The following is a 47,730-nucleotide window of genomic DNA, read 5'->3' on the forward strand; positions in this document are numbered from 1 at the left end:
AAATTGAAATAAAAAAAGCGGAACGTTTAGTTCCGCTTTTTTATTCGTTATTAGTATTTATTATCCTTCTGAAGATGATTCTTCCATGGTGTGGTACACATTCTGAACATCGTCATCTTCTTCTAATTTTTCTAATAATTTTTCTACATCTTCAGCTTCTTCCGTAGATAATTTTTTAGTGACTTGTGGTATTCTTTCGAAACCTGAAGATAAAATTTCTATTTCTCTACTCTCTAACTCTTTTTGGATACTTCCATAATTTTCAAAAGGAGCATAGATGTGAATACCATCTTCATCTTCAAAAACTTCTTCTGCACCAAAATCGATAAATTCCAGTTCTAATTCTTCAGGATCTAAACCTTCAGCGTTAATTCTGAAATTACAGGTGTGATCGAACATAAATTCAACGGAACCTGAAGTTCCTAAATTTCCATCACATTTATTAAAATGGGAACGTACGTTTGCTACCGTACGGTTGTTATTATCGGTAGCTGTTTCTACCAAAATAGCAATTCCGTGAGGTGCATATCCTTCGAATAATACTATTTTATAATCTCCCTGACTTTTATCTGAAGCCCTTTTAATAGCACGCTCAATATTATCTTTAGGCATGTTAACACTTTTTGCGTTTTGTATAACTGCCCTCAATTTAGCGTTAGAGTCTGGATCTGGTCCACCTTCTTTAACTGCCATTACAATATCTTTACCTATACGAGTAAACGCCTTAGCCATTGCAGACCAGCGTTTCATCTTACGTGCTTTTCTAAATTCAAATGCTCTTCCCATAATAATAAAAATGAAATCCGAGCAAAAATATAAAAAAGCCACTAAAAATGTTTTAAAATTGGTAGCTTTCTGCTAAAAAATGCCGCTGTAAAATTTATTTGGCTTCAATTATAGCATCAATAGTTTTTGCCATATCAAAATCTTTTTGAGTAACTCCTCCAGCATCGTGAGTGGTTAAGGATATTTCTAATTGATTATAAGCGTTTGCCCAATTTGGATGATGTTGAGTTGCTTCTGCTTCAAAAGCAATTCTAGTCATTACCGTAAATGTATCCTTGAAGTTTTCGAATTCTAGGCTAATGTGTAGCATGTTTTTGCTATAGGTCCATCCGTCTAAAGATTCTAGCTTTTCGTTAATCTGCGAATCGGTTAATTTTTCCATAACTATTTTTTTAAGTTTAAAATTAAAGTTAGGAATACTTATTTTGAATAAAGAGCAGGTAAATGGGTTTAATATAAGATTAACCTATTTTTTAAGAGAAGCTTCAATAACCTGTTGTACTGTTATTTGTAAGTTTTTTGGAAGTAAATTATCTTTTGGTAAAACTGCTAAATAACGATCTTCGTTACTATTATATACATTTTTAAAACGTAAGTTTTTATAGCCTAATATTTCGCAAACATCTTCAATAAAATCTTTTTGATGCACTAGATCTGAACTTCCTAAATGAAAGATACCTTGTTTATTCCTATTGATTATATAATGTACTTGTTGGGTCACTTTACTGATTTCGGTAACATTAATAACTACATTCGGAAAAACTTCAATAGCTTCTTCTAAATCTATAAGTGTTTTTATTTCTTTAAGTCTGGGGGAACCTTGACCAAATACCATAGGCAGTCTTAAAATATTGTATTTATTGTTAGGTAAGCGTAATAAGGCATTTTCAATCTTAATTTTAAAACGTCCATAAATGCTTTGTGATAATGTTTTATCGTACTCGTAACTAGGATAATTTGTAAAAGCATCGAAAACATTTGCTGAACTTATAAATATGAGTTTACAGGAATGGTTAAGTATATAATTTATAGCCGAATAGTGTAACCCTAATTGTGCCTCAAAACTGCCTCGAACAGCAGATATAATAATTGTGGGTTTTAAATTGTGTAGTAGTAACTCTAAATTTTCAGTTTCCATATCGAATTGATGAAACTGATGATTTTTCTCGAATTCGGTATTATCTGTAAAATATGTTCCGTGAGTATCAAAATAGGAGCATAGCTCTTTATAAATGGCATTGCCAATAAAGCCGCTAGCTCCTAAAACTAAAATACGTTCCAAATAAATTATCCTTTATAAAAAGGCAATTTCACCTGTGTAGCCGGTATTGTTTTTTTACGAATTTGAATATTTATTTTCTTTCCGAAACCTACATATTCTGTTTTAACGTATCCTAAACCAATTCCTTTTTCTAACGACGGTGCCATAGTGCCCGATGTAACATTTCCTATAACTTCTCCTTCTTCATTCACGATGTTGTATCCTTGTCTAGGGATTCCTCGTTCATCAAGTTCAAACGCAACTAATTTACGTTTTGGTCCTTCTTCTTTTTCTTTTTTTAAAGCTTCAGAATTTATAAAATCTTTATTGAATTTTGTGATCCATCCTAATTTAGCTTCAATAGGAGAGGTGGTATCATCAATATCATTTCCGTAAAGACAAAATCCCATTTCTAATCGAAGTGTATCTCTTGCTGCTAGGCCAATAGGTTTAATTCCAAAATCGGCACCAGCTTCCATTACTTTATCCCAAATTTCTTCAGCATATTCATTTTTAAAATAAATTTCAAATCCGCCGCTACCTGTATATCCTGTTGCTGAAATTATTACTTTATCTTTTCCGGCGAAATTACCAACTTCAAAAGTATAAAATTTCATAGCACTTAAATCTACATCAGTAAGTTTTTGCATTGCTTCAGCAGCTTTTGGCCCTTGTATAGCAAGCAACGAAAATTCATCGCTCATATCGCTAAGGTGCGCATCCATAGAATTATGTTTGCTAATCCATTGCCAATCTTTTTCGATATTAGAAGCATTAACAACTAACAAGAATTTTTCAGCATTAATTCTATAAATAATCAAATCGTCTACAATACCGCCATCTTCATTTGGCATGCACGTATATTGTGCTTGTCCATCTACAAGTTTTGCAGCATCGTTAGACGAAATTAATTGTATTAGTTCTAAAGCATGTTCCCCGGTAACTAAAAATTCTCCCATGTGTGATACATCGAACACGCCCAATTTTTCTCTAACAGTTTGGTGTTCGGCATTAACGCCTTCGTAAGAAACAGGCATATTGTATCCTGCAAATGGAACCATTTTGGCTCCCAGAGCTTTATGTTTATTCGCTAGTGCAACTTCTTTCATCTTGATTATTAGTTTGCGCAAATTTATAGAATTAAGGCTGAATTTTCCATAGTTTCTTAGAAATTGTGAAGGAAATGTCAAAGCTTCTTTTTTGCTTTTTATAAAATGTATCTTTGAGTAAACCTTTAAAAATCGATAATTCTATGAAGATTTTTTCTGCATCTCAGTTAAAACAAGCAGATAAGCTTACTATAAAAAACCAGAGTATAACGTCTGTCGAACTTATGGAAAGAGCTGCAACATTAGCTTTTAACGAAATACACAAAAGGTTAGAAAATGCCTCGATTACTATAAAATTATTTTGCGGAGTAGGTAATAATGGCGGAGATGGTTTGGTTATCGCAAGACTTTTACTAGAGGCAGGGTATAGTGTATCCGTTTTTATTGTGAATTATACCGATAATCGATCGGATGATTTTTTGCAGAATTATGAACGCTTAAAAGGGATTACTACTAATTGGCCAAATTCAATAAAAAATGAAGATGATTTTCCGGAGATTGATAGGAATGATTTTGTAATTGATGCTATTTTCGGAATTGGTCTTAATCGCTCTTTAGAAGGTTGGGTGGCAAAACTGGTGAATATTATTAATACCTCTAAAGCATTTACTTTGGCAATAGATGTACCTTCAGGTTTATTCTTAGATCGAGTACCAACAGAAAATGATGCAGTTATTTCAGCAGATTTTACAATTAGTTTCCAAACGCCCAAATTGGTTTTCTTTCTTCCAGAAACTATGGATTATGTTGGTGATTTGCAGATTTTAGATATAGGCTTAGATCGGGAATTTTTGAATACAGAAAAAACAAATGCTTATTTAATTAGTAAGCTGGAAGCACGAAGCTTATATAAACCCCGAAAAACAAATTCTCATAAAGGCAATTATGGCCATGCATTAGTAATAGGCGGGAGTTATGGCAAAATAGGAAGTGTAGTTTTGGCAACTAAAGCAGCTTTGCGAACAGGTGCCGGATTAGTGAGTGCTTTTGTACCAAAATGCGGCTATCAGATTCTTCAAATTTTGTTACCGGAAGCTATGGTGATTACTGATAAAAATGAAGAAAAATTAACGGCTATTAATTATGAACTGGATCCTTCAGTAATTTGTTTTGGAATGGGAGCTGGTACAGCTCCGGATACTATTGAAGCGTATAAAATTTTACTTCAGGAGACAGAAAAACCAATGTTGATTGATGCAGATGGTTTGAATATGCTGGCAAAAAATAGGGAGCTTTTAGAATTTCTTCCGAAGAAATCTGTTTTAACACCACATCCTAAAGAATTGCAACGATTAATAGGCGAATGGAAAGATGATTTTGATAAGCTTGAAAAGTTAGAAGCGTTTACTGAAAAATTCGATGTTATTGTAGTGCTGAAAGGCGCTCACACTTTTACAATTGGAGAAGGTCAGATTTATATCAATAATTCTGGAAATCCAGGAATGGCAACAGCCGGCAGTGGCGACACACTTTCTGGAATTATTAGCGGTTTAATGGCTCAGCAATATGAACCTTTAGCCGCAGCTATTCTAGGTGTGTATTTGCATGGTGCAGCCGGAGATCTTGTGGCAGAAGAGCAATCCTACCAATCGCTTATTTCTGGCGATATTTCTGAAAAAATGGGGGCTGCTTTTAAATCACTATTTTCAGAATAAAAAGGTATCAGTTTTATCAATTTTAGCTTTATTAGGATTAATTTATCAAAATTTGGATAACTTATAGCTATCATCGAATTTTGCGCTACTTTAAATTACAGTTCTTATGGAGCAAGTATATTACATTACTTCGGATATTTTAGATTTAGCTATAATTAGAGATATTATAGATACTAAGAAGAGATTAGCTCTAAGTGTTGAAGCGCAATTAAATATTAAAAAATCCAGACAATATTTAGATGCTAAAATAAATAAAAGTAATGTCCCTATTTATGGAATTAATACAGGTTTTGGGGCATTGTGTAATGTAAAAATCACTTCAGAAAAATTAACTGTTTTACAAGAAAATTTAGTGAAATCACATGCTTGCGGAACTGGAGATAAAGTAGCAAAATCTATAATACGATTAATGTTATTGTTAAAAATTCAGTCGCTTAGCTATGGAAATTCTGGAGTAGCATTAAAGACAGTAGAGCGACTAATCGATTTTTTTAATGAAGATATTTTACCAGTAGTTTACGAACAAGGTTCATTAGGTGCTTCAGGAGATTTAGCGCCATTAGCGCATTTGGCTTTACCAATAATAGGGGAGGGAAATGTGTATTATAAAAATGAAATTATTACAGGTGCTGAGATTTTGGAAAAATTTGGATGGCAACCTGTAAAATTACAATCTAAAGAAGGTTTAGCATTATTAAATGGAACTCAGTTTATGAGTGCTCATGCAGTGCATTGTCTTATAAAAGCTTATAAACTTTCGTATTCTGCCGATTTTATTAGTGCGGTTTCGATGGATGCTTTCGATTGTAATTTATCTCCATTTGATGAATTAGTACATTTGGTAAGACCGCATCGTGGACAACTAAAAACGGCTGAAAAAATACGTGAATTTTTAGCAGGAAGTGAATTAGCTTTACAAGAAAAAGAAAACGTACAAGATCCGTATTCGTTTAGATGCGTGCCTCAAGTTCATGGAGCGACAAAGGATACTTTAAATTTTGTATATAATACTGTAAAAACTGAAATTAATTCAGTAACTGATAATCCGAATATTTTTGTTGATGATGATAAAATTATTTCTGGAGGAAATTTTCATGGTCAGCCTCTGGCTTTAGCTATGGATTATTTAGCAATTGCTATGGCTGAATTAGCTAATATTTCTGAAAGAAGAATTTATCAATTAGTTTCAGGATTGCGTGGGTTGCCAAACTTTTTAGTTGAAAATCCAGGGTTGAATAGTGGTTTTATGATACCGCAATACACGGCTGCTAGTATTGTAAGCCAAAATAAACAATTGTGTACACCATCTTCAATAGATTCTATTGTGTCTTCAAATGGGCAAGAAGATCACGTAAGTATGGGAGCAAATGCGGCTACAAAATTAGTTCGAGTTATGGATAATGTAGATACTGTTCTAGCTATCGAACTTTTTAATGCTTCACAAGCATTACATTTTAGAGAACCTATAAAATCTTCAGTGAAAATAGAAACAGTTTTAGCTAATTTCAGAAAAGAGATTCCTATAGTTACAGATGATGTTATGATGGCTCCTCTTATTCAGACTTCAAAATCTTTTATTGAAAAATTTATTAATAAAGAAAACTATCTAGATTATTAAAGTATGAGCAGTTGTAGTATAAAAAAAGCTCCATGAATTCATGGAGCTTTTTTTACTTTTAAAAAAGAAAGTAACTTTATTTTTTAGGCTCAGATTCTTCAGTATTTTTTTCTACTGTTATTACTAATTCTTCTTCACCTTCTTTGTAATCCATTTTTATTTTATCACCTTCAGAAATTTTAGAGTTTATAATTTCTTCAGCTAAAGCATCTTCAATATATTTTTGAATTGCTCGGTTTAGAGGTCTAGCCCCGTATTGCTTGTCGAATCCTTTTTCAGCAATAAAATCTTTTGCTTTTTTAGAAAGTTCCAAATTATATCCCAACCCGCTAATTCTACCGAATAACTTAGAAAGTTCAATATCTATAATTTTATGAATATCTTCTCTTTCCAATGCATTGAAAACAATAACATCGTCAATTCTATTTAAGAATTCAGGAGCAAAAGCTTTTTTAAGGGCATTTTGAATGACGCTTCTTGTATTTTCGTCGGCTTGTAATTTTTGAGATTGTGTTCCAAAACCAATACCTTGACCGAAATCTTTTAACTTACGAGCTCCAATATTAGAAGTCATAATGATAATGGTATTTCTAAAATCAATTTTTCGACCTAAACTATCCGTTAAATATCCATCATCAAGAACTTGCAGAAGCATATTGAATACATCTGGATGCGCTTTTTCAACTTCATCTAAAAGAATTACAGCATAGGGCTTTCTTCGAACTTTTTCGGTAAGTTGTCCACCTTCTTCGTAACCAACATATCCCGGAGGTGCTCCAATTAATCGAGATACAGCGAATTTTTCCATATATTCACTCATGTCGATTCTAATTAAAGTGTCCTCATTGTCGAACAATTCTCTAGCTAATACTTTAGCCAATTGTGTTTTACCAACACCGGTTTGTCCTAAGAAAATAAAAGAGCCAATTGGTTTATTTGGGTCTTTTAGACCTGCACGATTACGTTGTATTGCTTTTACTACTTTAGCAACAGCATCGTCTTGACCAATTACTTTACCTTTTATTTTGTTAGGTAATTCTACTAATTTATTAGATTCTGTTTGTGCAATTCTATTAACAGGGACACCTGTCATCATAGAAATTACATCGGCAACATTATCTTCGCTTACGGTTTCTTTATGTTTTTTAGAGTCTTCTTCCCAGCGTTCTTGAGCAATTGCTAATTCTTTTTCAAGGTTTTTTTCGTCATCTCTTAGTTTTGCTGCTTCTTCATATTTCTGCTTCTTTACAACTGAGTTTTTCTGCTCGCGAACTTCTTCAAGTTTACGTTCTAAATCCAGAATTTGCTTTGGAACATCTATATTAGTGATGTGTACTCTAGAACCAGCTTCATCTAACGCATCGATTGCCTTGTCTGGTAAAAATCGTTCTGTCATATAACGATTTGTAAGTTTTACGCAGGCTTCTATTGCTTCTTGCGTATATTCTACGTTATGATGTTCTTCGTACTTATCTTTAATATTATTTAATATTTCGATAGTTTCATCTACAGAAGTAGGTTCTACAATTACTTTTTGGAATCTACGTTCTAAAGCACCATCTTTTTCGATGTATTGTCTGTACTCATCCAAAGTAGTAGCACCAATACATTGTATTTCTCCACGGGCTAACGCAGGCTTAAACATATTACTAGCATCTAAACTACCCGTTGCACCACCAGCGCCTACTATTGTATGAATTTCATCAATAAAAAGAATAATATCATCATTCTTTTCTAATTCATTCATTACCGCTTTCATTCGTTCTTCGAATTGTCCACGGTATTTAGTGCCTGCAACAAGACTAGCAAGGTCTAATGTAACAACACGTTTATCGAATAAAATTCTAGAAACTTTACGTTTTACAATTCTAAGCGCTAAACCTTCAGCAATTGCAGATTTACCTACACCAGGTTCTCCAATTAATAGCGGGTTGTTCTTTTTACGTCTACTTAATATTTGCGAAACACGTTCTATTTCTTTCTCTCTACCAACAACAGGGTCTAGTTTATCTGCTTCAGCCATCGCTGTAAGATCACGACCAAAATTATCTAAAACAGGAGTTTTAGACTTTTTGTTGGTTTTGCTAGCGCCACTACTTCCAGAGCCACCACCGCTACTAAACGGATTATCTTTTGTAGCATCATCCGCAGAACTGTCTTCATCAGAAAAAGATTCGGCAGTAGGATCTTGTATGTAATCATCATCATTATTTGCTGTCATAAACTTAAACTGATCTTTAACACCATCATAATCAATTTTTAATTTATTGAGTAGACGTGTAGTTGGATCATTCTCATTACGTAAGATGCATAATAACAAATGAGCCGTGTTAATATTAGAACTCTGAAATAATTTAGCTTCTAAAAAAGTTGTTTTTAATGCTCTTTCCGCTTGTCTGGTTAAATGAAGATTTTTCTTTTCATTAGAAACCAATGTAGTATTAGGATTAGCGGGACTAAGTATTTCAACCTTTCTTCGTAAGTGACTTAAATCGATATCTAGAGCATTAAGAATTTCTATAGCTTTACCATCACCGTCTCTTAATAACCCAAGCATAAGATGTTCTGTACCAATAAAATCGTGACCTAAGCGTAAGGCCTCTTCTTTACTGTAGGCTATAACATCTTTAACTTTTGGTGAAAAATTATCATCCATGTTTTTCCTTTCTCTCTTAGTAATTAATAATTAGAATTAGACAAAAACCGTACCTAATCCCCATTTACTAGCTAATTGACGAAAATAGTTTCAATTATCAAAATATACGGGTGTTAACTTATTTAATTTGTTTCAATAAAATTTTGTTAATAAAAAATACGAATTGTGTAGTAATATTAGCGGTTAAGATATGGATTTTGCGTAAATTGCCGCGTTAGATTTGTGAACTAAACTATATATGAAATATGGCTGAAGGAGAAAAGTTAATTCCTATCAACATTGAAGAAGAAATGAAATCGGCTTACATTGATTATTCAATGTCGGTCATTGTGTCACGTGCTTTGCCAGATGTTCGTGATGGTCTTAAGCCCGTACACCGAAGAGTATTATTCGGAATGTACGAATTGGGTGTGCTTTCTAATAGATCCTATAAAAAGTCTGCAAGAATTGTAGGTGAAGTACTTGGTAAGTATCATCCGCATGGAGATTCTTCCGTTTATGATACAATGGTTAGAATGGCTCAGGAATGGAGCTTACGTTATATGCTTGTAGATGGTCAAGGTAACTTTGGTTCTGTAGATGGGGATAGTCCAGCGGCTATGCGTTATACAGAGGCTAGAATGAGAAAAATCAGTGAGGATATGCTTGCTGATATTGATAAAGAAACCGTAGATACTCAATTAAATTTTGATGACTCTTTAAATGAGCCAATAGTATTACCAACTAGAATTCCTAATTTATTAGTAAATGGAGCTAGTGGTATTGCTGTAGGTATGGCTACTAATATGCCTCCGCATAATTTATCTGAGGTTATAGACGGAACTATTGCTTATATCGAAGATAATGATATTGATATTCCAGGTTTAATGGAGCATATTAAAGCACCAGATTTCCCTACTGGAGGGACTATTTATGGTTATGATGGTGTTCGTGAAGCGTTTAAAACTGGTCGTGGGAGAATTGTTTTACGTGCTAAATCTTCACTAGAAGAAGTTCGAGGAAAAGAATGTATTGTAGTGACTGAAATACCATATCAGGTTAATAAAGCTGATATGATTAAGAAAACGGCTGATTTAGTCAACGAAAAGAAAATAGAAGGCATTAGTCTTATTCGTGATGAATCTGACCGCCATGGAATGCGAATCGTTTATCAACTAAAACGAGATGCTATTCCTAATATTGTTCTAAATACATTATATAAGCATACAGCATTACAATCTTCTTTTAGTGTAAACAATATTGCACTTGTAAAAGGAAGACCTGAAATGCTGAACTTAAAAGATATAATTTATCATTTTGTAGAGCATAGGCATGAAGTTGTTGTTCGAAGAACAGAATTTGAATTAAAGAAGGCTGAAGATAGAGCTCATATATTAGAAGGTTTAATTATAGCATCCGATAATATAGATGAAGTAATTGCCATTATAAGAGGATCTAATAGCACAGAAGAAGCGCGACAAAAATTAATAGATCGTTTCGAATTAACCGATGTTCAAGCTAGAGCAATTGTAGAAATGCGATTGAGACAGCTTACTGGTCTTGAACAAGATAAATTAAGAACTGAATACGACGAAATTCAAGAAACTATAAAAGACCTTAAAGATATTTTAGCTCGTAAAGAGCGAAGAATGGAAGTGATTAAAGATGAATTAATCGAAGTTAAGGCAAAATATGGTGACGAAAGAAGATCTGTTATAGAATATTCAGGAGGCGACCTTAGTATTGAAGATATGATTCCTGATGAGCGAGTAGTAATTACTATATCGCATGCAGGATATATTAAGCGAACTTCTCTTACCGAATATAAACTTCAAAATAGAGGAGGGGTTGGGCAAAAAGGATCAACAACTAGAAATGAAGATTTCTTAGAGTATTTATTTACTGGAACCAATCACCAGTACATGTTATTCTTTACGCAAAATGGAAAATGTTTCTGGATGCGCGTTTACGAAATACCTGAAGGAAGTAAAGCGTCTAAAGGACGTGCTATACAGAATTTAATAAATATTGATCCAGACGATCGAGTAAAAGCATTTATCTGTACGCAAGACCTCAAAGATGAGGAATATATCAACAGTCATTATGTAATAATGGCAACCAAAAAAGGTCAAGTTAAAAAAACTTCTTTAGAACAATATTCTAGACCCAGAACTAATGGAATTAATGCAATTACCATTAAAGAAGGTGACGAATTATTAGAAGCAAAACTTACTAGCGGAGATAGTCAAGTAATGTTAGCTGTAAAAAGTGGGAAAGCAATTCGTTTTGAAGAAAGTAAAACCAGACCAATGGGACGTAATGCATCTGGAGTAAGAGGTATTACTCTTGCTAACGATAAAGATGAAGTTGTAGGAATGGTTTCGGTTAACGATATGGAATCTAATATACTTGTAGTTTCTGAAAATGGCTATGGTAAGCGCTCTAAATTAGATGATTACCGAATTACCAATAGAGGAGGTAAAGGAGTTAAAACAATCTCTTTAACCGAAAAAACGGGAAACTTAGTAGCTATTAAAAATGTTACAGATGACGATGATTTAATGATTATTAATAAATCGGGTATTGTAATACGAATGGAAATAAGCAATTTACGTGTAATGGGTAGAGCTACCCAAGGCGTTAAATTGATTAATCTTAGAACAAAAGATTCTATTGCTGCTGTTGCTAAAGTAATGCACGATGAAGATGATTTAGACGAAATAGACGATGTAGAAAGCGCAGATAAACCAACTGGTGAAACAGATGGCACAAATATTGTTTCTAACGACTCAGAAGAATAACTAAATCAAAAAAACAAATACAATGAAAAAAAACATTCTAAGCTTGTCGCTGCTTTCACTTCTTAGTTTGTCAGCAATTGCTCAAAAGGATGAAATCAAAGATGCAGAAGATTTTATCGAAGACGGAAATTACAGTCAAGCTAAAGAAAAATTAGCAGCTGCAGAACAAAAACTAGATGAGGCTAACAGTAAATGGACAGAACGTTTCTATTTATATAAGGGTCAAGCATATTTAGGAGATGGTAAAAATGTTTCTGTAGAAGACTTTAAAACTGCTGGAGATGCTTATAAGCAAGCAATAGAAATGGGTAGTACTGATGCTGAAGAAGGTTTAACTAAAGTAAGAAATGCTTTAGTTCAAAGTGCAATTAACGATCAGAACACCCAAAATTATGATAAGGCTGCAGATAAATTAGTAGCTAGTTATGAATTGAATCAGCAAGATACTATCTATTTGTACTATGCTGCTGCAAATTCATTAAATGCTAAAAATTACGATGCTGCTTTAAAATATTACGAGCAACTTAAAGATTTAGGTTTTGATGGATCTTCAATGGAATATTCTGCTGTAAATGCAGAAACTGGAGATCGTGTAAACTTTCCTTCTAAGGAACAGCGTGATTTAATGTCTAAGTCAGATCAGTATACAGATCCTCAAGACAAAAAAATACCTTCTAAAAAAGGTGAAATTGCTAAGAATATCGCTTTAATTTATATTAATCAAGGTGATAATGAAAAAGCAATTTCAGCTATGGAAGATGCAAAATCTAATAATCCTGATGATGTTGGATTAATGCAAGCTGAAGCTAATATGTATTATCAAATGGGAAATAAAGAGAAATATAACCAATTAATGAATGAGTTGGTTAAAAAATCTCCAGACGATTCTTCTATATATTATAATTTAGGGGTAAGTACTGCAGAATTAGGTGATAAAGAAAAAGCGATTGAATATTATAAAAAAGCTTTAGAATTAGATCCAGATATGGCTTCTGCTAGTATGAATATTGCTGCAATTATTTTAAGTAAAGAGCGAGCTATCATCGATGAGATGAACGGTCTTGGAATGAGTAAAGCAGACAATAAACGTTACGATGAGTTAACTGAAGAAAGAAAAGGTATTTATCGTGAAGCTTTACCATATTTAGAAAAAATAATCGAAAAAGATTCAAGTAATGCTGATGCAGTTAGAACTGCAATGAATATTTATTCTCAATTAGGTGAAAAAGAAAAAGCTGCTGAGATGAAAGCGTTATTAGCTGAATAAAATTAAATATTCTACTTGGTATATCAAAAACAGGGCTTTTCGCCCTGTTTTTTTATGTTTAGTTTTAATGAATTAAAAAATGAAATTTACTATTTGAAATCTTGTTTTTGATTAATAGATATATGAAGTAATTTAAAATGAGATCACTAGTAAACAATAAGTCATACATAATGCTGTCTTTTTTAAGAATAATTCTTTTCAATAATCTGTAGCATTTTTATTTCTTAAAATCTAAATCTATACTTAAGTTTTGATACTAATATTGCTGAAAAGCTTAAACTAAATTAGATTTAAATTACAAGTATAGTAGAAATATCGAGATTAAAAATTTTAAGCAAATGTGGACTAATAAAAATATTTTCTAATAACCAACTTAACTTGTAATGTTTCTATGAAGAAATAATTAGGACTTAAGTGGGAAGATTAAGCTTAATAAAGCTAGTATTTTGAGAATTTAAATTAGGATTAGGAATATTCTTTAATTACTTATAAAAAATAAAACAGCGACTTAAAATTTTAAGTCGCTGTTTGTATATACTACGCTTAGTATTATCTATTTTAATTTTTCAGCTAAAAGTTCAGCTACTTTCTCTGAAGATGCTGGGTTTTGTCCGGTAATTAATAAGCCATCCTCTACTGCATAAGGAGCCCAAGCTTCTTTTTTAGAATAAACTCCACCATTCTTTTTCAGCATATCTTCTACTAAAAAAGGAACCACCTGGGTAAGTTGTACGCCTTCTTCTTCTTCATTAGTAAATCCGGTTACTTTTTTACCCTCAACCAAAGGAGTACCATCTTGATTTTTCGTGTTTTTAAAAACAGCTGGTGCATGGCAAACGGCGGCTACCGGTTTGTTATGCTTATAAAAATCTTCAATAAGGGCGATCGAATTTTTATCTTCAGCTAAATCCCATAATGGTCCATGACCTCCAGGGTAAAATACCGCATCAAAATCTTCCTGACTTACTGACTCTAATTTTAATGTATGTGCTAAAACTTTTTGAGTTTCTTCATCTTTATTGAAACGTTCTGTAGCTGGAGTCTGTGCATCTGGAGTTTTACTATTAGGATCTATTGGAGGCTGTCCACCTTTAGGAGAAACTAAAGTAATTTTGAAGCCTCTATCTTTTAAAAGATAATAAGGCGCAGCGAATTCTTCAATCCAAAATCCTGTTTTTTCTCCAGTGTCTCCTAAATCTTCGTGACTGGTTAATACAAATAGTACCTTTTTCATTTCAGTGTTTTTTTTAGCATCTTCACTATTTTCTTTCTTCGTGTTCTTTCCACAAGAAGAAAATAAAGTTATAATGAATAATACTGTTAATACTCTTTTCATTTAAACATTAAATTGTTTTACGAGTGCAAAACTAACGCAAAAGAGGATGCTAAAAATTGATGTAGGATAAGAAATTAGTTTTCGATACTTTCTTTTCGTATTCTACTTAAACTTTCTGTGGTGATCCCTAAATAAGAAGCGATATGATAATTTTTCACATTTTGTTCAATATTTGGATATGAGGTTATAAAAGATAAATACCGCTCTTTAGCTGATTGCGATAAACTTGCTAGAATTCTCTTCTGAAAACTAGCAAAAGCTCTTTCCATTTTTTTTCTGAAAAACGTTTCTAGTTGTGGAATTTCTTCAAATAAATTTTCCATGCTTTCTCTTGAAATTTTATAAAGTTTGGCATCTTGAATACATTCTATATTCATAATAGCTTTAGTAGAAGAAAAAAATGCTGTATAGTCACTAATCCACCAATCTGTTATCGCAAATTGTAAGGTATGTTCTTTACCGGATTGATCTATAAAATACGTCCGTAGACAACCCTCTTCAACATAATATTGATGGAGAACTGTTTCGTTATTTTTTAATAAAGTATCGCCTTTTTTGAGTTCAATTTTTTCAATCCGATTCTCTATTAAATTAGTTTCATGAGTAGAAAATGAAATTCCTTTAAAAATTTCAGATACTATTGAATTTTTTGTCGGCATATAAATCTTAGAGTTATCGTAATTGAAAATTAAAACGTCAAAAAGTTTAGTCTTTATAAATTCATTGCAATTTATAAAAATGTATCTATTATTTGTCAATTTTATATTTTTCCTACAAAGTCTGCTTTTGTTTTAATAGAATTTATTCTAGTTTGGGTACTTTCTAAAATAATTTATTTCCTTAGAACTGTAAGCAAATTTATACGTAAGAACATCATCATCCTAATGTTTGAAAATTATCGATATATTAATATCATTAAAAAGAATATTGGAAGATAAATTTGATGGTCTAAAAGCGCTTTTTATTCCTGTTTTAGATGCATTTACAGATGGGGATATAATAAGAACTTTTATTAATTATGTAGATTTTGTAAAGGGGATAAACCCTTGTTGCTATATTAATAATACTAGAATTTTCTAATATTACCACCTTTCAAATTAAAATAAATTTTGACTAACATTCTTATTTTTAATTAACTATAAAATTATAATTAAATTGTGAATATCTATTTATACAAGTAGCTTGGTTGCATGTTTTGAAATTCTATTTTTGGCGGTCTAAATACAGAAAATTATGAGTGCAACTTGGTATGAATGTAAAGTGAAATATAGAAAAACAGATGAAGTTACCGGAATACGAAAAGTAAAAACAGAACCTTTTTTAGTAGATGCAATTTCGTATACCGAAGCTGAAAAGCGTATAACAGAAGAAATGTCAGTTTATCTGAGTGAAGGAGAAGAAATTTTAATTACTAATATTAAAGTAGCTAATTATGCGGAAATTCATCCTTTTGAGAATTCAGATCGCTGGTTCAAGACTAAAATTTCACTTATTGCATTTGATCAGGAAAGTGGTAAAGAACGGAAAACTAATCAGTACCTTTTAGTGCAAGCTAATGATGTAAAAGAAGCTTTTGAAAATACCGAGCATGTAATGAAAGATACTATGGGCGAATATACTATTCCGGCAGTTTCTGAATCACCAATTATGGATGTATTTCCATATTTTACAGGAGAAGAAGAAGATAGCAAAAAAGTAGAGGAATTTATGCGTTTAAAAAATTCAGTTCCTTTTTCAAATGAAGAAGATGAAACTTTAGCCATGGAAGATTCATTAATTTCCGAAGAAGAATAGCTTAAAATTTAATATATAAATAGAAAAGACTGAAGTTGAAATTTTATTTTTTTCAACTTCAATCTCTTTTTATTATTTTTTGATTCTGGATTTAAAAAGATATGAAAATTCATCAATTTTTGATTGTTTTTGTCCGCTGTTTTTTCAATTAATATCTCCGTATTTTCTGCTATTACTCACAAAAAATGTTTTACCTAGTACTTATTTCTTCTTCATTTTCTTTACCTCTAATCTAAAAAATTCTTCTAGACGATTCGTTCCGTATTGATTTGCAATATTATCTAATGCCATTAAAGTTAAAAAGAACTCAATAGGTCCGTATGTTTTTGAAGATGTAAATGTTCTTAAAATCCAAATGGTAAATTGCCTTGTCCAATCCGGAAGGTGACTTATTTTTATTGGTTTTTGCCATGCTTTTAATGCTAATTCAGCTAATTCATTCTGCGTTAAAATATCAATGCCTCCTACTGATTCTTCATTAACTCCGGCTATCATCTTTTCAACACAAACTTTTGCTAAATCTTCTCCATGGATTGGGTTCAGTTTAAATTTTCCATCTCCAAACAAATATATTCGACCTGCTTTTGCCATTGTTAGAAAATCCTTCATATCAGAGAAAAATCCATTTGGCCGTAATACACAATAAGGAATTCCTGAATTTTTTAATTCATCTACAAATTTCTCTTTGGCTTCAAATATTTTAAGCTGTCTTAATTTGTCTCCATTTATCGCTGAAATATATTGGAATGCTTCAACTTTATTTTTCAAGGCTTCTTTCAGTAAATTTGAATTTCCTTTATAATCAACATCCATATAGGTCATTCCATCTTTTTGTCGAGTGATGCCAATTGTAGAAAAAACCCAATCAATATTATTTGTTATACCAATTATCGAGCTTGGTTCGGTTATTTGACCTATAAAAAAATCATCAACATCTTTAAATTTACTTTTTTGAGCTTCTTTTCTAATTAAAACTCTCACCCAAAAACCTCTGTTTTTAAGTTCTTTGACCAAATATTGTCCTAAATATCCTGTTGCTCCTGCTACTAAAACTTTATTTGCATTCATCTTTTTTTTACAAATTTAGTAGTTGCATATCCATTTTTTCTTGACGATCGTCAAGAACTTTTTTTATTGAATACACGAGTTTTTATTCTACTTAAAGTTTCAGGAGATACTCCTAAAAACGATGCAATATAATGCTGTGGGACACGCTGGAATAGTCTTCCGTTGCTATTCAATAAATCGATGTAACGTTGTTCTGCCGATTTTGTTATAAATGATGCAATGACCTTTTGGCAAGTTATTAGTTCGTTCTCAGTGGCTATTCTGGCAATTATTTCAAATTTAGGAACTTTTTTTAATAAACGTTCAATTTTTGATTTTTCAAAGACAAATATCTCAGTTTGTTCAACTGCTTGATAATTTTCAATTGCTGGAATTTTAAAAGTATAGCTTTCACCAGCACATATAAATTGTCCTTCAGTATAAAAGAAGGCTGTTTTATCGTTACCATCTACATTATAAAACAATCTTACACATCCTTTTGTTACAAAATAAATTTCGTCTGATATTTTTCCTTCGGTGAAAATGAGCTCATTTTTTTGATATATTTTTTTATCTACAGCATCTTTAAGCAATTGAATTTCATTCTTATTAAGAAGTATATATGCTTTTATATTTTCTATTAATTTATTCATGTTTTTTATATGCGCACTATTGATTTCTTTAGTATTAGTTATAAAGATTTGCGGTTATATCAAATTGTCAGAATAAGTAAACGTATTTGTCAGATTAACTATTTTTTCCTTGATTCTTAAAATTAGACTTTTCTATGCTATATTTAATTTGAGATGAACTTCTCTTATCGTGTAAGATTTTAGGACTTTATACTCTTCATTATTTTTTCATCGCTTTGGTTGGTTTCAAATTATTTTCTTTTTTATGAATTTGCTTATTATTTAAGCTTTTATTTGTTTTGTCAAGTACTATTTTAGTTAAATCAGCTAAGCATAATCCTAAAATGTTCGTTTTTCCTTTTGTTAAATTCATTGCACTCTTTCATATATCAAAGGTGTAATTCGGAGTTCCTTGCATCCAATTCATTACAAACTTCATGAAATTTAATCTATCAATATCATTTTTATCGAAAGTAGTATTAAATAGATAATTTGTTCATTTAAAAATATTTTGTTTTTGAAAACTGAGTTATTTCTCCTGGATCTATACTTCAATTAATCAAATATAATCTTAGTTTTTACACCATTTTTTATCCCTATAAATTCGCCTGAATTGTTTTTTATTCTATCAAAAGGGCCCTTAACCTCTCCTTGATAGTTTGCTAAATATTGTAAAGAATCTTCATGAATTACAAAATAACCTTCTTGCTTATAATGACTAATCCTGTGTTTTTTTAAAGGAATAATATACGTTCTGGTAGTAATATTTAATATACCTTCCTCATCACTATGGCTGTAAATATGTGCTAAGTTTGCCCCGGGAATTATAGCAATGCTGTGGTATTGTGGTTCTATAATTATTTTGCCATCTTCACTTGCCCAACCTCGTTTTCTATTACTTTCCTTAATTCTATTGTTTTGGATAGCATCTTCTGGTTTTGCTTTAATTATTTTCTTATCAAATGTTTCTATATAAAAACCTTTGCTTTCTTTAGAGTAATTAATATCGTTATATTTTAAAGGTAAAATATACTCTCCTTTTAAAGAAAACACACCTTCTGTATTTCTATCTTTACTAACAATGAATAAATTGTTTTTTTCGTTAAAAACCGGCCATACACTTTTAAAATAATTAAAATAGGGCTTCAAATTTTCATCAATAGGATAATCATTTAATGCTACAGCTTTTGCGTTTTTATAAAAATAAATAGATTTTTCTATAGGGGCTTTTATAGGAAAGGTGGTTTTAATTTGTTTTAAGCTTAACAATACAGTGTACTCTTTATAAGGCTTTAACACAAATGCATTAAAATATCCTTTATGCTCATAGAGGAGGCTATTTTTGTCTTGATGTATTAAATTGTAGGCCTTATTTTCTGCTTTTATACGCTTGATCAACCTAGAGATAGACTTTTCTTTTAATTGTAGATATGAATATATCGAAGAACGATCGTTAGATGCATCATAAATAGATTTTCCGGTTAATGATTTGTCTATAAAATTTTTAGGAAGTGTTTTAGCTAATAACACCTCGTTTACCTTTTTTGAAAACAAACTATCTGTTTTTGTTAATGGTAATTCTGTAAACAAAACATCCATAGGAAAAGCATTTACATTTTCAGTTTTATCTATGGTAGAAAAAAGATGAAATTGTTGTTTAGAATACTCAAATGAATTTGCAATACCTTTGGCAATAGCATAACTGTTCGGAGATAGTTTTTTCACAGAAAAGAAAATATATTCTTTAAAATTGGTCTTAATCAGTAAGCTTTCTTCTGTTCTAAAAACCACTGTCAATTGATCTAAATTAAATTTTTTTACAAGCTCGTGTAATGTAAAAGGTTTTTCAGATTTTATAATAGCCAGATTCAAACCGTTGTTAGGGTTGGTATTGGTTTCATCTTTATAAATACCGTAAAAAGTCAAATTATCTTTAGTTAGTAAATTGTCTTTTATTAAGTCATCTAATTGGTACCTAAAGTTTCGGTCTATATAAATAAGATCTTTTAAGTGAACGTTCAAAGGCTTGGCAAAACCAAATCCTGTATTTGGAATATATGTTAAGTAAGCCTTAGAGGTGTTTAATGCTTGGAGAAATTGTTGTTTTAATGCTAGGTGAGTGGCATCCATTTCTTGCCGCTTTTGTTTGATGTATTTTTTTACCTTTAAAATACGTTCGTCGGTTTTTTCTACACGCATAAACTCAGAATAGATATCAATCACATTATCCAAAACAGTATCCTTTATACTTATAGCAAAACGATTTTCATCTTTCCAAATAAGGCTTGGCTTGGTTGTGAAAAAAGCTTTTTTAAACTCTTTGTTTTTTATATCTAAACTATCTATTTGATTTTTAGGAAATAAAAAAGTGGTCAACACCTCATCTTCCATATTTAAGTAAGAATAAGTGTGTTTAGACCAATTTAACTTATCTGATTGCTTAAGATTATGATTTATAGAATCAGCAATATAATAACCAGAAAGTGGTAGCTTTTGTAATTGTGGATGACTTTTTAGCGTTATAAGAATGAAAAATAATAATGCTATTTTTTTAGTGAAATTCATCTGATAAATGAAATATAACAGTTTTATATAAGTGTCAGTTACGGGTTATAGCGTTTATTTTCGGTTTGATACAGGTTTGGCAATTCTGAGTGTATTCGGATGTAGGGGAATCTGCCGTAATTGAGGTTATACATAGTTACCTGTTGTTGCAACACGTTCAGCTTTTTAGTTTATATTTAATTGTACTCTAATTTATTAAATTTCGATTATTTTTTAGCAAGACTTTTATTTTTTATTTATCAGAGTAGTGTGGAATTTAATTTTTCGTTTTTGAGTCTTCTCTAAAATTTTTTATCAAATTTTTCTTTGAAATTAATCCGTTCTGAATTTTGTCATTTTCGAATTCAATTTGCTGTTAGAAAACACCTTTCGATTTATTAATTTTCGATTGTTTTCAAGTCTTTTATCCTAAATATTTCTTCTAAACATTTAATTTTTCAGTTAAAAAGAAAATTAGGCTTTAAAAAATCAATTTTCGCTTGTTACAAATGCTTTTTCTATCAAACTAAGTTTCAAAGTTTACTTAACAAAAGTAATTATCAAATATTTGACATTTTCTATATTTTTCGACTTAAAAAAGGATTGAATTTAATCGATTTTAGATTTTTTTTCAAATATTTCATTAATTAATATCCGTTTAGTTTTTTGTCAGGAGGAATTGTAGCTAATGGTTTGTGTAAGAATAGTTGCGTATACAAGCTAGACTTGCAACAAAAAGTCGGACAATTTTTTTAAGACGTATACTACATTTTTAATTGATAAAATTCTTGTTCTATTTCATAAGGGGTTTTGTATCCCAAGTAAGAGTGCAAGCGTTTTCTATTATACCCTATTTCTATTGTATTCAAAAATAGCGGTCTTGGCTTGTTCAATGGTTTTAAGATCATTATCATAAATAAGTTCAATCTTTAAGGTCTTAAAGTGGTGATTGGCGGACATTTCAGCACATCTCCCTTTTTTATCGTGTCTACTGCCTGGCCTTCAATCTGTTGATAGCCAACACCATCAGTAATGATTAATATTTGTTCTCCAGGGTGTGTATGCCAGTTGCTTCGTGCTCCCGGTTCGAAATAAACATTGCCTACAACCATAGTATAAGTGGAATAAGGTATCACCATTCCGTAGTTATAGGCATTTCCGCTAAATGTATAATGCTTAAAAGCGATCCCAGCAAGAGGCCATATGCCAAGGCTACATTATAAATATTCTTATTAAAAAATAGTTGTTTATCATACCATTCGGTTAAAAAGGCATCATTAACATCTCCAAATTTTAAATAGGCAAAAAGAAGAAGGGCCAGCATCCAACTACATACAATGATAGCTATTTCCGTTGCTTTATAGTTGTTGACATGCATCGTTGTACTAGATTATCATATTCGTTTCGTTTTTTTCTTTAAGCGGTGTGGGCATCCCCTTAATTTTTTGAGGTGACCAAATTATTAATGGCCTCCGCATTGTGGTTTTTTCCTTTGAATTTTAGAGCCAGTTTATCGAAAGCGGAATAAACTACCGGTACCACAATCAAAGTGAGCAGCAGTGAACTGATAAGTCCGCCAATGATTACCCAGGCCAGTCCGTTGTTCAATTCAGCACCGGCACTACTGGCCAGTGCAATAGGAATCATACCAATTACCATTGCTATGGTGGTCATTAGAATAGGGCGTAACCGGGCGTGATTGGCATTTACAAGGGCCGTAAAAGTATCTAGCCCTTCGGCTTTCTGATGATTGGTGAAATCGACCAGAAGAATCGCATTTTTTGCCACTAATCCAATAAGCATGATAATTCCCAAAATGGTAAATATATTCAGCGCATTATTGGTAAGCGCCAAGGCCCAAAGTGCGCCAATAAAGGAAAGCGGAATGGAAAATAACACTACCAATGGGTAGAGATAACTGTCATATAACACTACCAGAATAAGATAGACCAGTATAATAGCTGCTAATAAAGCAAGGAGTAAGGTTCCGAAGCTATCCGACTGGTTTTCCATATCGCCACCCCAGATATAATTTACACCGTTATCGCGTGGTATTTTTGAAAAAGCTTCTTCCCAATCGGCGGCAATATCCCCTGAAGGCCTACCGGCTGCCTGTGCAGAAATCGTCACTGCAGCACTTTTATCCCGACGTTCTAGAAAACTAGGTCCAGTACCTTCCGTAATATTCGAGAATTGGGAGAGTTGAACCCTTTTGCCTTCGGTATTCACAAAAGAGATATTGCGCACATCCTGAATAGACAACCGATGCCTTGCATTATATTTAATATTAATGTCATATTCATAAGCACCGCCACGAAATTTCCCATCGGTATTGCCGTTAAAAGCGGTTTGCATTGCCATACCTACATCTTGCAAGGCAATCCCTAAAGCCGCCATTTTATCCCGATCTATGGAAACCTGTACTTCAGGATTGCCTTTTTCTGCACTGCTTTTTATTTGGGTAGCTCCGGGAACTTCCGCTAAAGAATCCAGTGCTTTTTTAGAAAATTCCAAAGCATCTGCATAATTAGGAGCAGTAATGGTCAAGGAGATGGGGGCGTCATCAACGTCTCCTACAATACTTACCGTAGCGGTTTTAATTTTCACCCCAACCAGGGCTTGTTGTAATTCCCGTTTCACCTGGGCGGCAAATACGGTGGTTTTATCTTTCCGTTTGGCTTTATCGACTAAGGCTACCGTAATTTCAGATTTAAAAGGAGTTTCCTGAGTGCCAACAGTTCCGTCACTACTTTGCCCCACAGTAGTGACTAAGCGGTTAACTTCAGGATGTTGACTCAGTATTTTTTCCGCTTTTTGAGTAGCCAGATTCGTGGTTTCCAAAGAAGCATCTTTGTTGAGTTCCAATTGTACCACAAACTGTCCGCGATCTACCGGAGGAAGGAATTCCCCACCAATAAAACCCATTACCAAAAGCGCACACGAACCTATGAATAATACCAAGACAATGAAGGTGGTTTTTCCTTTATGAACCAACGACCATTTTAATAAACCACTTACAAAATGGGTAAACTTATCCAGTCCTTTTTCAAAGCTCAAAATGATTCTCCCAAATAAATTCTTTCCAGTAATCTTTCCTAATTTTCCAAATCGGGAAGAAAGCCACGGAACAATGGTAAAGGAGGAGAGTAAGGAGAATAAGGTAGCTAGGATAACAGTTACACAAAACTGGGAAATTAAATCGGAAACCAACCCGGTACTCATTGCGATAGGAAGAAATACCACCACAATTACCAGGGTAATTGCAGAAACGGTAAATCCGATTTCTATCATCCCGTCGTAAGCTGCCTGAACCCGGTTTTTCCCCATTTCCATATGGCGGTAAATATTTTCCAATACTACAATGGCATCATCTACTAGAATCCCCACCACCAACGAAAGTCCTAATAAACTCATCAGGTTTAGGGTATATCCCAAGAGGTACATTCCTATAAACGTAGCGATAAGGGATGCGGGAATGGAAACCATTACAATAAAAGCATTACGGATGGTATGCAAGAAAAACAGCATGACCACGGCGACCAATACCACTGCTAATATTAAATCGTGCATGACGGCATCTGATGCCTGTAAGGTAAATTCACTGCTGTCATCTACAACGGGCAATTTCACCTGATTGCCGGCATATTGCGCTTCCATTTCTTGTAAACTGCGGTGAATGGCTTCACTCACTTCTACAGCATTGGCATCCGACTGTTTCATTACCTGCATTATAATGGCATCTTTGCCATTTACCCGGGCAATTTTAGTGACTTCTTGTTGGGTGTCCCTTACTTCAGCGATATCGCGTACCCGTACCTGGATTCCATCGGTGGAACTCACCACCAAATTGCGGAGTTCATCGACAGTTTCATACTTACCCGATAAACGGATCAGCACCCGATTGTGCCGGGTCTTCAAATTTCCAGTAGGATAATCAATATTGGAGCTTAAAATAATGCTGACCACCTGGGGCAATGTTAAATCGAAGCCTTTTACTTTTTCAGGATCAATATTTACCTGTATTTCCCTTTCGGAACCTCCAATCACAGTGACCTGGCCTACACCTTTGGTGCTGGAAAGTACCGGTTTTATTTTTTTATCCAGTAAATCGTAGAATGCGGTTTCTTCCATATTGGCAGTGGCGCCAATGGTAATAATGGGCAAATCACTAAGCGAAAATTTACTAAGTGATGGCGGATCTACATCGTCTGGTAAGTCTTTTTCAATCGCATTTATTTTACGCTGCGCATCATTCAAAGATTCATTCTCATCGGCATCGGAAGTCAAGGTTAAACTTACGGTTGAAAGTCCTTCGAAAGATTTCGATTCTATTTTTTTGACATTTTCAACCGAAGAGATGGCATCTTCTATTTTCTTAGTCACCGAGTTTTCCACTTCACTGGAAGAAGCTCCGGGATATGGAGTGGAAATAGTAATTAAATTGAGGCTGAATTTGGGTAACAATTCATAGCCCAACCTACTGTAGCTATAAAGTCCTCCTAAAATAAGAATGGTGAAAAGAACCACTACAATCGTGGGCCGTTTGATCGGTATTGTTGCTAGTTTCATATCTTTTTTATTGAATAATTTGTATAGCAGATTGATCTTCCAAATTGATCTGTCCGCTGGTCACCACCACATCCCCAACTTGTAAGCCGTTAAGAATTTCTACCTGATTATTAAGGTTTCTACCTGTTCGTACTTTTTGCAGGTGAGCTTTGTTGTTTTTTACCACAAAAACTTCACTTTCACCCAAACCTTCAGTAAAGGCATTTCGGGAAATGATTTTTATCGGTTTTATTTTTTCGGAAGAGGTGTTAAAAATTCCAGTGGCATACATTCCTGCTTTTATGGGATGACTGCGACTATTTTGTAGGGATATTTCCACGGGAAAATTAAGGGAGCGATCTGCTTTTGCCGCCACAAAAGATACGCTGCCGGTAAATGTGGTATCGGGATAAACGTTTAATTGAATCTGCGCTTCCTGACCTGTACGAATATTAGAAACCTGTAGTTCCGGAACGCTAACCCGAAGTTTTAAAGTAGTGATATCTACAATTTCAAAAAGTGAAGTACTCATATTTACTACCGTGCCGGGTTCTATATATTTTTTATTTATAAATCCGTTTATCGAAGCCTTAATTCGGGTATCTTCTATGTCCAAATTGGCATTTTCCAAACTTGATTTTGCGTTATCCAACTGCAATTTCATTTGTTCTAATTGCTCTTGGGTTACCCCGCCTGTTTTGTACGCGCGTTGATAACGTTTATAATTCTCTAAGGCATTTTCGTAATTGGCATTGGCATTCTGATAAGATACATTGGCCTGGTCCTTTTTGAGATAGGCCAGGGTTTGGCCTTTGCGCACCTGATCGCCCTCTTTGACCATAATTTTTAAAATGGTGCCTGAAGTTTCTGGGGTGACGATGAGTTCCTGTTCCGGTTTAAAGGTTCCGTTACTACTATAGCTGAGTTGTGGGGTAATGCGTTTTACCGTATCTACCTTAACGCTAATAGCGTCGTTCTTTTGAGTAATCAAAGCGGTTTCCTGCTGATTTTGCTTTTTATTGGAAAGAAGGAGGTATATAGCCCCACCAAGGACTATGGTGCCAATGAGTATACTGTATATTATTTTTTTCATTTTCTGCTTATTTTAAGAGGGTTTGTAATTCGCCTTTTGATTTTAAATAGTCGAGTAGTGCCAGACGATAATCGAGTACCGCCTTGTTATAATTATTTTGCGCTTCGATCAGGGAAGTTTCGGCATCCAGTACATCAGTTAGTGGAGCGAGTCCGTTGGTGTAGTTGTTCTGAATATCTTCTACGACTTCTTTGGCCAGCACTACATTTTGCTGCTGATTTTCAATCGTAATTTCACTAGTTCTGATTTGATTTTTCGCGTTTTCGAAATCTGCCCGAAGCGATAGTTCTTTATCTTCTATGTCCAGTTGAATGGTTTCCACATCTAGTTGTGCCTGTCTTACCTTGGCGCGTGTTTTCAACCCTGAAAAAATGGGGATATGCAGGTTAAGGGTGATACTGGAATAATCTGTCCAGTACACCTGCTGGGTTTCATCCTTTCCAATGGGGAAGGTATCGCCTAACCCCTGATAATTATATTGAGCGCTAAGACTAAGCGTAGGATAATTGGCCGCCTTGCTTTCCTGTAACGCATAGTTGCGTAATTCTTTCTCTTTCGTCAGCGATTGATAGGCGTTGAGTGAACTGACGTCAAAAGTTTCTTTTTCAATTTGAGGTAAGAGGGGAGAGGACTCTTCCGTTAAAGTAATCATCATCTCCATAGGTAAACCGGTTAAAAACTTAAGGGTGTTTTTACTGATTTGAATGGAATTCTGAAGTTCTTGTTGCTGCGCCTGAAGGTTAGACACTTTTACCTGAATACGCTTCACATCTATCCCTTTCGCCAGTCCGTTTTCAAATTGACTTGTAATGATTTGCTGAATCTTTACGGTATTTTGATACGTGGTATCTACCGCGGTCAGATTGGCTTGTAAAATGAGGGTGTGGTAATAGTGTGAAGCTACTTTTTCGATTAGATTTTCTTCGGTAAGTTGCTGATTGATCTGGTAAAACTCCCGGCTGGATCTTGCTGCTTTCAATCCGATAAAAACCGATTGATCAAATAATTTCTGAGTTAAATTAATTCCCCCATCGGCATTCCATTTTTGACCTAAAGGCGCCATTACTACGGTGCCGGGTTCTCCAAGAATTTCACCGGGTAAGGCGGTTTCCTGAAGAATAGGATTATTAATCAGGTTGCCATCCAATGCGATGGTAGGCAATATTTCCGCCCTTTTTTCCTGAATATGATAGTCGCTTTTGGAGATATCCAACGCTGCCTTTTTAGCATCCGCTTTATGTTCAAGTGCATAATTTAGTGCCTCTTTTAAAGATAGCTCCTTGGATTTCTGCGCATTCGCTTGTAGAAAAGTAAGGAGTACTCCGAAAAGGAGTAAAAGTTTTCTGTATTTTATCATTTTATTTATATTTAATCCGACTGTTCGGTATGTTTACAATTAAAAAATAATCATCCTTATGGAAGGTCATTATTCTATCGATTGAACCGACCATTCGGTATGTGTTATTATAAAATTTTTTAAGCTTTTACACTTTCGTAAAGACTGTCCCAGATTTCCTTTACCTCCTTAAAAAGTTTTTCAGAACTGCTTATCATTATCATATGCATTGCAATTCCATCACTACTATATACAAATTGCTTTGCTAAATTTTTAGGTGAAAACGTAGTTTTGATTTCTCCGGTAGTCATCGCATTGGTGATGACTTTTTCCCAGGCTTTCAATTCTTCCTGAATCCTGTTGGTCTGTTGTTCTTTAACTTCGGGTAATAAGCGAAGGGCATCAAATAGAATGTAATACATATTATTTGGGAAATCTCCCTCGAAAGTTTCCTTATACCAACTTTGCAATATGCTATCCCGCTCTTGAAGAATTTTCAGATTAGCCTGATAAAATGATTGTAAAGAATTGGAGGGTAAAGTATTGTAATCAAAATGAAGCATTTGACTGAAATAAACATCTATCACTTCTTTAAACACCTCTTCTTTACTACTGAAATAATGATAAAAAGCTCCTTTTGAAAACCCTGAACTTTTTACAATTTCTTTCATCGTCACTTCTTTAAAACCTTTCTGTAAAAAAAGGAGTAATGAGGTTTTTAATATTTGTCCTTTAGAGTCCTTCATAAAACCGAACGTTTGGTATGCAAATGTAGGAAAAATTTTTAATATCAACCAAAAGAAGTCATTTTAATATTTTATAGAGGTAGTTCTGTTGACCTATAAAGTATAAAAGCATAAGAAAACGTGTTCTATAATGGTAAATTCATTTTAGCTTTAATAATAATTTGAGGACTTAAAAGGATTTTTAAGAAAGGTTCGAATCCTGTCGCACTATGTTCTCTATTTATGCGGTTAATGTGATTAAACACATAAAAGGAAAGTAAAACTTTAAAATTTGACAGAAATTTAGAAATCTGCAATCATTTACTGTAGAAATAGTTAAAAATGATGCTAGTTAGTACACTTAGAAGATCAAGTAACAGTTATTTTCTAGACTAAATTTTAAGAAAAAAGCTTAAAATTTCATCTCAATTGCTACCAAATAAGATTATTCTAAACCACTTTTTTTAATTTATTTGAAAAAGGTGAAATTCTGTACTAGGTGTAAAAAGAAAAAGCTTCACATCTCTGTGAAGCCTTGATTTTACTAGTAGCGAGACCGAGATTTGAACTCGGGACCTCCGGGTTATGAACCTACTCAAATAGCTATATAAAATCAACTAAAATATATTAAACATTATGATTATCAATTAATTATATATTTTATGATTTTATTCAAATAGTGTTAAAATCAAATTATTCTGTACCCATTCTGTACCCTTTTTTAAACTAATTAATTATATTTATATGGTTATAATTAATTGAATATGTCTAATATAAAAATTGTTTTACGGAAAAATAAGATAAGAAAAGATGGAAGAATTCCTCTTGCATTGAGAATTACAGAAAATTACAAAACTAATTATAAGTGGATTGGTCAATATGTTTTCGAGAAGGATTGGGATAAAAAGGCAGGAAAGGCAAAGAGAAGTCATCCAAATTCACAAAAGCTGAACAATTTTTTAATGAAGAAATTGAGTGAAGTGAATGACATATTTTTTGAATCTAAAGATCAGGTTAGCCCGAAACAGGTAAAGCAAAAACTAAAAGGAACCTATGGACAGAAATCTTTTTTTGAACTAGCCGCAGAGCGTATAATGGAAAAATATGAAAGAGGAACATTTTCCGTCGCTAAGGCTGAATTATCTATTCTTTATAACCTCGAGGAATTTTTAAATTTAAAAAGGAATAAAAATAAATCAGCCGTTATTAAGTCAATAAATGAGCGCCGCTTGCACCGAATTAGTGAGGCTAGACTTAGCAAATATAGCTGGCTAGATGGTGTAGCTCATTTTAGAAATAGTAAAGCTCTAGCGTTTCGGGATATTGATGAAGTTTTCATTAATAAATATAAAACATTTTGCCATTCTTACTTAGGCCAAAAAACCAGAACTATTACTAATCAACTTATTTTAATTAGAACTCTTTTTAATTTGGCTATTAAGGAAGGAATTATTGAGCGGAAATTTTATCCCTTTGCTGGCGATAAGGAGAAAATTAGAATTGGTTCTGGTAATAAGATAGGGTTAAGCACAGAAGAGATTGAAAAAATAGAAAACCTGAAGTTGGAGAAAAATAGTTCTATTTGGCATACTCATAATGTATGGCTTTTTTCTTTTTATTTTGCCGGTATTCGTATTTCGGATGTTGTCAAAATAAAATGGTCGGATTTTAAGGATAATCGACTTTATTATATAATGAATAAAAATGAAAAAGCACTCAGCCTTAAAATTCCTACTAAGGCGAAAAAAATTTTAGAACATTATAAAAAAGAGAAAAAGCTTAATAGGGGTTATGTCTTTCCATTCCTTAGAAATACGGACAATAATGATGCTGAACAAATCTATATACGAACAAAAAGTGTCACTAAGGTCTTTAATAAATGCCTAAAACAAATTGCCAAAAAATGCGAGATCGAAAAAAACTTATCTAACCATATCGCCAGGCATAGCTTTGGTAATATAGCAGGTGACCGCATTCATCCTTTAATGTTACAAAAGCTCTATCGTCATAGTGATTTGAAAACAACTTTGAATTATCAAGCTAATTTTATTCATCGAGATGCGGATGATGCACTTGATGAAGTTATTAATTTTTAACCACTTTAAAATCTCTTTAGAATTTTACTTTATTTTTATTTATAATTTTAAAATATGAAGTATCTAATTGCAGAGGACGAAAAAGATTTACAATTTTCCATTGCTAAATATTTAAACAGTGATGCCAATATTTGTGAAACTGCTTCCGATTATTTGGAAGCTTCTGAAAAGTTGGAACTATATGAGTATGATCTAGTGATACTTGATATTAATTTAGTTACTGGAAGTGGCCTTGATTTACTTAAAAAACTTAAAAAGCAGAAGCGAAAATGCGGGGTGATTATTATATCAGCAAATAATTCATTAGATAATAAACTGGAAGGTTTAGATTTAGGGGCGGATGATTATATTACAAAACCTTTTCATTTGGCGGAACTCAACTCTCGGATTAAGGCGGTATTGCGTCGAGGGCAATTTGGGGGAGATGATTCAATCACTTTTCAAGAGATTCGTTTAGATACACTAGCTCGTAGTGCTTATGTCAACGATAAGCCTATCTCGCTCACGCGCAAAGAATATGATCTCTTATTATTTTTTATTACTAATCAGGGGCGCGTACTCTCTAAGGCTATTATAGCAGAACATCTATGGGGTGATGATAGTGACTTACTGGATAATTTTGATTTCATTTATGTTCATATCAATAACTTACGAAAGAAATTAACAAAGGAAGGCGCAAAGTATATCCAAACTGCTTATGGTAGCGGTTATAAATTTATAGCAGATTAATTCACCAGTAGAAAATAAAACCCCACTTTTAAGAAAAGCTTCGAAAACTTTTCTAATCTCCAGTACGATTATAATGATGATTTCTGGAATGGCACTCTATTTCTACACAAAAATATTGTTGGAAAAAGAAATAGAAGAGGAGCTTTATTCCAATAAGGCTCGAATTGAACGTATTCTTGCTAAAGAGGGAGAATTTATTGATTTTGAATCTATATTACAGGTAAAGAAAGTTCAACATCACGAAGCAGAACAACTTCAAGATACGTTAATTTACGATCCATCCCAGAATGAAATTGAACTTTTTCGTCAACTATCAGGGACTAAGATAATTAATGGTACGAATTACAAAATTACTGTTCGTGCAATGATTATTGAATCAGAAGATATTTTATATGCTATTGTATTTACATTTTTCACTATCATATTTCTAGCATTTATTTTCCTTTTCTATTTAAATAAATCTCGTAATGAAAAACTTTGGAAACCTTTCTTTACCAATCTCACAAAGCTTAAAAATTTTTCCGTTCGATCTGACAAACCACTTCAATTGGTAGATTCTGAAGTGTTGGAATTTCACGAACTTCATAAGGAATTGAAGATTTTAACCTCAAAAATTCAAAAAGATTATAAAAACTTAAAGCAATTTACTGAAGACGTTTCTCACGAAATGCAGACCCCATTAGCTATTATGCAGGCTAAGATAGATACTGTTATCAATGATGGAGAAATTAATGAAACACAATTCCATCAATTTTCTTCTTTACAGTCTGATATTTCACGTTTAAAACAACTTAATAAAAAACTTATTCTCTTAGCTAAGATTGAAAATGATCAGTTTACGACCAATGAAGTGATTTCCATTAATAAACTGATTAATGATACTGTCTTAAACTTCAAAGAACTTTTCTCTACAGATTTCCTGATTGAAGAAAATGCTAAGATACATGTAAAAATGGATCTTTCCTTGGCTACGGTACTTTGCAATAATTTATTATCAAATGCAGTCAAGCATAATTTCAATAACCACAGTATAGATATAAAAATCTTTGATAGAAAGCTTCAGGTAATCAATGCTGGAGAGGAAATGTTGTCTCGACCAGACCAGGTTTTTGAGCGATTTTATAAAGAAAGTAGACAAAAAGAATCAACAGGGCTAGGGCTTTCAATAGTAAAGAAAATTTGCGACTATTATCATTTTGTGCCTACCTATTCTTTTGATACCCTACACCATTCTAAAAAAAATAAGGGTAGACATATCTTCCAGATAGATTTTTCGGCTTATAAACATTAAAATCACTACGAAACTACTTTAAAGTTTGTTTAGAAAGCTCCATTAGTTTAATAAAAAACTTAATAATGGACCTATCTAAAAACAAGCTTATACATTTTTTATTTCTTGTCTTTATTAACTCATTTGCAGATGCTCAGGAGAAAATAACTATTACCGGAAAAGTTGTAAACAGAGATGTATAGCAGCCCTTAGCATTTGTAACGATCACTGTAAATGATTCAGAAGTCATAAAAACGTTACGGGAACCATTACAGATGATACCGGATATTTCACTATTACTGAATTATCCATGGGGAATTATGAGGTTGAAGTATCATTTATGGACTTTTAAACCTATTCCAAGCAAATAATCGCCGGTGGACTAAATCCTATTTTTAATTTAGGAAAGATTCAACTGTCAGAAACAACAGAATCCTTACAGGAAGTGATGATTACCGCAGAGCGAGCAACAGTAAATTCTGGGCTCTACCTTAGCTGAAATAAAGTTAACGCTTACAAAAAACCTAAGCCTTCCTAATGGCTGTGCGATAGCATATGGTGGTGCATATAAAGAGCAACAACAGGCTTTTAAGGAGTTATTGACTATTTTAGTATCTACGATACTATTAGTATTTATTGTAATACTATTTCTTTTTAGAAAAATAAAAGTAGCCTTGGCTATAATCGATGTTGCCATATTGGGTGTAGCAGGAAGTTTACTCAGTTTATTTATTACCGGCATCCCCTTAAATGTAGGTAGTTATACCGGTATCATAATGATAGTGGGTATTATTGGGGAGAATGCTATTTTTACTTACAGGCAATATCAGGATAGCGATGCAGCACTCACACATCTTCAAAAAATAGAATTTGCCATTGCTCCCCCTTTAAGGCCAAATTAGATTTCCTTAAAGCTACCTTTAGAATCTTACTATACATTTATAGTATACCTTAAAAATGATATCATTATAAAAAAAGCGATTATAGGAATTGCACTGATTTTTACAAGTATAACCAGCATTGCATTTACTCAAAAAGATAAGGTGCCAACGGTAGTTAAAGAGGCATTTTCGAAAAAGTTTCCTACGGTGAATCGTGTGAATTGGCAAAAGGAAGAAGTAAATGAATGGGAAGCCGAATTTAAACTCAAAAAGAAGGAATATTCAGCAAACTTTTTGGATGATGGTACCTGGCAGGAAACTGAATATGAAATTGAGAATAATGAAATACTGGAACATATTGTATCTTCAGTTAAGGCTAGTTTTCGGGGGTACAAAATCGAGGAGTGTGAAGTTTCTGAGACCAATCAAGGAGTGAATTACGAATTTGAGATAGAAAAAGGCTAGATTGAAATGGCAATAACTGTGGATTCCAAGGGGAAGACCATCCATAAAGAATCCGAAGATGATGATGGGAGGGATTAATCTTTATTATTATTGAAATGAAATGTCCAAATAAACTATTTGGACATTTTTTTTTCGTTGTTGTTTTTATTTTTCATCCAATTAATTTGTTCTAAAATCCCTTCCCTAAGTCCTATTGATGGATGATAATTTAATAAATATTGAGCTTTGTCAATAACTGCTTTTGTTCGTATCTGATCACCAGGTCTTGGAGGTTCCTCTTGTATGTGGATTCTGGTCGATAATAAGTCTTCAACAATTTTTATAGCTTGTTTCGTTGAGTATTCCTGAGTAGTTCCAAGGTTAATGATCTGGCCATCACATTTTTCTTCGTTACCAATGACGCAAATAATACCATCAATAATATCCTTGATATGAGTAAAACTTCTTTGATGTTCAAGGCTTCCTTTAAATAATGGAAAGGCTTTTTTGTTGATAGCACAATCAATTAATTGGCTGAATATCTTATCCGGTCGTTCTCTTGAACCATAAACAGAATACAAGCGGAGCGAGCAGGCTTGAAAATATCCTCGTCGCGATTGTAGTAAAACCAATTGTTCTGCGGCTAATTTGGTTATTCCATAGTTGGAGATTGGCTTAGTCACTTCATTTTCACTACAGCTCACTTCAGCTCCATAAATTGAAGATGTACCAATATTAATAAAAAACTTTAGGTTCGGGCATTGCACAGCAAAATTTATCAGATTATTCGTAGCGGCGATATTGTTTGATAGATAGTCTTCAAAAGTAGAAGTTTTTGCAATACCTGGTTGAGCAGCGCAATGGAAGATATAGTCCAGATTGAAGGGCAGTTTACTTTTAAAATCCTCAGAGCGTAAATCACCTTCTATAATTTGTATACCAAAACTTTTTAAGTGTTGAGCATTTTCTTTTTTAAAGCCAACACTATAGTAAGTAGAAAAATTATCGATACCTAAAATTTCGTGTCCTAATAGATGTAATCTATCTGCAAGATGTGAACCAATAAAACCGGCAATACCAGTTATTAATATTTTCATTTATTTAATTTTATTTTCAAAAAAACATATAAAAACCTTGATTTAAAAGGCTTTGAGACTATATTTTTAAAACAGGCTAATCTTAAAAATTGCTTTAGAATCCTTGTTTATTATTGCAAATTATTAAAGTCTATTTTTTAAGTTGAATAATGAATAATACACTTACCATTGTAGTTCCCGTGTATAATGAACAAGAAAATCTAGGACGGGTTGAAAAGGAACTTCAGGAATATCTTAACTGTGCAAAAGTACATTCAGCCGTACTATTTGTAGATGATGGTTCCCAAGATTTAAGCTTAAGTATCGTTAAAAAGATATGTTCAAGAAATCTTGCATTTCACTATATTAGTTTAGATCGAAATTATGGTTTAAGCACCGCTTTGAAAGCTGGATTTGATGCTGTGGAAAGCACATTAATTGGTTATATTGATTCCGATCTACAAACCAGTCCGATGGACTTTAATTTATTGCTGGATTTCATTGATACATATGATTTAGTAACAGGTGTGCGTTCTGACAGAAAAGATCCTTTCCTTAAAAAAGTTTCCTCTTTAGTCGCTAATAGTATACGTCGTAGTTTTACACAAGACGGTATGGATGATACTGGCTGTCCGCTTAAAATCATTAAAGCGGATTATGCAAAAAACATTACAATGTTTAAGGGGCTGCATCGTTTTCTGCCGGCAATGGTTCTTTTACTTGATGGAAAAGTCAAACAAGTACCTGTGCAACATTTTCCACGTATTGCCGGAAAAGCAAAATTTGGTTTAAGAAATCGATTGTTCGGACCTCTAATAGATTGCTTTGCTTACCTATGGATGAAATCCAATTATATTTCATATAAAACAGAGGATAAAGGGTGAATGTTTGGATGATCTACGGTATTGGATTTACGGCTCAAATCTTATTTTCGGGACGTTCTATATTGCAATGGGCACTATCTGAAAAGAATCAACGCGTAATAACCCCAATACTTTTTTGGCAATTGAGTTTAATTGCATCATTTCTATTATTTGTATATGGCTATTTAAGAAATGATTTTGCGATAATGTTAGGTCAAATTTTGACCTATTTTATTTACATACGTAATATGCATTTCCAAAAGCAGTGGTTTAAATTCCCTAAAATTTTGCGTTGGTTCTTATATGTATTTCCTTTCATTATTCTTTACATTGGTTATAATAACAAAATTTATGATCGCTCTTTGTTGTTTAATAATGAAAATATTCCCTTGTGGTTATTAGTACTTGGAATTACCGCCCAGATTATATTTACATTACGTTTTGTATATCAGTGGTTTTACAGTGAAAGAAGAAAAGAATCTGTCTTACCTTTAGGATTTTGGGTACTCAGTTTGATGGGGTCGATACTTATCTTTCTTTATGCATTATTACGTCAAGATCCGGTATTAATGGCAGGTCACCTTTTGGGAATTTTTCTTTATAGCAGAAATATGATGCTATTGAAAAAGGAAAAAAAGCTTCTTTAGATTTTCTTAAGAATCAATTAAAAATTTCATTAGAATTCCTTCTCACATTTGTTTTTATAAAATAAAAATGTGAAGTCAAAGAATATCATAGATCGCTATTATTTATTATTTCTATGTATAGTTTGGATTGTGCTTATAGTAGGCTTAGGAAATTATGGCCTTGCTGAAACCAGTGAAGCACGATATGCAGAAATAAGTCGTGAGATGTTTTTAAGCGGAGACTATTTAAATCCTGAACTCCTCGGTATATTCCATTTTCATAAACCGCCCATTACCTATTACATTACTACGGTGGGCTATCGGATTTTTGGGGTTAATGAGTTTGGTGCTCGTTTTTTTCTCCAGATAGCCATAGTTATTCAGTTAGTTTTAGTCTTTCGTCTAGCAAATTTACTCTATAGGGATAAGCGTCTTGCCTTTATGGCCGGATTGATTTATTTTTCATTTCCAATAGTTTTAATTTCAAGTCGAAACCTAACTACCGATGCGTTTCTGACTACGTTAGTTATAGGTGCTGTATATAGTTGGCAAGTGTATGAAGATAAAACCAAGATAGGATTTCTTTATCTGTTTTATACACTTGTAGGTATTGCATTATTGACCAAGGGACCTGTAGCCTTATTGTTTATTCTGACCTACATTATCATCAGAAAATTGCTTTACAAAGGCAGCATAAAGATGACTCCTCATCATATTATTGGTTTTTTGTTATGTTTTTCGGTAGGTGTAACTTGGTATATAGCAATAATTGTAGAGCATCCTAAGATTTGGGATTATTTTATTCACAAACAAATTCTGGGAAGAATTACAGGAAATGCATATAGCGAAAGGTCGAAACCATTCTGGTATTACTTGCCAATTTTGCTTGGTCTTCTATTACCTTGGTGTTTGTCACTACTTCCACATTTAAAAAATATAAAATCTCTTTTTCCAAAGCAGAAGGAAACCAAAGTATTAATATATGCAAGTATCATTTTAGTTTTTTTATTTTCTGCGTTTAGTACCAAATTGATACTGTATATCTTACCAGTTTTTTGGATGATAGCGATCAGTATTGCAGCAATGTTGCCCAAGATTTCCAAAGCTTCTAGAAATATAGTCAACATTACCTACGCCGGATTAATCTTAGTTCTAGTGATAGGTTTGTTTTTTAGTAGAGTGTATATATCGGAATTTGAATATATTTCTATAAAAACGCTAATAATTGCATTTATTTCCCTTATTGTTTTTGGGGTAATTTATTACGCTATTGATACTAACAAGTATTATAAACCGGCCATATTAGCTGCGGTTTTTGGGGGCGTGATTATTTGTATTTCGACCTCATTTATGACAAATCACAGTTCTATAATAAATTCCACCAGGGATATGGTGAATTTCATAGACCACGTTTCTAAAGAAAAGGACAAAACTATTATTGTCTATGATTATTTACTTAGTTCTATACCTTTTTATACAGATGATAAATATATTACCCTTAAATATTCAGGCAACACCACCCAAAGGGAAACTCAATTTGAAGAAAATAATGCTTATCAAGAACAACTTTGGGATCTAAATGAGAAATCGGAACTATATAAGCTACTGGAAATATCTAAAAAGCACTCTACTTTTCTTCTAGTTGGAAATAAACGTGATATAGATAAAAAATTTACAGTCGTCAAGAATAGTTTTGATCATCAAAAACATTTTGAAAAATGGACGCTATACTATAACTAAAATAGGTGTCTTTAGATTTCCTTTAGATTTCCTTCAACATTCAAAAAGAATTGTACATCACCTTTGGTACTATGGCTCGGAGCCGATGGGATGAGAGTTAATTTTTAATAATACACTGAATGTACAATTATTTGCGACCTATAAAATCAAAATCATCAATTGTAGCGGTTATCATTGTATTCCTACTTTTGTTTTCACAATATACGTTTGCGCAAGATACTAGTGAAACAACACCGCAAGTAGGTACGGTTCAGAAAATAGGGGATGTTATATTAATAGCACTACCTGCTGTAACTTTAGGTACTAGCTTTATTATTGGAGATAATGAAGGAGTCTGGGAGTTTACTAAAGGTTTAATGTTGACCGAAGCTGTAACGTATGGTTTGAAGCTTGGTATTAATAAACAACGTCCAGATAGGAGTAACGATAACTCATTTCCTTCGGGTCATACTTCTACGGTTTTTCATAGTGCAGGGTTTATACATCGCCGCTATGGATTTAAGTATAGTATTCCAGCCTATGCTTTGGCGGGCTTTACCGCTGCCAGTCGGATAGACTCTAAAAAGCACGATATATTGGATGTTATTGCGGGTGCAGCAATAGGATTAGGAGCTAATTTGATTTTTACTACAGAATATAGTCAAGAACATATGGAACTTACATATGACAATTTCGACGGGAATCATCTAATAGGCTTTAGGTATAAATTTTAATTTATGGCACTACAAAAAGAATTTAAAACTCAAGGCGATTTTATTTTTAGGTATAAGGCTAATTGTTTTTTTGTATGGAGAATATATTGAGCCTTTACACGATCAAAAAATAGAAACAGATTATTATGAACTAGTATGCCTGTCGTTTAGCCTTTTAGGTCTTTTTATAAGAATTTTTACAGTAGGTTATACTCCTAAAAACACCTCTGGAAGGAATACCACTGAAGGACAGCTTGCTAATGAATTCAATACTACTGGGATGTATTACGACGTCCTCTATACTTAGGTAATTTTTTGATGTGGTTGGTAGTGGCAATGCTCCCTGAAAATAGTTGGTTTACCGTAGCTTTTATTTTCTTGTATTGGTTGTATTATGACAGGATTATGTTTGCTGAAGAAAGCTTTCTAATAAATAAATTCGGTGATGGCTACTTAAAATGGGCTTCTTATACTCCTGCATTTCTACCGAATTTTAAAAAATACGTAAGACTTAAATATGGTTTCTATAGGAAATAAAGAGTTTATATTTTTATCTACTTCAGTATCTCTTAAGTATAGATTTTTGCAAGGTTTAATTAAAATGGATTGGTGACGCATTATTTTTTCAGCAATACCTTTCTACTTCCATTTAACTCTTGCAATTCCAATTGCAATTTCTCCTTACTACCCAGTACAAATTTGGGCAGTACATATACTAAGCGTACCGATTGACTGTTATAGATCTTCGAAGGCATATGGCAAGTATAGATCGGTTTTATTTCCAGTTTTTGAAAGGAAGATTTTCTTTTTTTGTTGCCACTAATCCGGTATACTTTCAGAAAATCTATTTCGAAAGTAATTCCCGAAGTATTGGTAATTTCCATTACCAGATAGGTTTCTGAAGCATTGTAGGCGATCCGTCGTAACTGAAGCTTGATGCCTCTTTTACGTTTGGTCTTGGACTGTTTTTTTCCTGATTTTAGCAGATACTCTGCAAACCGCTGAAAATATTCCTGTCGCTTTTCCAGACTATCCTTTTTTTCTTTTGAAGGCTTGGGAGTAACTTTGGCTGGAATCTCCATTCCGATACTTTCATCAGTAGAAATAAAATAATTCAGTTTGGGAAGTTCTTTTTTATATTTCAGCATATAGGAATAGACCTTTCCATCATCGGTCACTACCAAAAGGTTACTTTCTTCTCCGGGTTGCGCCTTTAATAGCCCAAAATACTGCTTCTTTTCGCGATTATAGGTAAACACGAAATGAGATGCTCCTGTTATGCCCTGTCGGATAGCACTGGGAAAAAACAAGGCTACGTTTTTTTTATCGTTCGCATACAAAGTATCTAAATCATTTTGGGCATTAACTGGATTTATTAAAGCCAGTAATACTATAATAGTAAATGTTCTCATAAGATTTGATTTTAAGAATGTTCCTGTGGTATTTTTAATAGTAATTGATAGCCGTTTAGTACGGTGACTTTAACCTGACGGTTACTCCTTCTAAAAAGCTGTTTTATACCGCTCACCTGTGGCACTCCCGGTACTTCGAGTTCATCTACGACATCACCTATTACCTGACGGCGCACTTCTTCCCGGAAACTGTTCTCGATATAGATACCTTCACTGCCATCGGCCAGATTATAAGCCTCAAATGAAACCGGTCTTCCTTTAATGTGCTCGATAGTAAGTAGGGCGCGATTGGGTTTAAAACTGACAAAACCATATAGAAGCATATTTTTTGGGACCTGCTTTCCATCGATCAGGGCAGCTCGTGAAAGCCGCATCCGAAGCCGATAATGTTGTTTGATGGTCTGGGTGCCATCGACTTGAACATATAATTGTCTGTCTGTGTTTTGCGATAGGGTATTTGGGTTCTCCTTTGGATTGGAGGCAAAGAAGAGTTGGTGTTCCAGGCCCATCTCTTTAGCGGCTGCTTCCCGTTCTTTTTTATCGATTTTCTTGGACAATGTATCCTTTTGGGATGAAGCAGGGGGTAGGGGAGCTGACTGCTCTTGCCGGTAGGTACTGTTGGTGTAATCAATATTCCCTTGCGAATAAATACTGTCGATCATCCGTCTTTTTTCTTTATCTCTTAGGTCAGGATCATAATTCCCGGTAGCGTCCAGCAGCTCTTCATCATAGACGCTTGGTGCATTGATCTCGCGTTCCTTTTTGATGCTTTCCAAGGCTTCCATTTTTGTTTCATATTGTTTTTGATCGCTACCTAAATTTGGGAGGGGGATCTGATGGGTATCAATATTGGTTTCCTCGTCTTTGCCAAAGGTGATGATGGAATAAGAAACGATAAACAACACGACACTGACCACAATCAGTACCATTACAATTTTTTTCTTTTCAAGTTTCATAAAGTTGTATTTAATGATAGATTTTTATTCAGGATTAATTTTGCGAAGGCTATTTTCAAAAAAGTCAGTGATCAGCAGTCCGTGGGGATTATGAGGGAAATTCCGGTCGACCTGTAACAGTTTTCCAGCCGTTTTCAGTTCATAGCGGTCAGTTACTGATCCACGGTTGATCTCAAAAACGGTGGTGGTACTAAATTGGCAGGGCTTGCTTTGCAGATCCACCTTTGAATCAATAGTGATGATCTTTTGAACCAGGGAATATTGCAAAAGCCGGTTATAGACCCCTTCGGCCTGTTTTTGTTGATAGAGGTCAGATACGGAACTGTTTCCCAGCCACAGGCTCTTTTCGATATTGTTTTTGTAATTGTTGGCATTAAGTCCGTAAAAATAGCGGTGGAACAGTTCCAGATGGGCCAGGGCTTCTACCTTCAGGTTTTCCCGTTGCTTGACCACTTTCAGGGGAATAACGCTACCATCCCCATTAATCACAAAAGCATTATGCTGGGATTCCCGGTGTAGTTTGATGACCATTACTATGGAAATGATACAGACCACGGCCGACCCGATTACCGAGGAGAGGACGATAAAACGATTGATCCGTAAGACCTTATAAATATTTTGATAGGGTATTTTCATTTTGTGTTAGATTTATAATGTTCTTAAAACATTAACCTCCAGTAAAGAGTCGCAGGGTAAAGGTGCTTGCCTTGCGGTAGAGCTTAAATTTGAGCAGGACGATAAAACCGATGGAGGCACATTCGATGACAGGTGCAAAAAATTCGCCTCCCCAATCTGCCCCAAAGAGGTCACTCCAAAAATGGCTGTTGATTTCGATATATAGGTTATTGATAAAAATATTGACCAGAAAGAAGGCCGGTACGAGCATATACAACCCGGCATAAAGCTTAAAAAAGGTATAGGCCAGGGAGCGGAATTTTTCAAATACGGCCAGGCTAATGACCAGCGGAAAAAATGCCTGCATTATTCCCAATAGAAAATAGCGCTCCGCCAAAAAGAGCGGATAGATAAACAAATCCAAAAGCCAGAGGATTACCCCAATAATAAAGGCCAAAATTTTAAGTCCGTATAACGGAGTTACCAAGGCTTCGTATAGCATTGCCATTGCTTTTTTGGCGGCCTCCAGGGCACCCACATCCCGTTCAATATCCACATCACTAAGCTGCAAGGGGAGGAGTGCCGGGGCCGTGTCCCGGTATTGGGCTTCTATAGCCACCAGTATAGTATCAAATACGTCCAATACCTGTGTGGAGAAAATAACCAGTAGGACAATGGCAAAGTTTTTAAAAAGTTCCGTCGGTTTTAATCCCCAGGTATGTCCATCGGTAGCAGCCACACCTTCATTATATTTTTTAAGGATATTGATCAGGAAAAACAATACGGCCAGTGTCTTCATCCCGGTAATGGTATACTGAGAAAAATTACTGTCTTTGATCGTTTGAAAGACCGTATCTACGTATTCGAGTCCCATTCCCATCAGAATTCCGTTTCGCGATTATTGATATCATCCTGCATTTTCCGAAAGGAAATGATTTCCTTATACCGGCGTGTTTTGTTCTGCACCTCGGCGACCATCTCATTGGATTTAGTTTCGTAATCTTTTAATACGGTAGCTCTTTCCGCATCGCTCATTTTTAGATAATCACTGGTCAGGATTTTATTGACATAATCCACGCTCTCCATCGAACGGTCAATAATTTCCTCAAAGGAGGCTGTCACCCGGTTGATTTCATCGGGTTTTATATACGGGGAGTTGAGGATTTCTTGCAAATCGCCCTGTACCATATTGAAGAGGTACTGGTTATTCTGAATCAGTTTTCCCACGGCATCCAATTGTTGGATCACATTGCTTACCTGTTCGATCCGCTCTTTTTGTTGTTTTAGAAACTCGACGGTCTTGAGTAAATTGGAAGTTTGCTTAGCCGATTCGATCAGCTGTTTAGCCAGACTGATAAAATTCGTATTATCATATACGGGCATTCCCTGGGCCACAATGTGGCCTGATGAAAAGAGGGCAATGGATAAGGTTACCACGAATCTTTTGATGCTTTGATTTATGGAATGTTTCATAGGATATTGATCTTGGTTTTTATATATTTTCTTTTTCTTTAAGGAAGCGTTCAATGGCCTTTTCCATATCATTGGTTTGATTATAAATGGCCATTATGGTCTGGTTCTCACTACCATCGGTCAGGTAGGCCGCATAGACTTCTGGGGGTACTTCCAGGCGGAACACGTTGCTTTCTTTTCCTATTTTGATAAACATTTCGGTGTATTTCCGCGACCCGGTAAGATTGTTACGAATGGAACGTAATTGGTTCAAATCGTGGGTAGAGAGATTCAGCCGTTTCTGCAATTCCCCATAACCTTTTTCATTACGAAGGCTGTAGATGACTTGTGTATTTTCCAGAATACTTGCTGAGGTGGAGTTGTTGGGCAACTGGTTAATAGATTGCAGGATGATCCCGATAGCTCCATTTTGTTTTCTGATGGCCTGGTAATAGAATTCAACGCTTTCCAATACATTAGCAAACTTCAATTGCTTGGCAAACTCATCAAAAAGAATAATCCCTTTTTCCGACCGGTTTTGCCAGATCGTGCGCTCAATGGCTGATTTGATCAGTTTCAGCATCACCGATAGGATTTCTTTGTTGTCGCGGACTTCATCCAATTCAAAAACAATCAATCGTTTGTCCTCGATCTTATAGGTTTGATCGGCCCCCACGTTAAATAGAAAGAAAGGCCTCCTTCCACATATTCTGAAAGGATATGCAAGAAATCATAGGTGCTGAAATGCTCCTCCCGGATTCCTAATCCCTGTACGAGTGTATCTTTGTTCTCATCTACAAAGTGATATAAAGAAGCTAACGAATGCTGATCCCGGATTTCCTGATAATACTGTAAGAGTACTTTTTTCATTGCTACTTCCTTGCCTTTGGATACTTTTTGTCCTTCGGCCAGAAGTTCCAGAAGGAATACCGACAGATCTTCCAGCCGTTCGGGAGTTAAATCGGCCTCATTGGAAATATAAAATGGGTTAATCCCTAAGTTTTTTCCCTGCTCGTAGCGTAAAATGATATGATCGTTAGGATAGAGCTTGGCGAATTTGGAATAGGAACCGCCCAGGTCGATGATGACTAGTCGTACACCGCTCTCAAAATATTGACGAAGGATGTTATTGGCTAAAAAGGATTTCCCTTCGCCCGTGGGAGCGAAGATGGCAAAGTTCCTGGCCTTAATGCGTTTCTTCTTTTCATCCCATACGTCTTTTAGGACCGGGATATTATGTTGCCGATCATTAAAGATAATGCCTGTATGGTCGGAGCGGTAATTGGTATTGTTGATATAAAGGCACAGGGCGTGTTTAAGATCGGTTACATAAAGATCTTCATTAGAAAAGTTGGATGCAAAACAAGGATAGGAATTTAAAAAATAATGCTTGCGCTCTTCTCCCTTGGGATAATAGGGAAGCATATCCAGTTCCTTAAATTCGGTTTTGATTTTCGAAGCTATGCTACCCAGTTGTGTTACCTCCGGAGACCAAAAAATGATGTTGAGATGGCCACGGATAATGCGTGAACTTTCATCTTCATTGATGCGACTTACGATCTCTTGGATTTTCTTTAATACCACTTTGTTCTGGGTGCCAAAGTTGGAACTCTTGGAAAGTTCCTCGATTTTCTTTTCCAGTAATTTTCTCCATTTATGTTTATCATCTAAATAAAGGATATGATTGATGATATGGTCTTCGTCCAGATCCAATCCCAGTCCATCGATAAAACCCTGATGAAATGTAAAATCATCAGAAGTGAATTTTTCATTGATTTTACTGCTTTGCAGGCTTTCCCCAAAGCATTGTTCATTATTGATCGCGAACACATCAAAATGATAATCGCCAATGGCAATTCCTTTTTGATCCAGCTTGATGTCTGTATCCACATCTTGATGGAATCCATTAAAATAAGCGTGGGTAAATTCCAAAATAGTCTTTTGACCTAATGGGGAAATGGTTATTTTTCTACTGTTATTGATAAAGGAAACGGCATCCTTTACCGCTCCAATAAATTCCCTGACCTGATGATCAAACTTTTTATGAATTCCTTTTTCAGTCTTCCGAAACGGGTTGACGTATTTGGAAGCTTTTAGATGCTTGTCCAGGGGAAGCACAAAAAACAAGTAGCTTTGGTGCTGTAAATATTCCCGGTTTTTAAAATAATGATGGGTGGCTTGTTGCAGAAAGGTATTATTCGGTAGTGCTTCAGCCGTATAATGGGATTTGCGGTAAATATCCTGTTTCTGGATAACAGTTCCAGCTGGAAGCGATTTAAAGGCCTGGAACCAACTAGCGTGCAGGTCTTCAAAATCCTTTTCCGAGAGGGAATAAATTTCGGGTAGCGATACCTGGTAACCGAGCACTATATTGCCATTGGATGCAAAAAGTACATTATTCTGAATATCCAGGATGGGATCGTAAGCCGAAAAGTTAATCTTTTTCATCATAGAACGGGCTTATTTTCTTGTTGCTGATATTTCGTGGAAATACGTTCTGGAAATGGAATAGTCCCGGATTCTGAACAAGTTTGTTCAGCAAAATATACAAGGCGATATTCCATAGCAGTATCGTTGCAATCATCCCTAGACTAAAAGAGAAAATGATAAGCAGGAGGGAGGCAATCACCGATAAAAATGCTCATCCTGGATTTGTAGAAGTGATTAAAAATTTGTCTTCTGAGGAAGCTAAAATTTTAAAGTTATTTACTTCAAGACAAGTTTTTCCTCTCATTGATGTAAGAGCAGAATTTAAAGAAAGAGGAAAAGGAGGTAGAGATATCATAACAAATATGTCTCAAATTGGAACATTAAGTGGTTGTGTTGATATTTCACTCGTCCCAAGTTTATTGGATAATTTATGCAGGTTAGGTTTGTTGCAAATCCCAAGTGGAATGCATTTAACCAATGAAGATTTATATAAACCTTTGGAAGAATCTCCTGAATCTCAAGCAATAAAAATTGCAATTGAGAAAGATGAAAAACAAAAAGTTGAATTTACAAGAAAGTACATTACTTTGACTACTTACGGAAAACAGTTTTGTGATACTTGTGTAAGAGATAAATAAAAACGCTCTACAACAATGGCTATAAGTAATTGCTGGTTCTCGCCTACTTATGAAAATCCTCGCGGATTTTCAGTTTGGTGTGTACTTGCAAAGTTAAGTGCTAAACCACGCAACTACTCATAGCCGAGACCGTTGTGCATAATTAAAACTAAGTATAAATGATGAAAAACGCTCTACTAATATTAGTTCTAAGTGTATTATTTTTCAACTGTTCCAAAGATGATGATCGTCCTAGTTTAAGCTCTGAAAATAAAATACTTTCTTTTAAAATTGAAGTAAATAATATAACCTATAGTGGGAATATAAATAATGTATCAAAGGAGGTTAGAATTCAAACTTTAGGATTGGAAAATTTCATATCAGTTACACCTTCAATTGAAATATCTGCAAATGCGACAATAAACCCTACAGAATCAACCCCTCAGAATTTTAATAACATAGTAAATTATACGGTTACAGCTGAAAATGGAGAAATAGCTAATTATCAAATTATAACTGAAAACACCCCATTTTCTAATGAAAAACAAATATTAAGTTTTGAATTAAATATTGATAATGAAAGTTTTATAGGAAATATTAATCATAACGACTTAACTATAGATGTTGAAACCTATAAAGATGTCTCAAATGTTTCCCCAATTATTACGATATCTGAAAATGCTACTATTTCTCCAAACCCAAATGAAATTCAAAATTTTAATAATCCCATTGAATATACCGTGACAGCTCAAGATGGGACTAATAACACTTACACAGTTAACATTTTAAAACGTGAAATTAATTCAACTGTTCAAAAATGCTATGTTAGGGCTACTTCATTTGGCAGGGTGACTTATTTAGATTTAAGTAATCAAGACTATCAGTTATACATTGAAAATGAAACAAATAGTTATCATTTGAATTTCTTTGATACAGAAACTTGGAATGATAATGGTATCCCTACAACTAATTTTTACTTTTATTTTGATGAGAATATTGAAACAGCAGTTGATTATAAGTTAAAATTAAAAATCAATGGTCAAACAAAAGCCGAAACATCGTATGAAATAGATGTTTTAAAAGAAAACGCTCCAAAAATAAACTCTGCAAATCAACAATCTTATAATTATAATGACACATTAATCTTAACTGGAGAGAATTTAGTTCCAGGATTAAGAATACCCGCAAATGGTAATATATATCAATATAATGAAAGCTATGTTTCTGTTAGTTCAGACCAAACAATTTTGACTTTTCCAATGACATTGAACTATCAAATGTTTCCTTCTTGGGTAGGACAGTCATCTCCTAGACCAACAAGAGTTAATATCTATTATGATGGGAGATATGGAGATTCAACCGTATTAGATTTTAATTAAAATAACTATGCACAACAATGGCTATAAGTAATTGCTGATTCTCGCTTACTTCTGAAAATCCTCACGGATTTTCAGTTTGGTGTGTACTTGCAAAGTTAAGTGCTAACACTCGCAACTACTCATAGCCGAGACGTTGTGTGCAAGCTGAAAAAAATATAATGGAAATTTTTCAAATAATTTTTGGTAGATATTTAATTGAACTAATTGGAGCTTATATCCGATTTGGATTTGGATACCTGAAATCCAAACTAATTGGAACTGAATA

The 47,730-nt window shown here is 33.9% G+C and carries 41 protein-coding genes and 1 pseudogene; 17 read left to right on the forward strand and 25 right to left on the reverse strand.

Annotated features, from left to right (window positions below):
* Window positions 1-60 precede the first annotated feature (60 nt).
* The 4 genes from ACN0WI_RS13985 to gcvT all read right to left on the reverse strand — a co-directional run bounded on the left by ACN0WI_RS13985 (window position 61) and on the right by gcvT (window position 3,156).
* Window positions 61-786, reverse strand: a complete 726-nt coding sequence (locus tag ACN0WI_RS13985; protein ID WP_417887617.1) for a YebC/PmpR family DNA-binding transcriptional regulator — start codon at window positions 784-786, stop codon at window positions 61-63.
* A 94-nt stretch (window positions 787-880) separates the two neighbouring features.
* On the reverse strand, window positions 881-1,168 hold the full coding sequence (locus ACN0WI_RS13990) for a 4a-hydroxytetrahydrobiopterin dehydratase (protein ID WP_417887619.1): 288 nt from the start codon (window positions 1,166-1,168) through the stop codon (window positions 881-883).
* A gap of 84 nt (window positions 1,169-1,252) precedes the next feature.
* Window positions 1,253-2,068: a sugar nucleotide-binding protein gene (locus ACN0WI_RS13995; RefSeq protein ID WP_417887621.1), complete on the reverse strand. Its 816-nt coding sequence runs from the start codon at window positions 2,066-2,068 to the stop codon at window positions 1,253-1,255.
* Between the two features lie 5 nt (window positions 2,069-2,073).
* Entirely contained in the window at window positions 2,074-3,156 is a 1,083-nt protein-coding gene (gene gcvT / locus ACN0WI_RS14000; RefSeq protein ID WP_417887622.1) for a glycine cleavage system aminomethyltransferase GcvT, read from the reverse strand.
* A 143-nt stretch (window positions 3,157-3,299) separates the two neighbouring features.
* Here gcvT and ACN0WI_RS14005 point away from each other — a divergent pair, with 143 nt between their 5' ends.
* Both ACN0WI_RS14005 and hutH read left to right on the forward strand, forming a co-directional pair.
* On the forward strand, window positions 3,300-4,811 hold the full coding sequence (locus ACN0WI_RS14005; protein WP_417887625.1) for an NAD(P)H-hydrate dehydratase: 1,512 nt from the start codon (window positions 3,300-3,302) through the stop codon (window positions 4,809-4,811).
* Between the two features lie 106 nt (window positions 4,812-4,917).
* Entirely contained in the window at window positions 4,918-6,429 is a 1,512-nt protein-coding gene (gene hutH / locus ACN0WI_RS14010) for a histidine ammonia-lyase (protein WP_417887627.1), read from the forward strand.
* Window positions 6,430-6,505: 76 nt separating this feature from the next.
* On the opposite strand, the gene ACN0WI_RS14015 is transcribed toward hutH, so the two are convergent.
* Window positions 6,506-9,085 carry an ATP-dependent Clp protease ATP-binding subunit gene (locus ACN0WI_RS14015; protein WP_417887628.1) on the reverse strand — a complete coding sequence of 860 codons (2,580 nt, stop codon included), beginning with the start codon at window positions 9,083-9,085 and terminating at the stop codon, window positions 6,506-6,508.
* 245 nt (window positions 9,086-9,330) lie between these two features.
* Here ACN0WI_RS14015 and gyrA point away from each other — a divergent pair, with 245 nt between their 5' ends.
* Together gyrA and ACN0WI_RS14025 are read left to right on the forward strand one after the other, a co-directional pair.
* A complete protein-coding gene (gyrA, locus tag ACN0WI_RS14020; RefSeq protein ID WP_417887629.1) occupies window positions 9,331-11,865 on the forward strand; it encodes a DNA gyrase subunit A in 2,535 nt (844 codons plus the stop codon).
* A 22-nt stretch (window positions 11,866-11,887) separates the two neighbouring features.
* Complete coding sequence (locus ACN0WI_RS14025; RefSeq protein WP_417887631.1) at window positions 11,888-13,132, forward strand: tetratricopeptide repeat protein; 1,245 nt, start codon at window positions 11,888-11,890, stop codon at window positions 13,130-13,132.
* 553 nt (window positions 13,133-13,685) lie between these two features.
* Here ACN0WI_RS14025 and ACN0WI_RS14030 read toward each other — a convergent pair.
* On the reverse strand, window positions 13,686-14,468 hold the full coding sequence (locus ACN0WI_RS14030; protein WP_417887632.1) for a type 1 glutamine amidotransferase domain-containing protein: 783 nt from the start codon (window positions 14,466-14,468) through the stop codon (window positions 13,686-13,688).
* Between the two features lie 74 nt (window positions 14,469-14,542).
* Window positions 14,543-15,127, reverse strand: a complete 585-nt coding sequence (locus ACN0WI_RS14035) for a Crp/Fnr family transcriptional regulator (protein ID WP_417887634.1) — start codon at window positions 15,125-15,127, stop codon at window positions 14,543-14,545.
* Between the two features lie 574 nt (window positions 15,128-15,701).
* On the opposite strand from ACN0WI_RS14035, the gene ACN0WI_RS14040 reads away from it, so the two are divergent.
* Complete coding sequence (locus tag ACN0WI_RS14040) at window positions 15,702-16,262, forward strand: DUF4494 domain-containing protein (protein WP_417887636.1); 561 nt, start codon at window positions 15,702-15,704, stop codon at window positions 16,260-16,262.
* Window positions 16,263-16,463: 201 nt separating this feature from the next.
* Here ACN0WI_RS14040 and ACN0WI_RS14045 read toward each other — a convergent pair whose 3' ends face one another.
* From ACN0WI_RS14045 to ACN0WI_RS14095, 11 genes are all read right to left on the reverse strand, one after another.
* Window positions 16,464-17,330 carry an SDR family oxidoreductase gene (locus tag ACN0WI_RS14045; protein WP_417887638.1) on the reverse strand — a complete coding sequence of 289 codons (867 nt, stop codon included), beginning with the start codon at window positions 17,328-17,330 and terminating at the stop codon, window positions 16,464-16,466.
* A gap of 50 nt (window positions 17,331-17,380) precedes the next feature.
* Complete coding sequence (locus ACN0WI_RS14050; protein ID WP_417887640.1) at window positions 17,381-17,962, reverse strand: Crp/Fnr family transcriptional regulator; 582 nt, start codon at window positions 17,960-17,962, stop codon at window positions 17,381-17,383.
* Between the two features lie 199 nt (window positions 17,963-18,161).
* Window positions 18,162-18,314: a hypothetical protein gene (locus ACN0WI_RS14055; protein ID WP_417887642.1), complete on the reverse strand. Its 153-nt coding sequence runs from the start codon at window positions 18,312-18,314 to the stop codon at window positions 18,162-18,164.
* Window positions 18,315-18,496: 182 nt separating this feature from the next.
* On the reverse strand, window positions 18,497-20,506 hold the full coding sequence (locus ACN0WI_RS14060) for a hypothetical protein (protein ID WP_417887644.1): 2,010 nt from the start codon (window positions 20,504-20,506) through the stop codon (window positions 18,497-18,499).
* Window positions 20,507-21,328: 822 nt separating this feature from the next.
* On the reverse strand, window positions 21,329-21,445 hold the full coding sequence (locus ACN0WI_RS14065; RefSeq protein WP_417887645.1) for an IS3 family transposase: 117 nt from the start codon (window positions 21,443-21,445) through the stop codon (window positions 21,329-21,331).
* Entirely contained in the window at window positions 21,415-21,624 is a 210-nt protein-coding gene (locus tag ACN0WI_RS14070; protein ID WP_417887647.1) for a cupin domain-containing protein, read from the reverse strand. Before ACN0WI_RS14070 ends, ACN0WI_RS14065 begins: the two co-directional genes overlap by 31 nt.
* Window positions 21,618-21,863 (reverse strand): hypothetical protein, encoded by a 246-nt coding sequence (locus tag ACN0WI_RS14075; RefSeq protein WP_417887649.1) that lies wholly within the window; start codon window positions 21,861-21,863, stop codon window positions 21,618-21,620. Before ACN0WI_RS14075 ends, ACN0WI_RS14070 begins: the two co-directional genes overlap by 7 nt.
* A 59-nt stretch (window positions 21,864-21,922) precedes the next feature.
* The gene (locus ACN0WI_RS14080) at window positions 21,923-25,054 is read right to left on the reverse strand and encodes an efflux RND transporter permease subunit (protein ID WP_417887651.1); all 3,132 of its coding nucleotides are present in this window, start codon (window positions 25,052-25,054) and stop codon (window positions 21,923-21,925) included.
* Between the two features lie 7 nt (window positions 25,055-25,061).
* The gene (locus ACN0WI_RS14085; protein WP_417887653.1) at window positions 25,062-26,024 is read right to left on the reverse strand and encodes an efflux RND transporter periplasmic adaptor subunit; all 963 of its coding nucleotides are present in this window, start codon (window positions 26,022-26,024) and stop codon (window positions 25,062-25,064) included.
* A gap of 109 nt (window positions 26,025-26,133) precedes the next feature.
* A complete protein-coding gene (locus ACN0WI_RS14090) occupies window positions 26,134-27,483 on the reverse strand; it encodes a TolC family protein (protein WP_417887655.1) in 1,350 nt (449 codons plus the stop codon).
* A gap of 119 nt (window positions 27,484-27,602) precedes the next feature.
* Entirely contained in the window at window positions 27,603-28,208 is a 606-nt protein-coding gene (locus ACN0WI_RS14095) for a TetR/AcrR family transcriptional regulator (protein ID WP_290237002.1), read from the reverse strand.
* A 743-nt stretch (window positions 28,209-28,951) separates the two neighbouring features.
* Here ACN0WI_RS14095 and ACN0WI_RS14100 point away from each other — a divergent pair.
* The 5 genes from ACN0WI_RS14100 to ACN0WI_RS14120 all read left to right on the forward strand — a co-directional run bounded on the left by ACN0WI_RS14100 (window position 28,952) and on the right by ACN0WI_RS14120 (window position 33,628).
* The gene (locus tag ACN0WI_RS14100; protein ID WP_417887657.1) at window positions 28,952-30,283 is read left to right on the forward strand and encodes a tyrosine-type recombinase/integrase; all 1,332 of its coding nucleotides are present in this window, start codon (window positions 28,952-28,954) and stop codon (window positions 30,281-30,283) included.
* 54 nt (window positions 30,284-30,337) lie between these two features.
* A complete protein-coding gene (locus ACN0WI_RS14105) occupies window positions 30,338-31,012 on the forward strand; it encodes a response regulator transcription factor (RefSeq protein ID WP_417887659.1) in 675 nt (224 codons plus the stop codon).
* 73 nt (window positions 31,013-31,085) lie between these two features.
* Window positions 31,086-32,303 (forward strand): sensor histidine kinase, encoded by a 1,218-nt coding sequence (locus ACN0WI_RS14110; protein WP_417887661.1) that lies wholly within the window; start codon window positions 31,086-31,088, stop codon window positions 32,301-32,303.
* Between the two features lie 458 nt (window positions 32,304-32,761).
* Entirely contained in the window at window positions 32,762-33,184 is a 423-nt protein-coding gene (locus ACN0WI_RS14115) for an efflux RND transporter permease subunit (RefSeq protein ID WP_417887694.1), read from the forward strand.
* A gap of 141 nt (window positions 33,185-33,325) precedes the next feature.
* A complete protein-coding gene (locus ACN0WI_RS14120; RefSeq protein WP_417887663.1) occupies window positions 33,326-33,628 on the forward strand; it encodes a hypothetical protein in 303 nt (100 codons plus the stop codon).
* 113 nt (window positions 33,629-33,741) lie between these two features.
* On the opposite strand, the gene ACN0WI_RS14125 is transcribed toward ACN0WI_RS14120, so the two are convergent.
* Window positions 33,742-34,704, reverse strand: a complete 963-nt coding sequence (locus tag ACN0WI_RS14125) for an NAD-dependent epimerase/dehydratase family protein (protein ID WP_417887665.1) — start codon at window positions 34,702-34,704, stop codon at window positions 33,742-33,744.
* A 149-nt stretch (window positions 34,705-34,853) separates the two neighbouring features.
* On the opposite strand from ACN0WI_RS14125, the gene ACN0WI_RS14130 reads away from it, so the two are divergent.
* The 5 genes from ACN0WI_RS14130 to ACN0WI_RS14150 all read left to right on the forward strand — a co-directional run bounded on the left by ACN0WI_RS14130 (window position 34,854) and on the right by ACN0WI_RS14150 (window position 38,911).
* The gene (locus ACN0WI_RS14130) at window positions 34,854-35,567 is read left to right on the forward strand and encodes a glycosyltransferase (protein ID WP_417887667.1); all 714 of its coding nucleotides are present in this window, start codon (window positions 34,854-34,856) and stop codon (window positions 35,565-35,567) included.
* A gap of 8 nt (window positions 35,568-35,575) precedes the next feature.
* Entirely contained in the window at window positions 35,576-36,193 is a 618-nt protein-coding gene (locus ACN0WI_RS14135; protein WP_417887669.1) for a lipid-A-disaccharide synthase N-terminal domain-containing protein, read from the forward strand.
* Window positions 36,194-36,262: 69 nt separating this feature from the next.
* Window positions 36,263-37,912, forward strand: coding sequence for an ArnT family glycosyltransferase (locus ACN0WI_RS14140; protein ID WP_417887671.1), 1,650 nt, complete (start codon window positions 36,263-36,265; stop codon window positions 37,910-37,912).
* A gap of 119 nt (window positions 37,913-38,031) precedes the next feature.
* The gene (locus ACN0WI_RS14145) at window positions 38,032-38,625 is read left to right on the forward strand and encodes a phosphatase PAP2 family protein (RefSeq protein WP_417887673.1); all 594 of its coding nucleotides are present in this window, start codon (window positions 38,032-38,034) and stop codon (window positions 38,623-38,625) included.
* Between the two features lie 70 nt (window positions 38,626-38,695).
* Window positions 38,696-38,911, forward strand: a complete 216-nt coding sequence (locus ACN0WI_RS14150; protein ID WP_417887675.1) for a hypothetical protein — start codon at window positions 38,696-38,698, stop codon at window positions 38,909-38,911.
* Between the two features lie 310 nt (window positions 38,912-39,221).
* On the opposite strand, the gene ACN0WI_RS14155 is transcribed toward ACN0WI_RS14150, so the two are convergent.
* The 6 genes and pseudogenes from ACN0WI_RS14155 to ACN0WI_RS14180 form a co-directional block, all read right to left on the reverse strand.
* Entirely contained in the window at window positions 39,222-40,016 is a 795-nt protein-coding gene (locus ACN0WI_RS14155) for a DUF4138 domain-containing protein (RefSeq protein WP_417887677.1), read from the reverse strand.
* Window positions 40,017-40,027: 11 nt separating this feature from the next.
* On the reverse strand, window positions 40,028-40,972 hold the full coding sequence (gene traM / locus ACN0WI_RS14160; protein WP_417887680.1) for a conjugative transposon protein TraM: 945 nt from the start codon (window positions 40,970-40,972) through the stop codon (window positions 40,028-40,030).
* Between the two features lie 24 nt (window positions 40,973-40,996).
* Complete coding sequence (locus tag ACN0WI_RS14165; protein ID WP_417887682.1) at window positions 40,997-41,608, reverse strand: conjugal transfer protein TraK; 612 nt, start codon at window positions 41,606-41,608, stop codon at window positions 40,997-40,999.
* Between the two features lie 31 nt (window positions 41,609-41,639).
* On the reverse strand, window positions 41,640-42,467 hold the full coding sequence (locus tag ACN0WI_RS14170; RefSeq protein WP_417887684.1) for a hypothetical protein: 828 nt from the start codon (window positions 42,465-42,467) through the stop codon (window positions 41,640-41,642).
* Window positions 42,467-43,060 carry a conjugal transfer protein gene (locus tag ACN0WI_RS14175; protein ID WP_417887686.1) on the reverse strand — a complete coding sequence of 198 codons (594 nt, stop codon included), beginning with the start codon at window positions 43,058-43,060 and terminating at the stop codon, window positions 42,467-42,469. Before ACN0WI_RS14175 ends, ACN0WI_RS14170 begins: the two co-directional genes overlap by 1 nt.
* A 19-nt stretch (window positions 43,061-43,079) precedes the next feature.
* Window positions 43,080-45,487, reverse strand: a pseudogene (locus ACN0WI_RS14180) (TraG family conjugative transposon ATPase).
* A 155-nt stretch (window positions 45,488-45,642) separates the two neighbouring features.
* Between ACN0WI_RS14180 and ACN0WI_RS14185 the strand changes: the two are divergent.
* A complete protein-coding gene (locus tag ACN0WI_RS14185; protein ID WP_417887688.1) occupies window positions 45,643-46,107 on the forward strand; it encodes a DUF4393 domain-containing protein in 465 nt (154 codons plus the stop codon).
* 158 nt (window positions 46,108-46,265) lie between these two features.
* Window positions 46,266-47,465, forward strand: a complete 1,200-nt coding sequence (locus tag ACN0WI_RS14190; protein WP_417887690.1) for a DUF5018 domain-containing protein — start codon at window positions 46,266-46,268, stop codon at window positions 47,463-47,465.
* Window positions 47,466-47,730: the final 265 nt, after the last annotated feature.

Source organism: Zunongwangia sp. (genome assembly GCF_048269745.1).
Lineage (GTDB): Bacteria > Bacteroidota > Bacteroidia > Flavobacteriales > Flavobacteriaceae > Zunongwangia.

Excerpts from the sequence above, each read along its gene's own strand:
- ACN0WI_RS14065 (WP_417887645.1), bottom strand. The coding sequence starts at position 21,445 with ATGTCCGCCAATCACCACTTTAAGACCTTAAAGATTGAACTTATTTAT.
- ACN0WI_RS14145 (WP_417887673.1), top strand. The coding sequence starts at position 38,032 with ATGTACAATTATTTGCGACCTATAAAATCAAAATCATCAATTGTAGCG.
- ACN0WI_RS14075 (WP_417887649.1), bottom strand. The coding sequence starts at position 21,863 with ATGCATGTCAACAACTATAAAGCAACGGAAATAGCTATCATTGTATGT.
- ACN0WI_RS14050 (WP_417887640.1), bottom strand. The coding sequence starts at position 17,962 with ATGAATAAATTAATAGAAAATATAAAAGCATATATACTTCTTAATAAG.
- ACN0WI_RS14100 (WP_417887657.1), top strand. The coding sequence starts at position 28,952 with ATGTCTAATATAAAAATTGTTTTACGGAAAAATAAGATAAGAAAAGAT.
- ACN0WI_RS14025 (WP_417887631.1), top strand. The coding sequence starts at position 11,888 with ATGAAAAAAAACATTCTAAGCTTGTCGCTGCTTTCACTTCTTAGTTTG.
- ACN0WI_RS14170 (WP_417887684.1), bottom strand. The coding sequence starts at position 42,467 with ATGGGAATGGGACTCGAATACGTAGATACGGTCTTTCAAACGATCAAA.
- ACN0WI_RS14070 (WP_417887647.1), bottom strand. The coding sequence starts at position 21,624 with ATGGTGATACCTTATTCCACTTATACTATGGTTGTAGGCAATGTTTAT.
- ACN0WI_RS14095 (WP_290237002.1), bottom strand. The coding sequence starts at position 28,208 with ATGAAGGACTCTAAAGGACAAATATTAAAAACCTCATTACTCCTTTTT.
- ACN0WI_RS13985 (WP_417887617.1), bottom strand. The coding sequence starts at position 786 with ATGGGAAGAGCATTTGAATTTAGAAAAGCACGTAAGATGAAACGCTGG.
- ACN0WI_RS14080 (WP_417887651.1), bottom strand. The coding sequence starts at position 25,054 with ATGAAACTAGCAACAATACCGATCAAACGGCCCACGATTGTAGTGGTT.
- ACN0WI_RS14055 (WP_417887642.1), bottom strand. The coding sequence starts at position 18,314 with ATGAATTTAACAAAAGGAAAAACGAACATTTTAGGATTATGCTTAGCT.
- ACN0WI_RS13990 (WP_417887619.1), bottom strand. The coding sequence starts at position 1,168 with ATGGAAAAATTAACCGATTCGCAGATTAACGAAAAGCTAGAATCTTTA.
- ACN0WI_RS14110 (WP_417887661.1), top strand. The coding sequence starts at position 31,086 with ATGATGATTTCTGGAATGGCACTCTATTTCTACACAAAAATATTGTTG.
- ACN0WI_RS14175 (WP_417887686.1), bottom strand. The coding sequence starts at position 43,060 with ATGAAACATTCCATAAATCAAAGCATCAAAAGATTCGTGGTAACCTTA.
- ACN0WI_RS14040 (WP_417887636.1), top strand. The coding sequence starts at position 15,702 with ATGAGTGCAACTTGGTATGAATGTAAAGTGAAATATAGAAAAACAGAT.
- ACN0WI_RS14190 (WP_417887690.1), top strand. The coding sequence starts at position 46,266 with ATGATGAAAAACGCTCTACTAATATTAGTTCTAAGTGTATTATTTTTC.
- gcvT (WP_417887622.1), bottom strand. The coding sequence starts at position 3,156 with ATGAAAGAAGTTGCACTAGCGAATAAACATAAAGCTCTGGGAGCCAAA.
- hutH (WP_417887627.1), top strand. The coding sequence starts at position 4,918 with ATGGAGCAAGTATATTACATTACTTCGGATATTTTAGATTTAGCTATA.
- ACN0WI_RS14130 (WP_417887667.1), top strand. The coding sequence starts at position 34,854 with ATGAATAATACACTTACCATTGTAGTTCCCGTGTATAATGAACAAGAA.
- ACN0WI_RS14105 (WP_417887659.1), top strand. The coding sequence starts at position 30,338 with ATGAAGTATCTAATTGCAGAGGACGAAAAAGATTTACAATTTTCCATT.
- ACN0WI_RS14165 (WP_417887682.1), bottom strand. The coding sequence starts at position 41,608 with ATGAAAATACCCTATCAAAATATTTATAAGGTCTTACGGATCAATCGT.
- ACN0WI_RS14045 (WP_417887638.1), bottom strand. The coding sequence starts at position 17,330 with ATGAATGCAAATAAAGTTTTAGTAGCAGGAGCAACAGGATATTTAGGA.
- ACN0WI_RS14135 (WP_417887669.1), top strand. The coding sequence starts at position 35,576 with ATGATCTACGGTATTGGATTTACGGCTCAAATCTTATTTTCGGGACGT.
- ACN0WI_RS14035 (WP_417887634.1), bottom strand. The coding sequence starts at position 15,127 with ATGCCGACAAAAAATTCAATAGTATCTGAAATTTTTAAAGGAATTTCA.
- ACN0WI_RS14090 (WP_417887655.1), bottom strand. The coding sequence starts at position 27,483 with ATGATAAAATACAGAAAACTTTTACTCCTTTTCGGAGTACTCCTTACT.
- ACN0WI_RS14060 (WP_417887644.1), bottom strand. The coding sequence starts at position 20,506 with ATGAATTTCACTAAAAAAATAGCATTATTATTTTTCATTCTTATAACG.
- ACN0WI_RS14125 (WP_417887665.1), bottom strand. The coding sequence starts at position 34,704 with ATGAAAATATTAATAACTGGTATTGCCGGTTTTATTGGTTCACATCTT.
- ACN0WI_RS14185 (WP_417887688.1), top strand. The coding sequence starts at position 45,643 with ATGATAAGCAGGAGGGAGGCAATCACCGATAAAAATGCTCATCCTGGA.
- ACN0WI_RS14155 (WP_417887677.1), bottom strand. The coding sequence starts at position 40,016 with ATGAGAACATTTACTATTATAGTATTACTGGCTTTAATAAATCCAGTT.
- gyrA (WP_417887629.1), top strand. The coding sequence starts at position 9,331 with ATGGCTGAAGGAGAAAAGTTAATTCCTATCAACATTGAAGAAGAAATG.
- ACN0WI_RS14005 (WP_417887625.1), top strand. The coding sequence starts at position 3,300 with ATGAAGATTTTTTCTGCATCTCAGTTAAAACAAGCAGATAAGCTTACT.
- traM (WP_417887680.1), bottom strand. The coding sequence starts at position 40,972 with ATGAAACTTGAAAAGAAAAAAATTGTAATGGTACTGATTGTGGTCAGT.
- ACN0WI_RS14015 (WP_417887628.1), bottom strand. The coding sequence starts at position 9,085 with ATGGATGATAATTTTTCACCAAAAGTTAAAGATGTTATAGCCTACAGT.
- ACN0WI_RS14030 (WP_417887632.1), bottom strand. The coding sequence starts at position 14,468 with ATGAAAAGAGTATTAACAGTATTATTCATTATAACTTTATTTTCTTCT.